Consider the following 57671-nt stretch of genomic DNA (forward strand, 5'->3'; position numbering starts at 1 on the left):
CAAATAGCATAAAGAAATATATAGGGCAGGGACTGCCCAAATTAACGCCTGTGGAGATAGTAGGTTACGAGGTCGATGAAGCAGGAAGCCCATTGGCTTAAAACAATGGGTAGTTCACAAAGAACTGCTTGCAACAGTATAGTTGGTTAAAGGCAGATGTTTTACACAACTGATATAGATTCAGTTTATTTTGCTTGACGTTGCAAATTATCTGATTTATAATTTTGGTAAAAAGTAACTTGTGAGTTACTAACTCACGAGTATAATTGTTGGAGGTGAGAGGATGAGTCAATTCTATTGTCGTGAGGATGAGCTTCGGAAGCTGAACAAGCGATATGCGGATGATAAGTTTGAGTGCATTGTTATCTACGGCAGACGACGTGTTGGAAAAACAGCTTTGATCAATGAGTTCTGTAAAGATAAACCTACCATTTTCTTCTCTGCTTTGAATACGACAGGAAAGGAAAATCTGGAGGCTCTCTCGAAGTCGATTATGAGCTTTGAGCGGCCGGATATGGAGTCTGCACCGGAGTTCAGATCCTATGATGCAGCTTTGGATGAATTGACAGCACTTTCAAAGGAAAAACGGCTCATCTTTGTTATTGATGAGTATCCGTATCTTGCGAAAGCAAAGCCGGCTATTTCTGCGATGCTGCAGCATATCATCGACCACAAATGGACAGAGTCCAAGATGTACCTGATTCTTTGTGGTTCGTCTATGAGCTTTATGGAAAGTCAGGTGCTTGGTAAAGAAAGTCCGCTGTATGGCAGACGAACCGGTCAGTTTAAGATTGAGCCGTTGGACTATAAGGAAACAGCTGTGTTCCATCCGAATCTATCTGCAGAGGACAACTCTCTGATTTATGGAATTACAGGAGGTGTTCCTCACTATATCAACAAGTTGGATGTGAGGGATAGTGTGAATGAAGCTCTGTTGGACAATTTCTTTGACCGTTCCAGCTATCTGTATGAGGAACCGGGAAATTTGCTGAAACAGGAGCTTCGAGAGCCAGCCATTTATAATGCAATTATCAAAGCGATTGCAGAAGGTGCTTCCCGAATGAACGATATCAAGATGAAAGTCGGCGAGGAGAACTCAGTCGTATCGAAATATCTAAAAACGCTGATTGACCTTGGCATTGCTAAGAAAGAAATACCGATTACAGAAAAACCGGGCAAGAAAACTATCTATCTGCTGGCTGATAACTTCTTTCGATTTTGGTATCGGTTTGTTCCGGTCAATATGAGTGCCATTGATTCTGGTAGAATTGCAAAGACCTACCCACATGCGGTAAAACAGTATCTTACGGATTACATGGGTCTGATTTTTGAGAAGATGTGTAAGGATTATCTGCTCTATTATTCGGATAGTATTCCTATTGAGCTGAGTGAAATCGGCCAGTGGTGGGGGACAGACCCGAAGAAGAGAAAGCAGATACAGATTGATATCGTCGGAACACCTGTTGCGGGTAGTGACTATATCATCGGTTCGTGCAAGTACAGAAATGAGAAAATTGGCGTAGATGAACTGGATTTGATTCGAGATTACGCATCTGTTTTCGGAAAAGGCAATAACTATCATTACTATATCTTCTCAAAAGGCGGATTTACAGATGGACTTTTTCAGGCACAAGAGCGCAGTGAGGTTCAGCTGATAACGCTGGAAGACCTTTACAAGTAAAAATTAAATATTTCAGCCGGTAAAAAGGCATAAACCTATTACGTTTGGGATAATGAAATAGGTTTATGCCATGTCAAGTATATCACAAAAATACTTCTTTTTCTTTAAAATAACTATAGTCAGTGTTAATATATTTGTAATTATAGCTTAAAATCGATGTTTGGAGGGGTGTGTATGGCGAAAGTAGTGGGGATTGGAAAACAAAGATTTGACAAAATAGTTGAAAATAATTGTTTTTATATAGATAAAACTATGTTTATAAAAGAGTGGTGGGAAAATCAGGATGATGTAACTCTTATAACAAGACCAAGACGTTTTGGAAAAACATTAAATATGGATATGGTCAAATGTTTTTTTTCAATTGATTATAAAAATAGAGGGGACTTGTTTGAAAAGTTTGATATATGGAAAGAAGAAAAATACCGTGAATTGCAGGGAACATATCCGGTGATATTTTTGAGTTTTGCAGATATAAAACAGAACAATTATAATGATGCTGTTGAAAAAATGAAAAGAATAATATGCGATATATGCCAGCAATTTGAATTTTTAAAAGATTGGGACGGGTTAACAGAAAATGAAAGAGAAAATATAAGAAATATAAGTTATGATATGAGTGATGTTATGGCACAGGATTTATTGAAAAATATGTCTAACTATCTTAGTCGTTATTATAAAAAAAATGTGATAATTCTTTTGGATGAATATGATACACCGATGCAGGAAGCGTATATAAACGGATATTGGGAAAAAATAGTAACATTTACCAGAGGTTTTTTTAATTCTACTTTTAAGACAAATCCATATCTTGAAAGAGCCATAATGACTGGTATAACTAGGGTCTCAAAAGAGAGTATATTTTCTGATTTAAATAATCTTGACATAGTTACTACGATGTCGCAAAAGTATGAGACAAGTTTTGGATTTACGGAAAAAGAGGTTTTTTCAGTACTTGATGAGTATGGCTTATCTGATAGAAAAACCGAAGTGAAAGAATGGTATGATGGCTTTACATTTGGAAATAAACCAGACATTTATAATCCTTGGTCGATAGTAAGTTATTTGGATAAGAGAGAAATTGGTTCATATTGGGTTGACTCAAGTTCAAATGGACTTATAAGTAAGTTAATAAAAACAGGCTCGGCAGGAATCAAAAAAACAATGGAGATACTCCTTGAAGGTGGCGTGATAGAGAAGAGAATAGATGAGCAGATTGTTTATAACCAGCTTGATAAGAAAGAAAATGCAATATGGAGTTTATTGCTTGCAAGTGGATATTTGTGTGTAGTAATGCTTAGATTTGAGGGAGAACTTAGAAAAAAAATTTATACATTAAAAATTACTAACAAAGAAGTTCAAATGATGTTCGAATCAATGATTGAAGAATGGTTTGACAATGGGAACGATTCCAATGAAAATTTCATAGAGGCAATGCTTGCAGGAGATTTGTATGCAATGAACAGCTATATGAATGATATTGCACTTGATACATTCAGCAGTTTTGATGTTGCTGGACGAGAAGAGTCAAGAATACGACCGGAAAATTTTTACCATGGTTTTGTACTTGGACTTATGGTAGATAAAAGAGATGATTATATAATTAAGTCAAATAAGGAAAGTGGTTTTGGAAGATATGATGTAATGATGGTACCCAAAAATATTGAAAATAGTAAGTTGCCTGCTTTGATACTTGAATTTAAGGTTATAAATTCTTCAATTGAAAAATCTTTAGAAGAGACAGTGCAGGCTGCACTGAAACAAATAAAAGAAAAGAAATATGATACGGAACTGTTAAAGGCAGGGGTGAAAAAGGAACGTATCAGACATTATGGATTTGCTTTTGAGGGAAAAAGAGTTTTGATTGGGGGAGAATGATAAAAGTATTTAATATTGATATTACAAGGGAGATGCGTGTATGTCAAAAGTAATAAGCATAGGTAATCAGAGTTTTGAATCAATTCGTACAGAGGATCGTTTTTATATAGATAAAACATTATTTATAAAAGAATGGTGGGAGATGGCTGACAGTGTGACACTTATTACGCGTCCGCGCCGTTTTGGAAAAACATTGAATATGGATATGATTCGGTGTTTTTTTTCTAATGAATATAGGAACAGAGGAAGTTTATTTGAAGGTCTTGATATTTGGAAAGAAGAGAAATATCGTAAATTGCAGGGGACATATCCAGTGATTTTTCTGAGTTTTGCCGAGATAAAACAAAACAATTATAATGATGCTGTAGAAAAAATCAAAAGAATAATATGTGATACATGTCAGCAATTTGATTTTTTAAAGGAGTGGGATGGCTTAACAGAAATTGAAAAGAAAAATATAAATAATATCAGTTACGATATGAGTGATGTTATGACACAGGATTTATTGAAAAATATGTCTAACTATCTTAGCCGTTATTACAAAAAAAATGTGATAATTCTTTTGGATGAATATGATACACCGATGCAGGAGGCGTATATAAACGGCTACTGGGAAGAACTTGCAAATTTTACAAGGAGCCTTTTTAATGCGACATTTAAAACGAATCCATATCTTGAAAGAGCAATTATGACAGGTATAACCAGGGTTTCAAAGGAGAGTATATTTTCTGATTTAAATAATCTTGTTGTAGTTACAACAACGTCAAATAGATATGAAACGTCATTTGGATTCAAAGAGGAAGAGGTATTTACAGCACTTGATGAGCATGGATTTTCTGATAAAAAAGAAGAAGTTAAGAGATGGTATGATGGTTTTTCATTTGGAAATAAAAAAGATATTTATAATCCATGGTCGATAATTAATTTCTTAAAAACGGGAGAGTTCGCCACTTATTGGGCAGATTCAAGTTCAAATGGACTTATAAACAGTCTTGTACAAAAAGGGAGTTCATATATAAAGATTATGATGGAAACTCTTTTGCAGGGTGGGAAAATAGAAACAACGATAGATGAACAGGTAGCTTTTTCAGAACTTGATTATTCGGAAGATGCTGTATGGAGTCTTATGCTTGCTAGTGGTTATCTTAAAGTTATATCAGCCGAACCGCTTTTGGGAAATAGAAGGAAAGCACGCCGGTATAACCTTGCACTTACAAATCTTGAAATACAATTTATGTTTGAAAATATGATACTCAGGTGGTTTAGTCCTGCAAAGATGGAAACAAATGAGTTTGTAAAAGCACTTATAAATGGTGACGTAGAAGCAATGAATAATTATATTAATGATGTGGCATTAAAAACATTTAGTTCGTTTGATACAGGAAAGCATATGTCAGAGAAAAAAGCACCAGAAAATTTTTTCCATGGTTTTGTATTAGGGCTTATGGTAGATCAGACAGAACATTATATTATTAATTCAAACCGAGAGAGTGGTTATGGGAGATATGATATAATGCTTGAACCTGTGGACAAAAATAATGTAGAATATCCTGCGATTATAATTGAATTTAAGGTAATAAATAAACATAAGGAAGATTCACTTGAGGAGACAGTGCAGGCTGCACTAAAACAGATTGAAGAAAAAAAATATGATATTGAACTTATTAAAAGAGGTGTAAAAAAGGAAAATATCAGACACTATGGATTTGCCTTTAGAGGCAGGGAAGTTTTGATTGGTTAATGATTTTAGCGTATAAGTTAAAATGTATAGTATATTTTAAAAGCATCAGTCTAAGATGATTGGTGCTTTTTGTCCGAAAGGCGATATATTTAAAGAAAAATTTGATGGGAGGAAAGGTAAGTTGCTATATGATTCGTTATACAATTATATTTTAAATGATATACATGATGTATTGATTTATTTAAATAATGGAATTAAAGCGGGGGTTGTTTATGCAATTTTATTTGGTATTATAAGTTGTTTTATATATCATAAACAGGTGACGAAAAAACAATCTGAGACTTTTTGGTCAAAGTATATATTCACATGGCGTTTTGTTGGAAGTACATTGTTTATCATTTATTTTTTTGTGTTATGTAATATAGTTTATTTTTCGAGAGAACCAGGTTCAAGAATTGGCGTGGATATGCGGCTTTTTTCTACGTGGGGAACAACGAATCAGGAACATGCGTATGTTATAGAGAATGTGATTTTATTTATTCCGTTTGGAATTTTATTTCCGTCATGTCTGCCTAAAAAAGTATCGGCATTGACAATATTTGCAGGTGCGATATGCAGTGTATGTATTGAATGTATACAGTATAGGACGGGATGCGGGTATTGTCAGCTTGACGATGTAGTAACAAATATATTGGGAACTGTAATCGGATATATTGTTTTTATGGTTTGTCATCGCAGATTATATAAAAACGAGAATTTTATATGAATAAGATATTGATAACTAATTGAAGTTAGCATATACTAAGAATATGAGTTAGTATGTGCTAACTTTTTTGCTGTTTTGTATTGACTTTTTTGGGGAAATGTGATACATATATTCATATGAACAAGTATTCACATGAGATAAAAAGAAAAAATGATTTAAGATGTAAAAACATCGGGAGGAGTGACGCTATGTTTCTTGAAATTAAAGATATTAGAAAACATTACGGAGAGGGAGAAAGCAGAGTTGAGGTTTTAAAGGGAATTAACATTGAAATTGAAAAGGGGGAGATATGTGTTTTACTTGGGCCTTCGGGTTCCGGCAAATCTACGCTTCTTAATATTATTGGCGGTATAGACGAGGCAGATGCCGGGTACATAGCCATAAATGGTGACAAAATTGAGGATATGAATGAAAAGCAGCTTACAAGCTACAGAAGAAAGCATCTTGGTTATGTTTTTCAGATGTATAATCTTATACCAAATCTCAATATAAAGGAGAATGTTGAAACGGGTGCGTATCTGAGTGACAATCCGATGGATACAGACGAAATACTTAAAGGTCTTGGACTTTATGAGCACAGACATAAGCTTCCGAATCAGCTTTCCGGAGGACAGCAGCAGAGAACTTCGATAGGAAGAGCGATTATAAAAAATCCTGACCTTCTTTTGTGCGATGAGCCGACAGGTGCGCTTGATTATAATACTTCAAAGGAAATTCTTAAATTGATAGAAAGTATCAATGAAAAATACGGAAATACAATAATTATTGTTACTCACAATGATGCTATAAAAAATATGGCTGACAGAGTTATTACGCTGAGAGATGGAGAGATAAGAAAAAATTATAAAAATGAAAATAAAATTTCAGCGAAAGAACTTGAATGGTAGGAGGTGAGAAAATGAAAAATCCACTTACAAAAAGACTTCCTAGAGAATTAAAGGGAGATATTGGGAAGTATATTGTTATCTTTTTATTTATGACTATGCTTATAAGTCTTGTATCAGGATTTCTTGTAGCCGATAACAGTGTATATGACGCGTATAAAAAGGGATTTGACAAGTATAATGTGGAATATATAAATTTTGTTACGGCTGACAAGTTGTCTGATGAAACGATAGATAAACTTGAAAAAGAAAATAAGGTTAAGATATATGACCAGAGATATTACGAATTAAATGAATCAAAAAAGAATGCGACTATAAGAATATATGGTGAAAGAAAAAATGTAAATAAGTTATGTGTAATGTCAGGAAAGCTTGCAAAACAGGATGATGAGATTGCGATTGACAGAGTATTTGCAAAAAATAACAACTATAAAGTTGGAGACAATATAACAATTGATAAAAAAATATATAAAATAACAGGTTTCATTGCAATGCCTGATTACAGCTGTGTGTTTGAAGATAATGCCGATATGATGTTTGACTCGGTGAATTTTGGTGTTGCTTCAATGACTGACAGCGGTCTTAGCAAACTTAAAAAGAGTAAATTAAGTTATTGTTATGCAGTGAAGTATGATAAAGAGCCTGAAAGTGACAAAAAGCAAAAGGATATGTCAGATGATTTTCTTGAAAATCTGAGCAAGCAGGCTGTTGTTACATCTTATTTACCACGTTATTCCAATAAAGCGATTAACTTTACCGGTGATGATATGGGTGGCGATAAAGCAATGTTTATCTTGTTTGATTATATTGTTATAGCGATACTTGCATTTGTTTTTGCAATAACAACGTCCAATACAATAGTCAAAGAAGCGGGAGTGATAGGTACTTTAAGAGCATCGGGATACACAAGGGGCGAGATAGTAAGACATTATATGATAAATCCGATACTCGTGACATTTATATCGGCTGTTATCGGAAATATTATCGGGTATACGGTTATGGTGAAATTTATGGCGTCAATGTATTATAACAGTTACAGTCTGCCGACTTACAATACATTATGGAATGCAGAAGCATTTGTGGATACGACGGTTATTCCGATTATACTTATGTTTATCATAAATTATGCGGTTTTGTCATCTAAATTAAAGATTTCACCGCTCCAGTTTTTGCGCAGGGAACTTTCAAAGAAAACAAGAAAGAAAGCTATAAGGTTAAATACAAAAATACCGTTTATGCACAGATTCAGATTGAGAGTGGTATTTCAAAATGTTTCAAATTATATAACATTATTTGTTGGCATACTGTTTGCCGCAATGATTGTTATATTCAGTCTTATGTTTGGACCGCTTATTGATGATTATTCAGAACTGGTGGGAAAGAGTACGATAGCAGATTACCAGTATATTTTGAAAGCACCGGTTGAAACAAAAGAATCCGGAGCTGAAAAATATTGTGTGGAGAGTCTTAAAACTCTTCCGGGAAAATATATGGAAGATGAGATAACAATATATGGAATATCAGATGACAGTACATATATTGATGCTAATATCCCTGATGGCAAAGTTTATGTATCAAATGGATATATGGACAAATTTGGAGTAAAGAACGGTGATAAAATCGAATTAAAAGACCCGTACAGCAACAAAACATATAAATTTGAAGTTGCAGGTTCATATACATATGATGCGGTAATATCAGTATTTATGAACAGGGATATGTTTATTAAGACTTTTGACAAGGATGATGATTATTACAGCGGATATTTCAGCAATAAAAAATTAACAGATATAGATGACGATTATATAGCGAGTATTATAACGGTAAAAGATTTGAGAAAAGTATCAACACAGATGAAAGTGTCAATGGGCAGTTTCATGGATATGGTTAAATATTTCGGAGTTATAATGTTTATTCTTCTGATGTACCTTTTGTCAAAGCAGATTATCGAAAAAAACAGCAATTCGATAGCGCTTACGAAAATTCTCGGATATTCGGATATGGAGATAGGTGGACTTTATATTATAACTACATTTGTGGTTGTAGTTATCTCGCTTCTCTTAGCAATCCCAATAGTAAACATTTTCCTGCATGAAATGTTTACATCGTATCTGTATACTCAGATGACGGGATATGTTCCGTATATCATATCAAACAGTTGTTATGTGAAGATGTTTATTATGGGAGTGCTCAGTTATCTTGTGGTTTGCGTTATTCAAATGGCAAAAATAAGGAAAATACCAAAGAGCGATGCACTTAAAAATGTGGAGTAAATTTTAAACATACAGCGTTAAAAATATTTATAATGAATCAATTGTTCCAGTGCATATAGAGACATATTGTGAAGTTTCTTGTTTTAAATTTCATTTGTATATTACCTCTGAAAAAATATGTTTTAAGTACACTTTAATAGTCTGTCATTTAGGAAATATTTGTAAATAGTAAGTATGTAATTTACTTTGGGAAAATTACGTGAAAAAACAGATATTTGTTACTTTCAAAATTAGATTTACTAAATGAGATGAGTAATGTATAATACATTAGGATAATAATATGTAAGAAAATTTAGAAGGGAACAGATAATATTATGAGAAAAAAAGTTTTAGTTGCACAGTCAGGTGGACCTACGGTTGCTATAAATGCTTCTCTTGCCGGAGTTATTGCCGGAGTTGCACAATCAGGAGATTATGAAGTTTTTGGGGCGGCAAACGGCATTAAGGGTGTATTGGATGAGAACTTTATTAATCTTTCAGAGTTTCGGGAAGATGTAAAAAACGGAAAAGAAAGTGTTTCAGAAATCAAAATTTCGCAGCCGGATGGGACTTTTGATACATGGAGTCCGAAATCAATGATTGACAGACTTGCCATTACTCCGTCAATGTATTTGGGCTCATGCCGTTATAAGCTTCCGTCTGTTGAAGAGGGGGCAGAAGTCTACGAAAAGATTTTTTCTATACTGGATAAAAATGACATTGGTATGTTTTTCTATATTGGAGGAAATGATTCAATGGATACTGTCAACAAGCTGTCAACGTATGGAAGGAGTATAGATTCGGATATACGGTTTGCAGGTGTTCCAAAGTCTATTGACAATGACCTTCCTGTTACGGATCATACTCCGGGATACGGCTCAGCGGCTAAATATATTGCTGCGTCTATGGCAGAAATGGCACATGATGTAAAAATTTATGATATACCGTGTGTGACGATTGTTGAACTTATGGGAAGAAATGCGGGCTGGCTTACGGCGGCAGCAGCTCTTGCAAGAAATGAATTTAATGAAATGCCACAGCTTGTATATCTTCCTGAGGTTGATTTTGACAAAGAAAGATTTATGGAAGATGTGAAAAAGGAACTCAAAAAATCTAATTGTGTGATGGTTGCTGTTTCAGAGGGAATACATGACAGAGAAGGAAATTATATAAGTGCGGGAACATCAGATGTGTTTGGACACAATCAATTGGGAGGAGCAGCAAAAGCACTTGAAATTCTGGTGAAAGACAAAATTGGTATTAAATGCAGGAGCGTTGAAATAAATATTATGCAGCGTTGTGCAGCACATGTGGCATCGGCTACAGACATCAGGGAAGCTTTTGAACTTGGTGTTTCAGCGGTAAAGTATGCGGTTGCAGGCAATTCAGGCTTTATTCCTGTTTTAAAGAGGGTATCAGAGAAGCCATATAGATATGATATAGAATATATAGAGCTTGGATGTATCGCAAATATAGAAAAGAAAGTGCCGGTTGAGTGGATAAATAAAGAACAAAATGATGTTACAAAAGAAATCACAGATTATATAAAACCACTTATAAGAGGTGAGATAGAAGTTTCTTATAAAGACGGTATCCCCGATTATTTGTGGCAGCCAGGCAAAATGTCATAAAAGTGCTGATGTATGATAAGCCACAGTTTGACGATACCGTATATGTTTGATACACTTGAGATATGATGAAAAGCAGATGGCAATGAAGCGTTGATTAGAGGGAGTGTGATTTATATGAGGAAAGGTTCTTTTGGTCAATACTTGGTAGTATTCCTTGTGATGATAGGAATTCTTTATGTTATTGGAACGCTAAGTGAAGCAAGTGAACCTAAATGTATCAAGTCAGGCTGTGATAACAAGCAGGCTGCAGGTAGCAGTTATTGTTATCTACATAAGCCCTATACAGGAAGTTCTTCGTATAAGAGTTCTTCAAAGAGTTCCAGCAGTTCCTATTCATCTGGCAAGAGTTCATCAAGCTCTTATAGTGGAACTTCAAGCAATAAAAAAAGCGGAACAACAGGAAGTTCTTCTTCAAGTTACTCATCTGGTAGTTCGACCTATAAGAGTAATTCGTCAGGTAAAAAGAGTAGTTCATATCACTCTTATGATGATGGATATGATTCAATTTACGATGATGGCGATTATGATTATGACAGATACAACAGTGATTCAGATTATGCGGATGGCGTAGATGATGCCATGGACGAACTTGGAGATGACTGGTAGGTATTTTGGAGCTTGGTTGTTGTGGTTTATCGCATGATCGCTGATTATGTTTTGATTAGAAAATTGAGAGGCTGACCGATGACGGTTGGCTTCTTGTTTTAAGTAACAAAATCGAATTATATAGATATTGTTTCGCAAGAAGTTGTGAGACTGTCTTGAATATATATATTGCTTATGCTACACTAGGATAGTAATAATGTGTTATAAATTGACACATGGGACGAAATAATTGACTAGCAGAACAGAGGTGGAGCATGAGAGTAAGCTATAAAAAATTATGGAAATTGCTGATAGACAAAGATATGAGCAAAGCTGATTTGCGAAAAGCTGTAGAGATGTCTCCGAATACGATGACGAAAATGCGTAAAAATGAGGAAGTTGCTATGAGCGTATTGCTAAAGATTGCTACATATCTTGACTGTGACATTAGTGATATGTGTGAATTTGTAAAGGATGATGACAATAACGAGTAAGCAGTTACAGAGACCAGGGAGATGAGTTGTGATGGAAGTAAAAGTTTTCGATAATGTGACGGAGATTGTCAGAGATGATATGGCATCTACGATTACAAAGGGCAGTAAACTATCGGTAGCGGCTGCTTGTTTTTCTATGTATGCCTACAAAGAATTAAAGAAACAATTTGAATCAGTCGAAGAATGTCGTTTTATATTCACATCACCAACATTTGTAAAAGAGAAGGCTGAAAAGCAGAAAAGAGAATTTTATATTCCAAGACTGAGCAGAGAAAATAGCTTATATGGAACAGAATTTGAAATCAAGCTGCGAAATGAAATGACACAGAAGGCTATTGCGAAGGAGTGTGCCGACTGGATCAGAAGAAAAGTGCAGTTTAAATCGAACACAACCGGGGAGAATATGGGTGGATTTGTAACTGTATCCGGTAAAGAGGAACGTGTGGCATATATGCCTATCAATGGTTTTACAACAGTAGATATTGGCTGTGAGAGAGGTAATAACAGCTACAATATGGTAAATCGTTTTGATGCACCTTTTTCAGAATCCTATATCCAACTCTTTGAAACACTTTGGAATGACAAAGATAAATTACAGGATGTAACAGATGTAGTGATAGAGAATATCACAACAGCATATAACGAGAACTCACCGGAGTTTATATATTTTATGACACTGTATCATGTATTCAGCGAATTTCTGGATGATATATCAGAAGATGAGCTGCCCAATGAAGCCACAGGCTTCAAACAGAGCAAAATCTGGAATATGTTATATGATTTTCAAAAAGATGCTGTACTTGCAATTATCAATAAGCTGGAGCGTTATAATGGCTGTATTTTAGCGGACAGTGTTGGACTAGGTAAGACTTTCACAGCGCTTGCTGTTGTAAAATATTATGAAAATAGAAACAAAAGTGTTCTCGTTTTATGTCCAAAGAAGCTGGCTGAGAACTGGAATACTTATAAGGACAACTATGTAAACAACCCGATTGCAGCGGACAGATTAAATTACGATGTATTATTCCATACAGATCTTTCAAGAGCACATGGATTTTCTAATGGACTTGATTTGGACAGGCTGAATTGGGGAAATTATGATTTAGTGGTAATTGATGAATCCCACAATTTTCGCAATGGTGCCGGAACCCACGCAAACACACAGGAAAACCGTTATGTGAAATTGATGGATAAAATAATCCGTGCAGGTGTAAAAACGAAGGTGTTAATGTTATCCGCAACACCTGTTAATAACAGATTTGTTGATTTGAAAAATCAGCTTGCGATAGCTTATGAAGGAGATTCGGAGAAAATCAACAAGAAACTTGACACCAACAAAACGATTGATGAAATATTTAAGCAGGCACAGAAAGCATTTAATGCGTGGAGCAAGTTAGAACCGGAAGACAGAACTACAGATGCACTTCTTCGTACCTTGGATTTTGATTTTTTCGAGCTCCTTGACAGCGTGACGATTGCCAGATCAAGAAAGCATATCGAGAAATATTATAATACTGCTGAAATAGGTAAATTTCCTGAGAGAAATAAACCTATTTCTTTGCGACCAAAGCTCACTGATCTTGATAGTGCAATCAATTATAATCAGATATATGAGCAGTTGATGTTATTGTCTTTGTGCATATATACGCCATCAAACTATATATTCCCTAGTAAGATGCAGAAATATCTTGATCTTACGCATAACAAAGGAGAAAATCTGACACAGACCGGACGTGAGCAAGGTATTAAGCGACTGATGAGCATTAACCTTTTGAAGCGATTAGAGAGTTCTGTCAATTCATTCCAGCTTACTTTGCAGAGAATAAAGAAGCTGATAGAGAATACATTGACTTCCATTGACCGTTTTGAACAGTATGGAAGCTCGGATATAGATATGTATGAAGCATCTGATTCTGAATGGGATATGGATGATACGAATACGGATTATTTTACTGTTGGTAAAAAGGTAAAAATAGACCTTGCGGATATGGACTATAAAACATGGCGTGGTGAATTGCAGAAAGACGCAGAGACTTTAGAATTGCTTACGCTTATGGTAGCAGATATTACACCGGAGCATGATTACAAGCTGCAGGAATTATTAAAACTAATTTCTGCTAAGATCGAAAATCCTATCAATCCGGGAAATAAAAAGGTTTTGATATTTTCTGCATTTTCTGATACAGCAGAATATTTATATGAACATGTCAGCACCTATATAAAGCAAAAATATGGTCTGGAGACAGCAGTTATTACAGGTACGATTGATGGAAAGACTACTATAAAAGGGTTTCACGCAACCTTAAATAATGTACTGACCTGCTTTTCTCCAATATCCAAAGGCAGAGATGTTCTTATGCCGGGAAAAACGACAGAGATAGATATATTGATTGCAACGGATTGTATTTCGGAAGGTCAGAACCTACAGGATTGTGATTATCTTGTCAATTATGATATACATTGGAATCCTGTTCGTATCATTCAGAGATTTGGTCGAGTAGATCGTATTGGCAGCAAGAATGAGAGCATACAGCTCGTGAATTTCTGGCCTGACATGGATCTCGACGAATACATCAATCTTAAAGGGCGTGTAGAGACTAGAATGAAAATCTCCGTAATGACATCCACAGGAGACGATGATCTTATCAATCCGGAAGAAAAAGGAGATTTGGAATATCGAAAACAGCAACTCAAACGCTTGCAGGAAGAAGTTGTTGATATAGAGGATATGTCGTCTGGCATTTCAATTATGGATTTGGGGCTGAATGAATTTCGGCTTGACTTATTGGAATATGTGAAAACGCATGGGGACATGGACACGAAACCAAAAGGATTACATGCGGTGGTACCTGCAACAGAGGAACTTCCGGAGGGGGTTATTTTTGTATTAAAGAATATCAACAATAGTGTGAATATTGACAACCAGAACCGGATACATCCGTTTTACATGGTGTACATAGGGATAGATGGAGAGATTATCTGTGATTATCTAAATCCTAAGAATATGCTTGATGATATTCGGCTGCTATGCAGAGGTAAAGATGCACCGATAAAGGATTTATGCAGGCAATTTAACGAGGAGACTGATGATGGACGTAATATGAGTGAGATGTCCGAGCTTTTGAGTGAAGCAATCAATTCTATTATTGATTGTAAGGAAGAAAGTGATATAGACAGTCTGTTTTCGGCAGGTGGAACATCTGCCCTTATGTCAGAAATATCAGGACTTAATGATTTTGAACTGATTTGTTTCCTTGTCGTGAAGTAGGAAAGAAGGTGTAATATGCTTGGGTTACCTAAGACAACGGAATTTAATAAAAGGATTCCGAAACAGAAATTCTACGAAAATATGGATATATCACCGGCACTGAAAAAAGTTTTTGTTGAGCAAGTGAAGATTATTTATTGGAAAAATAAAATCGCTGCATCAACAACAAACCTTGCCGCAGGAAGTGAAGTAACAGAGCTGGAGGTGTTTGAAATCCGGCTGAACAGTCCTGTACTTGACGATGGACTGCTTAGGCAGATTGACAGAGAAATTCCATACCATATCCTGTTTTTATTGGAATACGAAGGTAAATATCAGGCACGGATAGGATACAAGGAAGCAGCCGCATCCGGTAGTAAAGCATTCAAGGTAAATGGATATTATTATACGGAGTGGTTCGTTGAGGATGAACTGCCGCTAAAAATGGAAGGCTTAAACATAGATGTTGTATATGAGAATTTTGTAAGGCAGATTGCAGGAGACAAGCTCAGTACCGAAAAAACTGGAGAAAGCCTGAAAGAGTCTGTTGAGAGAGAGGAACAAAGACAGACAGTGCAAAAACAGATAGAAGCATTAAAGGCAAAGATAAAGAAGGAAAAACAGCTTAACAAGCAGATGGAGATGAATAATGAGCTGAAAAAGCTCAAGAGAGAATTGGAGGAAATTTAGTGGAAGGATATAAAAAAGTTGATATAAGTGAAGGAATTAAAAATATGATGCAGAATTTTACTAAATACGATATATCGCCAACAATGATGTCTAATATTGATTTATATAAGGATATTAAAACACCTGATTTGCCAGATATTGAACCTATTCCATTAGCTGATCATATCGAAAGAACACAAAAGTACCAAGAGAAAAGTTTAGAAATGCTTCAATCAATAAATGAGAATACAGCAAACTTATCAATGCTTGTTGAGTTGATTAACCAATCTAACGATAAGCAGGATGAATTGATAGAAATTATGGCAGAAATACTTGCTATTGCAAAAGCAAAGAATGGAGAAGAAGCTGAATCAAAATTGAAGAAAGTAATGAAAAAAATAACCGATACAGCAGATACGGCGGATGCAATGATTAAACTTACAAATTGGGCAATGATAGCTTATAACGCTATTCTTCCGATTATACAGAAATAGGAGAAAATAAATATGGACAAGATGAAAATGGAATCTGTAAATATGACAGAACAAAATATTGAGAGAATAGGGGAATTATTTCCTAATTGCATAACTGAAATGCTGGATGAAGAAAAAAGTACGCCTGACAATAAAGTTTATAAAAAAGCAGTAAATTTTGAAATGTTAAAACAGATGCTCTCGGATGAAGTGATTGATGGCGATGAAGCATATGAGTTTACATGGGTTGGCAAAAAAGCAGCGATTGTGGAAGCCAATAAACCAATTCGTAAAACATTGCGTCCATGCCCAGAAGAAAGTGTAAATTGGGATAAAACGGAGAACCTATACATTGAAGGGGATAATATCGATGTACTAAAACTATTACAAGAGAGTTATTTGGGGGCAGTCAAGTTAATATATATAGATCCTCCTTATAATACGGGGTCTGATAATTTTGTGTACCCAGATGATTATACTATGAACGAAGAGGAGTACGAAAATGGAATAGGTTTGTTTAATGTAGATGGAAATAAATTATTTAAGGAGAACAATAATGGAAATTCAAGATTTCATTCAGATTGGTGTTCAATGATTTATTCACGTTTATTGTTAGCAAAAAACTTATTGACATTCAATGGAGTTATATGTATTCAGATAGATGATAATGAATACGATAATTTAAAAAAAATATGTGACGAAGTATTTGGTGCATCAAACTTTATGACAACTATTGTTGTCAAAATGTCCGAACCGACAGGAATGAAAATGGCACATGCGGATTTGCGAATCCCAAAACTTAAGGAATATATTTTAGTATATACCAATGGGGAAAGAAGTCAGTTGGGAAATATAAATATTCCGAAAGAAAAATGGGATAATGAATATAAAACATTGCTAGAGAACATATCTCGTGATGAGGTTGAAATCATAAAGAAAATTAGAGAAAATGAAGATAGAACATTAGAAGATATAAAAATATGCGATAAAATTCTTTCAAAAGTTGAGTACATTTCTTTGGGAACAGCATATAAGAAATATGAAATTCCTGATAACGAATATGAAAATTTTAACTTTCAAAATGCATGGAGAATAATACAAACGGTATCTATGACAGGTGGTGCAAAACAGTTAGCGGATGAAAAGAGGAAAAAAGTATCAAGTACTTTTTATTCTATTGTTACACCTCAAAAGAAAATGTATTTTATCAAAGGTGATTATTCTTATGAGATTGCAAAACCGCGTATTAAAATACTGTTTGCAGATGATTATCTTACAGTTAATCCTTGCGATTTTTGGCAGGATATTAAAACAACAGGATTAGACAATGAAGGATTTGTCAATTTTAGAAATGGTAAGAAACCTTTAAGATTACTCGAAAGAATTATAACACTGTTTACAGATAAAAATGATATAGTATTAGACTTTTTTGGTGGCTCTGGAACAACGGGGCAAGCAGTTATGAATTATAGTAAAAAAAGTGGAATCAATAGAAAATTTATCCTTGTTCAGTTGCAGGAAAATTTAGATGAGGAAGTATTAAAACAGAGCGGTACAAGTAAAAAAGATACACAGGAATTAATTGATTATTTGGACAGTATTAATAGACCTCATTTTTTAAGTGAAATAGGTAAAGAGAGGTTAATACAATCTGGAAAGTCTATAAATGACAGTAATGTTGATACTGGATTCAGAGTTTTAAAGGTTGATGATTCCAACATGAATGACGTATATTTCAGTCCGGCAGACTATTCACAGGGATTTTTATCTCAGTTAGAATCAAACATAAAATCAGACCGCACAGACCTTGATTTACTATTTGGATGCTTACTTGAATGGGGACTGCCATTATCATTACCATATAGCTCAGAACAAATAGAGGGATGCACAGTTCATAATTACAATGATGGAGATTTGATTGCTTGCTTTGATGAGAATATCCCGGATAGTGTAATCAAAGAGATCGCAAGGAAGCAGCCGCTCCGAGCAGTATTCCGTGATAGCAGCTTTGCAAATAGTCCGTCAAAAATAAATGTTGGAGAAATCTTTAAGCTGGTCGCTCCTGACACAAGTATCAAAGTGATTTAGGAGGTGTGATGATGGAAAAGGATAACGATGTAATTACCATAGACAAGAGTTTTTTTGAAAATGTATCGAATGTTCTTGATAAGGCGAGAAAAAATGCCAAAACTGCGGTTAATCTTTCTATGGTATATGCTTACTATGAAATTGGAAAAATCATTGTAGAGGAAGAACAAAAGGGAAAACAACGGGCTGCGTATGGAACGCAGCTTGTAAATGAATTATCAGTATATTTAACAAAAATGTATGGGAAAGGTTTTTCGGTTGGAAACTTAAAAAATATTCGTCAATTCTATAGGGTTTATTCTACTGATCAGATTGGCGAAACAGTGTTTAGCCAATTTGAAAATCTTCCGATGATTGATACCGGAAGAAGGTTTTTCCTGAGTTGGTCACATTATTTAAAGCTTATGCGAATTACCAATATAGATGAGCGTCATTTTTATGAAATTGAATCTGTAAAAAATGACTGGAGTTTATCAGAATTAAAACGTCAATACGATAGTTCGTTATATGAACGAATCGCACTTAGCACAGATAAAGACAAGGTTTATCGTTTGGCACTGGAAGGGCAGAGTTTTGAGAAACCGCAGAATGTAATCAAAGATCCGTATGTATTGGAATTTCTTGGTCTGAAAGAATTGCCGGAATATTCCGAAAGTGAGCTGGAAAGTCGTATTATAGATAACTTACAGCAATTTTTACTGGAGCTTGGCAGAGGGTTCGCTTTTATTGGCAGACAGGTACGATTTACATTTGATGAAGAACATTTTATGGTGGATTTGGTATTTTATAATCGGCTGTTGCGTTGTTTCGTCCTGTTTGACCTTAAAATTGGCGAATTAAAGCATCAGGATATAGGTCAGATGCAAATGTATGTAAATTATTATGACAGAAAAGTGAAATTGCCGGATGAAAATCCGACGATTGGCATTGTGCTTTGCAAGGATAAGAATAATGCTGTGGTAGAAATGACATTGCCAGAGGATAATTCACAGATTTTTGCAAGTAAGTATGAAACTGTATTGCCGAGTAAAGAAGCGTTGCAAAAATTATTGGAAGAACAAATGTCAGAGGAAAAGGAGGCTTGGGACGAATGAAATTACAATTCAGACATCAAAAGTTTCAGGCAGATGCTGCGAAAGCAGTAGTAGATGTGTTTGCAGGTCAGCCATATCTGACACCTTCTTATATGATGGATAAGGGATATGAAGGAAAAACAATGTCGGGTGATTCCTTTTCACAGTCATCTATGACAGATGAGCAGGATTTCACAGGTTGGAGTAATCAGAAAATTGTTCCGGAATTGAGTGACGGGGTTATCTTAGAGCATATCAATAAAATACAGAGAAATAATCAGATTCAGCCATCCAATCATCTAGAAGGTCGTTATAATCTGACAATCGAGATGGAAACAGGTGTCGGCAAGACCTATACCTATATTAAGACTATGTATGAACTCAATAGGCATTATGGCTGGAGTAAGTTTATTATTGTTGTGCCTAGTATTGCAATACGTGAGGGAGTTTATAAGTCATTTCAGGTAACACAGGAGCATTTCGCAGAGGAGTATGGAAAGAAAATCAGATTTTTTATCTATAATTCCGCACAGTTGACAGAGATCGATCGTTTTGCTTCAGATAATTCAATCAATGTTATGATTATCAATTCACAGGCGTTTAATGCAAAAGGAAAAGATGCCAGACGTATTTATATGAAACTGGACGAGTTCAGAAGCCGCAGACCGATTGATATTATCGCAAAGACCAATCCGATTGTGATTATTGATGAACCGCAGTCAGTAGAAGGCAAGCAGACCAAGGAAAATCTGAAACAGTTCAATCCTTTGATGACATTGAGATATTCTGCAACACATAAGAGTGACAGCATTTATAATATGATTTACCGTCTGGATGCAATGGAAGCATACAATAAAAAACTGGTAAAGAAGATTGCTGTCAAGGGCATCACAGAATCAGGAAGCACAGCTACAGAAAGCTATGTCTATCTGGAAAGCATCAATTTGTCGAAAGCAGCTCCGACTGCGACAATCCAGTTTGACTGCAAAGGTGCTAGTGGTATCCGTAAAATAACACGTACAGTATCCGAACGCTATAATCTTTATGACAATTCCGGTAAAATGGAAGAATACAAGCAGGGATTTGTTATATCAAGGATTGACGGACGAGATGATTCGGTCGAATTTATCAATGGCATAAAGCTCTATGCCGGAGATGTGATTGGTAAGGTGAGCGAGGAACAGATCAGACGTATCCAGATTAGAGAGACGATTTTATCACATATCCAGAGAGAAAGAGAGCTTTTCCATAAGGGAATCAAGGTGCTGTCTTTATTCTTCATTGATGAAGTTGCCAAATACAAACAATATGATGAAGCCGGAGCAGCTATGAATGGTACTTATGCAGATATGTTTGAAGAAGAATATAAGGATATTATAAGCAATCTGCAGATTGGCATAGGTGATGATGATTACATAAAATATCTGAATGAGATTCCGGCAGAGAAAACACATGCTGGTTATTTTTCTATTGATAAAAAAGGAAAAATGATTGATTCCAAGGTTGGACGTAAGGAAACGACTACAGATGATGTGGATGCTTATGATCTTATTATGAAAAACAAAGAGCTGCTGTTAGACCGAAATCCCAAGAAATCGCCGGTGCGTTTTATATTTTCACATTCTGCATTGCGGGAAGGATGGGATAATCCGAATGTATTTCAGATATGTACCTTGAAACAGAGCAGCAGCGATGTCAGAAAGCGTCAGGAAGTAGGACGAGGTTTAAGACTGTGCGTTAATCAGGACGGTGAGCGTATGGATGTGAATGTACTCGGAAATGATGTACAGAATGTGAATGTGCTTACAGTGATTGCCAGTGAGAGCTATGACAGTTTTGCAAAGGGATTACAAAGTGAGATGGCAGAAGCAGTTGCAGACAGACCTCGTGCGGTAACGCCGGAGCTGTTTATTGGAAAAGTAATTAAGGACGAACATGGAAATGAACAGGTAGTAGATTCGGATACAGCACATGCTATTCATTACGATATGATAGTAAATGGATACATAGATAAAAAAGGTGTACTCACAGATAAGTACTATGCAGATAAAGCAAATGGAGAGATTAAAGTCGCAGAAGAAGTGGCTGACTCTGCAGGTTCGGTAATTGAAATTATTGATTCAATTTATGACAGCCGTGCAATGCAGCCTGAAAATGCCAGGAGTAATAATGTGGAGCTACAAGTAGATGAAGACAAACTAGCAATGCCGGAATTTAAGGCATTGTGGGGAAAGATTAACTCAAAATCTGTATACGTGGTTGATTTTGATACAGATGAACTTGTAAGAAAAGCAATCGCTTCGCTGGATATAAAATTGCGAGTATCTAAGATATATGTCAATGTGAAGCTTGGTGAACTAGACAGAATCGACTCAAAAGAAGCATTAAACGATGGTTCTGCATTTGTCTTAAAAGAAACAAGCAGTTATGGAAACACAATTACTGCAAATTCCAATGTAAAATATGACTTGATAGGAAAATTGGTGGATGAGACAGGACTTACAAGAAAGGCAGTTATCCAGATACTTCAAGGAATACAGAAACCGGTATTTGAGCAGTTCAAAGATAATCCGGAGGAATTTATCATTAAAGCAGCGTCACTTATCAATGATGAAAAAGCTACTGCAATTATTCAGCATATTACGTATGATGTGATGGATGAAAAATATGGTACGGATATATTCACGGAGCCGACAATAAAGGGACGTCTGGGTGTTAATGCCATGAAAGCAAATAAACATCTGTATGACCATATTGTATATGATTCCACAAATGAACAGGCTTTTGCAACAGAACTGGATACAAACAGAGATGTTGCAGTATATGTGAAATTGCCGGATGGATTTTATATATCAACGCCTGTCGGACATTATAATCCGGACTGGGCAATCGCATTTTATGAAGGAACGGTAAAGCATATCTATTTTGTGGCTGAAACGAAAGGCTCAATGAGTTCAATGCAGTTAAGAGATATTGAAAAAGCAAAGATACATTGCGCAAGGGAGCATTTTAAGGCAATCAGCAATGGAACTGTGAAATATGATGTAGTGGATGGATATAAGGCACTGTTAGATATTGTTACAAAATAATTTCTGATTTAGCCGGGAGGTTACGATACCAAAAGTACAATGTAGAGTTTGATAAGCAAAGAGAAAAGATTGAAGAACTTCAAAGATGCTTAGCAAAAATAGGGCTGTTTTCGTTCTCGAAAAAAAGGAAAATAAAGGAAAAAATTGCAATGGAACAAGCAAAATTAAACGGAATAGCAGAGCCGATAGAACAGAAAAATGCATATTACAATATGTATAAGTAGGAAGGATTTGATAATATGGCAGAATTCAAATATGAAATAGTAGAGGAAATTGGTGTGATTTCAGAAAACGCAAAGGGATGGAGAAAAGAACTGAATCGCATTTCATGGAATGGAGCTGCACCAAAATATGATATTCGTGATTGGGCACCGGAACATGAAAAAATGGGTAAAGGAGTTACCTTGTCGGATGAGGAAGTAGTGAGTCTAAAAGAGATACTTTCTAAACTATAGTATAACTAAGAACATGAAAAGAGGTGGATATGCTGAAATGGATACAAATAGGCTTATTGGTATGAGAGTGATGAATACGAACACGCATGCAATCGGTGTAATAATGTATGTAAAGGACAATATTATTGCAGTAGATTATCATGGACAAGTATCAAAGTATGCATATCCTTCAGCATTTGCAAGTCATCTGGAGTTGGAAGATGAAAAATTACAGGAAGATATTCGAGGGGAGAGTGTAGAATCCTCTTTTGATAGGTTTCGTACAGATTATAAGATTTCATTGAATCGGGAAATAAATTATTTACGAGTGACTGGGGGAAAGAAACAAAAAATAGTTGATGGAGAAAGATTGCCATCTAAAAATGGAGAGTATCTATATGCTTTTGATACGGATACGGACTTACATTATCCGGATGGAACAGCTATCAAGTTATGGTTTCCCGAAGATATTGTAACTGCATATATAGTCTCATGCGAGGATTTTACGATAATTATTCGCACAATGGAATACATAGGTGAAAATGTAGAGAGTGTCGATTTCACATCTGAACAGTGGCAGCTTTTAGAATCATTAGGCGATAGACTGGATGAAATGTCTTTACAAAAGGATTCTATTGCATATGAGATTGTATGTAACGGGAAAAAACAAATAAGTCCGTGGAAAGGGATTATACGAGGACAGAATGCTGCATTGAATAGAGCTGCATCAGAGAAGATTACATTTATCTGGGGACCGCCGGGAACAGGAAAAACTGAAACATTAGCAAATATAGCACTTGAGCACATAAATCAGGGAAGAAGAGTGCTAATGTTGTCTTATAGTAATGTTTCAGTAGATGGTGCATTGTTAAGAGTGGCAAATAAAGCGGATTTTCCCGATGGAAAGGTAATTAGATATGGGTATCCCCGTACTAAAGAATTGATTGATAGCGAAACTCTTACATCATATCAATATGTACTACATAAAAATCCTCAAATGGCACAGGAATATAAGGAACTGCTAGAAAAAAAGAAAAAAATGAAGAAAAGGTCTTCAGAACGTTTGGAGATAAATAAACGCTTAAATAGAATTAGAGAAAATTTGTTAGAACAAGAAAAAGCAATTATTCATTCGGCGGTATTTATTGCAACAACAGTCTCTAAGGCAACCGTTGACAAAGCATTATATATGCAAAGATTTGATGTTGTAATTTTTGATGAGGCAAGTATGGCGTATGTTCCGCAAATTGTGTTTTCTGCTGGACTTGCCAAATCTTTTTTTATATGTATGGGGGATTTTTGTCAGCTTCCGGCAATTGTCCAGTGTAAAGAAGAACAGAGATTAGCAGGAGATATTTTTGAGTATACAGGAATAACATCAGCAGTAGAGAATGATCAGTGTCATGGATGGCTGGTCATGTTGGATACTCAATACAGGATGCATCCGGATATTGCTTATTTTGTAAGCAAATATATGTACGGAGACAGACTGAAAACTTATGAAAAAATTATAGAGAGTAGGAACGAAATAGCAAGCTGTAAACCATGCCCAGATTCTGCAATGGCACTGATAGATTTAAGCGGAATGTACTCTGTGTGTACTAAAACAAAGGATGGCTCAAGAGTTAATATTTTATCTGCGTTATTAAGTTTAAGAATGGCGGAAAAAGGGTTAACTCAGTTCGAGGTTGGAATCATAACACCATATAGTGCGCAGTCTAGGCTGATTTTATCAATGGTAAGAGACATTCAAGAGTATGATAATCGCTGGAAAAAGGTTGCCTGTGCTACAGTGCATCAGTTTCAGGGGTCAGAAAAACCAGTCATAATTTATGACGCTGTGGATTGTTATAGAATGTCATATCCGGGGACCTTGCTTACATCATTACATAATGATAACGCTAATAGACTGTTCAATGTTGCATTTACCAGAGCAAAGGGAAAGTTTATACTGATTGCCAACAAAGAATATTTAAAAATAAAGCATATATCAAAGAAACTAATTTTCACTAAAGCAATCGAAAAACTTTCCAGAGAAAAGCATATAATCGAAGGGGGAGCAGTTCTAGATGAATTTATGCCAAGCAATAATGAACAACCTATCGTATATGTGGAGGATAGAGAGACGAGCTGGCAAATATATATTGAAGATTTACAATTAGCTCGAAATAGTATCTATATTGATATACCGGATGTTATAGATGATAATGATGAAGCAATAAAAGAATTGTCTCATGTATTATTTGAAAAAAAGGAGCAAGGTGTAGACGTACGAATTAGGTTATCAGAAGATATAGATTTACCCAATGAATTGATAAAATATCGGAAAAATTATGAATATGTCACGAATCCTATAACTATTATTGACAAGAAAATGATTTGGTTCGGACAACCGTTATATGCGGCAGATTTTATATCAGAGGGTGATATTATGGATACAGAATATTTTCCATGTGTTAGATTTGTTGGAAAATATACAGCAAGATCAATCCAAGCTTTTTTGGAAATGTAAGGGGAGGAGAAGTGATTTAATTGAATATAAATAGTGAACCAGACAGATTAAAGGAAGAAGAACAGTCGATTCTAAATGAGCTGATTGCTGAAATGGACAAGGTGATCAACTCATTAGATAAAAAAATGCAGACATATGTAGATGAAGCTAAGAATATTGATATTGCACTAAATCCAGATTCATATTTGTCTAGAATACTAAATGTTAATGGACTTAAAGATACGGAAGAAAATCGAAAAAAAATATTACAGGCAAGGGATGAATTGTATCATACAAGACTTTTATTAGAATGCAGTGATGATAAGGGGACTGATGTGGATGAAATAAAGGTGGGACTCCATTCTTGTCAGCACATGGCACAAACCTTTGTTACATCATGGAAAATGCCAATATGCCGCCACTATTTGTTAGACAATTCGTCAACTGAGTTTGAAAGCATAGTTACAAATAAACATGGAGAAAAATTTCATGCACATTATAGATTGCTGGTAAAAAACCAAGTTACATTGCGGTTCACACGAGTAGTTAAGGCTTTAAATTTGTATCCGGGAATGCTTGATGAAGAATTATTAAAAATATGTAAGGATAGTAAGTTCTTTGATAGCAAATATATTGATGAGTTGATAGCAGAGTTCAATCCGGATGAATATGATCCAGACAGTGCGGCTCAGATTATAGCAGATGAATTTTTACAAGAATTATTAGAGAGAAGATCATCACCGGAATTTAAGAATATAGTTTTCTCAATACAAAAAAAACAGGGAGAAATTATTCAGGCACCCTATAATAAAAATATGATAGTTCAAGGATGTGCAGGCTCTGGTAAGTCGATGATTATGTTACATAGACTTCCTATTATTTTATATGATAATCCTAATAGCTTAAATAGGACTAATCTATATATTATTACTCCTTCTCAGATGTACATTCAGTTAGCAGAAAATATGAGACATCAGTTAGAAATCTCGGATGTAAATATGGGAACTATTGAACAATATTATGATTATTGTATTGGTAAATATAATGGTCATACTGCTGGAGAATATGGAAAAGTAAGACATGTAGCTAAAATAGATGCAGATACTGAAAAGTATATTTATTCGGTCGAGTGTGTTGCTGATATAAATAGATATTTCGAGAAGCTAAGTGATATTAACAATAGTGCGTTCGAGAAAGCAGTAAATATATTTTCTATAGAGCAGGATAGTTATCAAAGAAGTGATAGTTATGCTCAGAAAATAACATCTAAATTACTGCTTACACAAAGAATAATCAATGAGAATGATAAAGTCTTATCATTATACTTTAACAGAATTAAAGCGGTACAAACTTCTTTACAGAAAATTGCTGTAATAGCAAAATATCGTAGGCAAAATGTGATACGAGAAATAACAAAGTTGATTACGCAAAATGAAGAAAAAATTCTGAAAGCAGAGAAGGAATTAAAAAAATTAAATGTAGATGTTAATGAAAAAGCTATCGAAAACAGGCAAACGATAATAAGTGATGCACAAAGCAATACTCAACAGCTTAAAGAGGAAATATTACAGATAAATATTGATGATGAATACTTTGACTTGATGAAAAAATGTGGTAAAAAAATTGAAACGGTTCTTTTACCGTTTTCGGAACTGAAGCCAGAATTTAGTCAGAATGATACGGATGTTGTTTATGCTGCTATTGATAAAATTGGTCAGTTAATAGGGTCGTTTTTTATGTTTTCATGGGAACTCGGTAAAATAGATGACAAATATGCAGAGTATCTAGGAAAAATAAAAAAAGAAATAGATAATGTTCAAGCACTGGTCGAAGAATTGCAAAATACAGATGAAAAATATTTGCATATATCGGATTATAATGAAGTTCTGAATTTGTCTGATGAACTAAGAAAAATTAGTAGTAATGCTGCAAAAAACGCTTATATAATGATTATGAAAAAAATAGGGATAAAAGAGAATAGTGATGGTAAAATGCCGGCACAAAATTATTCGCCTTATTTGTATTTGCAAGCTTTGTACCATTTTCAGGGTTCGCCTAACAGTACCAAAGAAGCACTTTTATCCATTGATGAGGCACAGGGAATAGCACCAGAAGAACTGAGGTTATTGCAAAATATCAATGGAGGAAAAGTTGTTTTTAATATGTTTGGAGATGTATATCAGCATATTGAAAATACAAAAGGAATAGATAGTTGGAATGAATTTTCAGATATTGTAGATTATGATCTTTATGAGATGAAGGAGAATTATAGAAATTCATCTCAAGTTACGGAATATTGTAATAAAGTGTTTACTATGGACATGATTGCAATAAATACTCCGGGAAAAGGAGTGCACGAAATAAAGGATGAGAAATCATTTAAGGATATATTGATTGCTCAACTTTTGGACACAGGGAGAGCGGGAATTGCAGCTATTTTGGTTGGAGATGATAAAGAGGCAAAATACTTATTGGATGCTTTTGCAGAATATAATCAGAAGTTTCATGATATGACAGGTGAGGAATTTAGTATACACAGAACAAGATGGAATATTATGAATATTGATGATGCGAAAGGTTTGGAATTTAGCTCGATCATTGTGTTATCGGGTAGAATGTCAAAAAATGAAAAATATATCGCTTATACGAGAGCACTTGATGAACTGTTTGTATATCCTATAGTAATTGATATAGATGATTATAGGGGAAAGAATAAGAGAAATACAGATGTATCTGAAAAAAATAATGAAGCAGAAATAAAAAATGATGAAAACAATAATGAAGAAAAAGCTGTGCATACAAAACATCAGAGGATAGTCACTTCATTGAACAGTGCTGTAAAAGACTTCTTTGAAGAAAATGGACTTGAGGTTAAAGACATGCGTAATGAAGGAGGTAGGCTCTGGGTAATAGGAGAAAAAGTAGTCATTAGGGATACTGTTAATGCTGCAATTGCCAAGTTTGGCATTTCAGGTAAATATGCTTCTGGAAAAGAAATAAATAATCGTAATGGCTGGTTTACAAAAACAAATAAATAAGAGCAAAATGAATCATATTATAAAGCTAAAATGTTAACTTCTGGTCACAGCGTCCAGAAGATAAAGGGAAGATATATGAAATTAGAAGGGTATTATTCGTCCGGAGAGTTTGCAAAGAAAGCTCATGTGACTAAAAAGACAATAAGATATTACGATGAACATAATATATTAAAACCATCTTTTGTCAGTGACAGCGGTGCAAGGTTTTATTCGGATGAGGATTTTGCAAGGCTGCAGCAGATTTTGTTTTTAAAATATCTCGGTTTTTCACTTGCAGACATAAAGGAAATGACAGTGAGGAATTCTGATAAACATTTTTTCTCTGAATCACTTCATATGCAGCTTGGGCTTATTGAAGAAAAAATTGAACAGATGGAGCTTATAAAAACAGCACTTTTAGATGCCGCAAAAGCTGTAGATGAGGAAAAAAATGTTGACTGGAGTAAGATGATGCAGCTTGTCAATGTCAATGAGATGGAGCACAAGCTTAAAGTACAATATCAAAACTCATCGAATATTTCTGCGAGAATAAATCTCCACGAAGAATTTTCAAAAAATAAACAGGGATGGTTTCCGTGGCTTTTTGAACAGTGCGATATTAAAGCAGGGGAGAGCATACTTGAGCTTGGATGTGGAGATGCCTCGCTGTGGAGCATGAACAGGCACAGGATTATTAATGATATAAATGTTATATTATCGGACATTTCGGATGGAATGATAAGAGATGTAAGGCGTTCAATGAAAGATGCAGGAAACAGTTTTTCGTTTGAAGTTATGGATGCACATCACATAAATGCGCCGGATGAAAGCTTTAATCTTGTTATTGCAAATCACGTATTATTTTATTGTGAAGATCTTAAAAAAGTCTTTGAGGAGATAAAGCGTGTTTTAAAACCGGGCGGGAGGATTATATGCAGCACATATGGCAGTGGGCATATGAAAGAGATTAGTATGCTTGTAAAGGATTTTGATAGCAGAATTGTTTTGTCGGCAGACAGACTGTATGAAAAATTTGGAAAACAAAACGGAGGCATTCTGCTCTGTGAATATTTTGATGACGTTTTATGGTCTGAATACGAGGACAGCCTTGAGGTGACAAAACCGGAGGCACTTATATCGTATGTTCTTTCGTGCCACGGAAACCAGAATCGTTTTATAGTTGACAGATACAGTGATTTTGTTGCATTTGTTAAGAAAAAGACAAAGGATGGCTTTACGGTGACAAAAGAAGCAGGTGTTTTTAAGGCGGTTAAGAGAAATAAAATATAAAAAATAAAAAAAGTGCTTGCAGGTGCCCTTAGGGCACCTTTTATAATGTAATTACAGTAGAAAGATATGGAATATTATTACGAATGGAGGATTAGTAATATGAAAGGTATTATTTTAGCGGGCGGTTCGGGAACACGTCTTTATCCGCTTACAAGAGTAACAAGTAAACAGCTTTTGCCGATATATGACAAGCCTATGATATATTATCCTATGTCAGTGCTTATGAATGCGGGTATAAGAGATATACTTATTATCTCGACACCTCAGGATACACCTAGATTTAAGGAACTTTTGGGAGATGGCCATCAGTTTGGCGTAAATCTTTCCTATGAGGTGCAGCCAAGTCCTGACGGACTTGCACAGGCATTTATAATCGGAGCGGAGTTTATCGGTGATGACAATGTTGCCATGGTGCTTGGAGACAATATTTTTGCAGGACACGGATTAAAGAAACGTCTCAATGAAGCTGTTAAAAATGCAGAGAACGGAAAAGGTGCAACAGTTTTCGGATATTATGTCGATGACCCGGAAAGATTTGGTATTGTAGAATTTGACAAGAGCGGAAAGGCTGTTTCTATTGAGGAAAAGCCGGAGAAGCCTAAGAGCAATTATTGCGTTACGGGTCTTTATTTCTATGACAATAAAGTTGTGGAGTATGCTAAGAATCTCAAACCGTCAGCAAGAGGGGAACTTGAGATTACCGACCTTAACCGTATTTATCTCGAAAAGGGAAATTTAAATGTTGAACTTTTGGGACAAGGATTTACATGGCTTGATACAGGTACACATGAAAGCCTTGTAGAAGCGACAAATTTCGTTAAAACAGTTGAACAGCATCAGCACAGAAAGATAGCGTGCCTGGAAGAAATAGCGTATCTAAACGGATGGATTTCTAAAGAGGACGTTTTGGAAGTATACGAAATAATGAAGAAAAACCAGTACGGCCAGTATCTCAAAGATGTGCTCGATGGAAAATATCAGGAGAATTTGTACTAGAGTGACCGAGCAGAAGCGAGGGAGCAATGCTTTTTGACTTTCGGTCAAGAAGAGACAATTTTAGAAATAGTTTATGGAGGAACAAAATAAAATGAATATTATAGTTACAGGTGGAGCAGGATTTATAGGAAGCAACTTTGTTTTTCATATGTTAAATAAATATCCGGATTACCGTATAATCTGTCTTGATTGTCTGACTTATGCAGGAAATCTTTCAACACTTGCACCGGTTATGGATAATCCAAATTTCAGATTTGTAAAAGAGGATATTACAAATCGTGAGGCTGTTTATAAATTATTTGAGGAAGAAAAGCCTGACATAGTAGTAAATTTTGCAGCAGAGAGCCATGTTGACCGTTCTATCGAAGACCCTGAGGTTTTCCTTCGCACAAATATTATGGGAACTGCAGTGCTTATGGATGCATGCCGCAAATATGGAATTAAGAGATACCATCAGGTATCGACAGATGAAGTTTACGGAGACCTTCCGTTAGACAGACCTGACCTTTTCTTTACAGAGGAAACACCTATTCACACAAGCAGCCCATACAGTTCATCTAAGGCTTCGGCAGACCTTTTGGTACTTGCTTACCATAGAACATACGGACTTCCGGTGACAATAAGCCGCTGCTCAAACAACTATGGTCCATATCATTTTCCTGAGAAGCTTATACCGCTTATGATTGCAAATGCGCTTAATGATAAGCCGCTTCCTGTATATGGAACAGGTGAGAATGTGCGTGACTGGCTTTATGTTGAGGATCATTGCCGTGCTATCGACCTTATCATCCACAACGGAAGAGTTGGTGAGGTTTATAATGTCGGCGGACACAATGAGATGACAAATATTGACATAGTTAAGATTATCTGTAAGGAGCTTGGAAAGCCTGAGAGTCTTATCACATATGTTGCAGATCGTAAGGGACATGATATGCGTTATGCAATTGACCCTACAAAAATTCACAACGAACTTGGATGGCTTCCTGAGACAAAGTTTGCAGATGGTATAAAGAAAACAATAAAGTGGTATCTTGACAATAAGGAATGGTGGGAGACTATCATTTCAGGAGAGTATCAGAACTATTATGAAAAAATGTATGGAAACAGAAAGTAGTGTTCTGTGATATTGAAATTATAAAATTTGATATATGCGCAGCAGACAGTGCGGGAATGGAGTGTAAACATGAAAGTTTTGGTTACGGGAGTTGGCGGCCAGCTTGGTTTTGATGTTATGAACGAGCTTGCAAAGCGTGGTTATGAAGGAGTCGGAAGTGATATTTTGAAAGAGGCTGCATCTATTGATGCACCGTATGTTCAGATGGATATAACAGATGGAGAGGCTGTTCTTAAAAACATCAAAGAAATTAAACCTGATGCAGTAATTCACTGTGCAGCTTGGACGGCTGTTGATGCTGCGGAAGATGAAGATAAGCAGGACAAAGTGTATAAGATAAATTCAGAGGGAACAGAAAATATAGCGAAAGCATGCAAAGAGATAGATGTTCCTATGATGTATACAAGTACTGATTATGTGTTTGACGGTCAGGGAGAGAAGCCGTGGGAGCCTGATTGTAAAGATTATAAGCCTTTAAACGTTTACGGAGATTCAAAACTTAAAGGGGAACTTGCCGTATCAGGCATTTTAGATAAATATTTTATAGTAAGAATTGCCTGGGTATTTGGAAAGAACGGTTCAAACTTTATAAAGACTATGCTTAATGTTGCAAAGACTCACGATAAACTTACTGTTGTAAATGACCAGATAGGAACTCCGACATACACATTTGATCTTGCAAGACTTCTTGTCGATATGATAGAAACTGACAGGTATGGATATTATCATGCAACAAATGAGGGCGGTTATATAAGCTGGTATGATTTTGCTAAAGAGATATTCAGACAGGCTGTAGAACTTGGAAGAGATGAATACAGTGAACAAAATGTTCAGGTTAGTCCTGTTACAACGAAAGAGTATGGCGTTTCAAAAGCGGCGAGACCGTTTAACAGCAGACTCGACAAGAAAAAACTTATCGACAATGGGTTTAAGCCACTACCTTCATGGCAGGATGCAGTTGGACGTTATCTTAAAGATATTGAGTTTTAAAGCGAAAGGAGAATACGATGCCGGTATTTGATTTTAACAGTGTACCCGATGAAGAAAAGAAAAATGCGGTGTGCACATATGGGACATTTATGTCGAATGAGGAAAGTGCCACACCGGAAAAACCGATATTGGTTATTGACAACAAAAATAAACAGTGGAGTCATCATTCATATGGAATGTTTACAAACCCGATAAAACGTACAACATTTGAATTTAATGAGGATGATGGAGTTGAAGTTTCAGATATTTTAAAGGTTGATGCGAGATTCGTAAGTCTGCTTAAATGGCTTGGAGAGAGCCATATAAATGTGAGACTTTCAGGTGAAAATACCGATGCCGGATATGCGGTTTATAAGATTAGCGAAGTTGCACACGGCAACACTTCAAAATTGTCCGCGGAGGATGGTTTCCTTCAATATATGATAGAGAGACTTTTTGCGAGTGACGCACCTACGAAGATTTCGGATGATGAAGAAGATGATGAGAGTGGAGATGGAATGAAGCTCACAAGTCTTCAGAGTATTACTGACTTTATAAACTGTGCTGGTGCAACACTTCCTGATAACATCAGGCTTTGGGCAAGAAGAAATCTTGCGGTAGCAAAGTCACATGAAGTGTCTCCGGAAGAAAGACGCCATGCACAGAGAGCATTGTCTATTATGATGAACATAAAATGGAAGAGCAATTATTTTGAGACGATAGATATTGTTGAGGCAAGAAAGATACTTGATGAAGAACTCTATGGAATGGAGAGAGTAAAACAGCGCATTATAGAGACTATAGTACAGATAAATCGTACTCATACACTTCCAGCGTATGGAATATTGCTTGTAGGGCCTGCAGGAACAGGTAAATCACAGATTGCATATGCCGTTGCAAGAATACTTAAACTTCCATGGACAACACTTGACATGAGTTCAATAAGTGACCCTGAGCAGCTTACGGGAAGTTCAAGAATATATTCAAATGCAAAATCCGGCATTATTATAGATGCATTTGAAATGGCAGGAGAGTCAAATCTTGTATTTATAATAAATGAGCTTGACAAAGCTACGTCAAATAAGGGACATGGAAATCCGGCGGATGTACTTCTTACACTTCTTGACAATATAGGATTTACTGACAATTACATAGAGTGTATGGTTCCGACAGTAGGTGTTTATCCTATAGCAACAGCAAATGACAAGTCAAAGATAAGCGCACCGCTTATGTCGAGATTTGCGGTTATAGATATACCTGATTACACGAAAGAAGAAAAACAGGTTATCTTCAAGAACTTCTGTATGCCTAAAGTTCTTAAGAGAATGGGTATGAGAAATGAGGAATGTATCGTCACTCCTGAGGCAGTTGCAGCAGTAGTTGATAAATTCTCAAATACAACAGGAATACGTGACCTTGAACAGGCAGCAGAACATATTGCGGCAAACACGCTTTACCAGATTGAGGTGGACAAGGTTGAGAGCGTTACTGTTACAAAAGAGATGGTTGACGGACTGTTTTAGGTTGTTTTAATATAAGACTGTGCAGAAATATAGAATTTGGATTTAGAGTTGTTATGTTTCTGTGTGGTCTTATTTTTGTTGGAAAAAGTTTTATTGACGAGAATTAAATTTATTATATATGGAAGGAATGTTATTAGATTGAAAAGCAGAAATATATTGATAGCAGAGGATGATGTAAATATAAACAATCTGCTCAAAGAGGCTCTTGAGCGTGAGGGGTATGTGTGCAGACAGGCATTTTCGGGAACAGAAGCCGTACTGCTTCTTGAGAGGGATGATGTATCGCTTATATTGCTTGACCTTATGCTTCCGGGGATGACGGGAGAAGAGGTGCTGGCGAAAATAAGAGAAAACAGTGATATGCCTGTTATTGTGCTTACGGCGAAAGATGGGATGGATGAAAAGCTTGAACTTTTGCGAAACGGTGCTGATGATTATATCACAAAACCTTTTAATATAGATGAGGTGGCAGCAAGGGTAAAGATACAGCTTAGGCATGCGGGACATGAAAAAGAGGATGAAAAGATAAAACTTGACGGATTTGAACTGGATATAAAAACATACCAGATATGGATAGAAGGAGAGGAACTTAAAAAGCTTACAAGGCAGGAATTTGAGATTTTAAGACTGCTTGCACAAAATCCCAAAAGAGTATTTAGCAAAGAAGCAATTTTTACATATGCATGGCAGGAAGAATATATGGGAGAGACAAAAACACTCGACGTACATATAAGCAATATACGCAAAAAAATTAAAAATATAACAGACAAAGAGTATATTCAAACGGTTTGGGGGATTGGCTACCGATTTGCGGACGGAAAATAAACATCTTTACTAAATCTTTACTTTTTCTTAGCGTTTTATTATGAAATGATATTTAAAATAAGTTTTGTAAGATAAAAACGGGTCCTGATGAAGAAGTTATCCAAGGACTATGTGACAGGCTGTCAGAAAAGGGAGTTTGCAGCCGGAAAGGATTATTATGAGTGAGATTTTGTTAGAAACCCATGCATTGACGAAACAGTTTCGCAGGCACAAAGCTGTTTCAGAAATAGATATGCATATAAAGAGGGGAGCAGTTTATGGCTTTATCGGAAGAAACGGTGCAGGAAAGACAACTTTTTTGAAAATGATAAGCGGTCTTACAGCTCCGTCATCCGGAGATTATTCGTTGTTTGGGTATTCGGGAAAGGATTTATCGAAGGTAAGGTCAAGAGTCGGATGTCTTATTGAGGAACCGGGACTTTACAAGAATATGTCGGCATTTGACAATATGATGATAAAGGCAAAGATGTTTGGCATAAATGACAAAAAATACGTTTTGGGACTGCTTGATGAGGTGGGACTTTCAGATGTCGGGAGGAAAAAGACAAAGAATTTTTCTCTCGGTATGAAACAGAGACTTGGCATAGCACTTGCGATGGTTGGAAATCCTGATTTTCTTGTGCTTGATGAGCCGATAAACGGACTTGACCCGCAGGGAATAGTGGAAGTGAGGGATATGCTTGCCGGTCTTGCCAAAGAAAGAAATATTACAATACTTATATCAAGTCATATTTTAGAGGAACTTTCAAAGGTCTGCACAGATTTTGGGATAATACACAAGGGAAAACTTTTACAGGAGCTTTCGCAGGAACAGTTAATGCAGCAGTGCAGTAAGAGAATCGAGATAGTGCTTGAAGAGCCTAAAAGAGCACTTGTCACACTTGATGAAATAGGAGTTCACAATTATGAGGTGGTTGACAAGTCGCATATTTATATTTATGAAAGGTTTGAGGAAAGTGCTTATATAAATGAAAGGCTTGTAAACTCGGGAGTATGCCCGAGAGAGATTAAGGTAAATCAGGAAGAACTTGAAAGTTATTTTTTGAATATGACAGCAGATTAAATCAGACATATGTTTATGAGTGCGTATAAAAGGAGAATAAAGTTTATGTTGAATGTTATAAAGATGGATTTGTATAAAATGTTTAAAATGAAATCATTTTATGTGGTAACTATAATTGCAATGGCGTTTGGTATTATTATGGCAATGAATCTGATGCCTGAAACATCAGATACAAATACAAGCAGTAATAAGACGGTGGTAGAAAGCACAGATAAGAACAGTGCTTCAGATTCGGAAGATAATTCAGAAGTAAAAATAGGAGTTCAGATTGACACTACCGGTATAAAAAATACTACGCCGAATGCAGTATATGTATACGGAAAATTATTGTCATCAGGAATTTATCTGCTTTTTAGTGTAATATTTGTGATGATATTTGTATCAAGCGAAAACAAAAACGGATATATTAAAAACATAGGTGGTCAGGTAAGACACCGCAGGCAGCTATTTATTTCAAAAATGGCGGTTATAGGGATTTATACGGTTTTATTTGATTTGATTATGTTTTTGGTTGAGGCGGTTGTGTGGATGATATGCACGAAAAAAATAAGTCTGGGAGCGGGAAGTTTTGATGGATATATAAGTTTTATTGTTTTTCAGGTGTTACTTCAATATGCATTTTTGATGGTATGTGCTACAATTGAGGCTGTGATAAAAAACAGGGTTTTTGGCATGACGGCAGCAGTGTGCCTGTCAATTGGAGTGGGACCGTTTATCTGCATGGCAATTGATGTCGGAGTGCATAAACTTACAGGGTTCACTGTTGAGATTGAAAAATATCTTATTACTACAAAAATAAACAGTCTTGTTCCGAGTGAAAGCATGTCGCAGCTGTTAAATCTTACTATGTTTGTGATTGTTTATCTTGTCATTGCGGCAGCAGCCGGTATAATCAGTACGGAAAAGAGAGATATGGTGTGATGAAGGAGTTTTTGCTTTAAGATTTCAGGAATGAAAGCTGATTGATTAAAATAAAGTCACATATGGAATATGATATAGTATTATGCAAGGGTCAAAATACCTTTTGACCCCAACATCATGGCAGATGACTATAGTTATATTTCGTGTGTGGCTTTATGGCGTTGTCGGGAAGGAGATGATTTTTGGGTGAAAGAGTGTATCATTGCATTTTTTGCAATAATGTTTGTTATAGTTACATATCTTTATGTTAAGTTGAGAAGCCAGATAAAAGACATTACAGAGCAAATAGAGTTTATTGAAAAAAATCAAAGCAATGCGCTGGTGACGTCACAGATAGAGATTGGAGGGCTGAAAGGCCTTAAAGATGTCCTAAATAAATTATTTGAGAAACATAGGGCAGAGAGGATTGTATGGAAGAAGAGAGAAAATGAGATTGCGGATATTTATACAAATTTATCACATGATATAAGAACACCGCTTACATCACTTGACGGATATTTCCAATTATTGTCGGAGTCTGATGACAAGGAGAAGAATAAACGGTATATTGCGATAATTCAAGAGAGAATTAAAGCACTCAGGGACATGCTGGAGGAATTATTTACATTTACAAAATTGGAAAATAAGACTTATAATATTAAATTGTATAAATGTGATTTGAATGAGATTGTCAGGGAAACACTATTTTCATATTATGAAGAGTGGGAAATGAAAAAGATTGTTCCAACTTTGAAATTGACAGATGAATCACTTTATTTTTATGGAAACGAGCAGGTTATGCACCGTATTTTACAGAATGTTATAAAAAATGTATTGGAACACGGAGAGAAAAAAGTTGAAATCAGTTTATATGCTTCTCCGGATAAAATATCTCTCACAATACAAAACGAGGTACTAAATCCTGATGAGATTGACATAAACCGTATTTTTGAGAAGTTTTATAAAGCTGATGCAGCAAGGAGTAAAACTTCTACCGGACTTGGAATGGCTATCGCAAAAGAGATGACAGAGTGCATGGGAGGAAAAATTTCTGCATCACTTCATGATACTATTTTTATAGTCAATATTGAATTTAAAAAGGCTTAAGGGGGATTTTACAGTGGGTTTTAAAAGTTCGGACAAATATAAACAAAATGATACCGGACATATTTATATAGCAATAGATTTAAAATCGTTTTATGCATCGGTTGAATGTGTGGAGAGAGGACTTGACCCGCTCACGACAAATCTTGTGGTTGCGGATGAGTCGAGGACTGAAAAAACGATATGTCTTGCTGTGTCACCTTCATTGAAAGCGTATGGCATTTCGGGAAGAGCGAGACTTTTTGAGGTGGTGCAGAAAGCAAATGAAATAAAAGCTGCTACCGGCAAAAAAATAGACTATATTGTAGCAAAGCCAAGAATGGCTTATTATATGGAGTACAGCACAAAAATTTATAATATATATCTTAGATATATAGCTCCCGAAGACATACATGTGTATTCTGTGGATGAGGTATTTATAGATGTGACATCTTATATTAAAACATATGAGAAAACGCCAAGAGAACTTGCAATGATGCTTATAATGGATGTTTTAAAGGAAACCGGTATTACTGCAACGGCAGGAATCGGGACAAACCTTTACCTTTGCAAAGTTGCAATGGATATTGTTGCAAAGCATATAAAACCTGATAAGGACGGAGTGAGAATTGCGGAGCTCAATGAGATAAGCTACAGAAGAATATTGTGGGGACATAAACCGATTACTGACTTCTGGAGAGTCGGCAGGGGATATGCGAAAAGACTTGCCGGGTGCGGTATTTATACAATGGGTGATGTTGCAAGGTGTTCAATCGGAAAAGCAGGGGATTTTTATAATGAAGAGCTGCTTTATAAATTGTTTGGGATAAACGCAGAGCTTCTTATCGACCATGCATGGGGATATGAGCCGTGTACCATTGCCGACATAAAGGCATATAAACCGGAAAACAACAGCATAAGTTCGGGACAGGTGCTCACATGCCCGTATGATGCAAAAAAGGCAAAACTTGTGGTTATGGAAATGACGGATATGCTTGTATTGGACCTTGTGGAAAAGGGACTTGTGACCGACCAGATGGTTCTTACGGTGGGTTACGATATAGAAAATCTTAAAAATTCCGAGATAAGAAAAAAATATAAAGGAGAATATACTTTTGACAGATACGGACGGAAGATTCCAAAACATGCACATGGAACAATAAATCTTAAAAAAATGACTTCATCTACAAAAATAATAATGGAAAATGTCGCAAAACTCTATGATGAGATTATAAACAGTGAACTTCTTGTGAGAAGAATGAATGTAGTTGCAAATCATGTTACAAGGCAGGAAGATGTGGTCGAAAAGAAAGAATTTGAACAGCTTGACCTTTTTACGGATTATGGCGAGCTTGAAAAGCAGAAGCAGAAAGAAAAAGATATGCTTGCTAAAGAGAAAAGGCTGCAGAAAGCTATGATAGATGTGAAGAAAAAGTATGGAAAAAATGCTATATTAAAAGGCATGAACCTCGAAGAAGGTGCAACAGCAATGGAGAGAAACAGACAGATTGGAGGGCACAGGGCATAATGCTTGAAAATGATGACTGGAAAAAGTATCAGGATATAATAGATATGGAGAGACCTGTATCGAAAAAACATAAGCCTATGAGTCTGCATGACAGAGCGGCACAGTTCGCATCTTTTGCGGCACTTAAAGGTTATGATGAGGCGGTGAGAAAGAAGGCATTAGAGGTCGAAGAAAATTATAATTCTGAGATATAGAAAACAAGAATTAAATGCAGGGGGACAAGATAAAGGATGAAGAAATCTTATTTTAGATTAAGCGGAGTGCTGTTATTTTTATTATGTATTGCCATGCTTACAGCTTGTCAAAACAGCGATGAAAACAAGAAAGTATCTAAAGATATATTTGCGATGGATACATATATGACGGTGACGGCGTATGGTAAAAATGCTGAAAATGGCGTAAATAAAGCGGTGGATGAGATAAACAGGCTTGAGACGGTGCTTAGTGCCGAAAAACAAGAAAGTGATATATATAAACTTAATGAAACAGGGAGCGGTACACTCTCTACAGACACAAAAAACATTGTTTCTAAGGCACTTGAGATAAATAAAACGACAAATGGAGCATTTGATATAAGTATATATCCTCTTATGGTAAAGTGGGGTTTTACAACACAGAAATATAATGTGCCGTCAAAAAATGAGATTTCTAAACTGCTCAAAGATGTAGACTCATCTAAAATAATATTTGATGAAAAAAGCGGCAATATAAAACTTAAAGAGAATATGAAAATAGATCTTGGCGGTATAGCAAAGGGATATACTTCAAACCGTGTTATGCAGATTTTTAAGGAGTGCGGTGTGAAATCAGGCCTTGTGTCACTTGGCGGAAATGTCCAGGCACTTGGTACAAAAACTGACGGAACAGCCTGGCAGATAGCAATTGAAAATCCTGACAAATCATCGGATTATATAGGTGTTGTGTCGGTAAAAGACAAAGCGGTCATAACGTCAGGAGGGTACGAAAGATATTTTGAAAAGAACGGAAAAACATATCATCATATATTAGACCCTGAAACCGGGTATCCGGCAGAATCAGGGGTTAAAAGCGTGACGATAGTAAGTGATGACGGAACGCTTGCAGATGCATTGTCAACGTCTTTATTCGTGATGGGAAAAGAAAAAGCACTTGATTACTGGCGTGAACATAAAAATGAATTTGACACTGTACTTGTGGAGGATAATGGTGACATTACAATTACAGGTGGTCTAGAGAAAATATTTAAATCAAATTTTAAATTTGACACTGTAAAATGAAAGAGCAAATAAAAATAAGGAATAACATATAAAAAAGAAAGTGAGATAAAAATGGCAGCAGCAACGGAAGGAACATTCTGGGATAAAAGATACGGAAGAAATTTTTTAAAGATAACAGCTTTACTTACAATGCTTATCGACCATATAGGCTGTGTATTTCTGATGGATAGGGGCGATGTAATATATAAAGCGTTCAGGGCGGTGGGAAGAATATCGTTTCCAATAATCTGTTTTATGTTGGTGGAGGGATTTATACATACACACAGCAGAAAGAAGTATATGATTAATCTTTTGATATTTTCAATAATATCAGAGATACCATATGATTTGGCATTTGGACATAAACTGATAGATGTAAGTGAGCAGAATGTAATGTGGACATTATTGCTTGGTGTGATAATGATGTGTTTTATAGAAAAGTTTGAGTATAGTTTTACGGCAAAAATGACAGTTGTTCTGATTGCAGGATTTGTCGCGGTCTTATTGAAAACAGACTATAGTATATGGGGCATATTATCCATAGCGATATTTTATATGCAGAGATATGACAGAAAAAATGCATTGCTTTTAACATGCTTTTTAATGTTTGCACAGGGGAAAATGCAGTCTTTTGGAGTTCTGGCAATACCGTTTATAATGGCGTATGACGGAACAAAAAATGATGTAAAGATGCCTAAGTATTTCTTTTATGCATTTTATCCGGTACATATACTTGCGCTGTGGGGAATATCGTTGTTAGCATGATGAAATGGAGCAGGTTTGGTGTTATCGGTCATATATTTTTGCAATGAAACTCAAAAAAACACTTGACAAGCATGAAAAACACATGTATGATAAATGAGATGCCGCTTAACGAGGCTCCTTGAAGATGACTTTAGTCACGCCAAAGTTAGCGAGTAATGATAAATAGGAGGTGCGATTATGTACGCAATTATTGCAACAGGTGGAAAGCAGTACAAAGTATCCGAAGGTGATATCATTAACGTAGAAAAACTTGCTGTTTCCGCAGGAGAGACAGTTACTTTTGATCAGGTTGTTGCTGTAAATGATGGAACTATGAAGGCTGGAGACGATGTAGCAAACGCAACAGTTACAGCTTCTGTAGTTAAGGAAGGCCGCGCAAAGAAGGTTATCGTTTACAGATATAAGAGAAAATCTGGATATCATAAGAAAAACGGTCACAGACAGTCTTTCACACAGGTAAAGATTGAGAAAATCAACGCTTAGTTGATGAAAAGGTGACAGTATATGATAGATGTGACATTATTTCAGAATGATAGTGGAGACTATATCGGTTTTCGTATGACCGGACATGCTGAGTATGCTGAGTATGGCAGTGATATAGTGTGTGCGGCAGTTTCCGTACTCGTTATAAATGCCATGAACAGTGTCGAAAAATTCACGGATGATGAGTTTGAAGGTGCGGTTCATGAAGAAAAAGATGTGGTTTCATTTGATATAAAATCTGAAAAGGTTAGCGAATCTGCTAAACTGTTACTTGATTCGCTTGTACTTGGTCTTGAAGGCATACAGGCGGAATACGGAAAAAAGTATATTAAGATTAGAAAAAAGAGAAAGCAGGAGGTGTAAGGCTATGTTAAACATGAACCTTCAGTTATTTGCTCATAAAAAGGGAATGGGTTCTACAAAGAACGGTAGAGACTCAGAGTCAAAGAGACTTGGAGCAAAGAGAGCAGACGGTCAGTTTGTACTTGCAGGTAACATTATCTACAGACAGCGTGGAACAAAGATTCTTCCAGGTGTAAATGTAGGTCGTGGTGGCGATGATACATTGTTTGCATTGGTTGACGGTGTTGTTCGTTTTGAGAGAAAAGGTAGAGACAAGAAGCAGGCTTCAGTATATCCTGTAGAAGCTAAATAGTCTATAATCGGTCTATACCGGTTTTACCGGAAACTGATAAACCTATACAAAAAGAGGCTGTCTATGACAGTCTCTTTTTGTATAGAATTGCAATTGTTTATAAATTATCTGATTTAGAAAGAAGGTGGAATGATGTTTGCTGATAGCGCCAAAATATATATTCGTTCCGGAAAAGGTGGGGACGGACATGTGAGTTTCAGACGAGAACTTTATGTTGCGGCAGGAGGACCTGACGGAGGTGACGGCGGCCGCGGCGGCGATGTTATTTTTCAGGTGGATAAAGGGATAAATACTTTAAATGATTTCAGACACCGCAGAAAGTTCTGTGCCGGAGACGGTGAGCAGGGCGGAAGAAGAAGATGCCACGGTGCTGACGGAGAAGATATTATTCTTAAAGTACCTGAGGGAACTGTTATAAAAGAGGCAAGTACGGGAAAAGTTATCGTTGATATGTCTTTTGGATGCGAACGTGAGGTTGTGTTAAAGGGCGGTCGTGGCGGAAAAGGTAATATGAACTATGCTACCCCGACAATGCAGGTGCCAAAATATGCCCAGCCTGGAAAACCAGCGAGAGAGCTTGAGGTTATACTTGAACTTAAAACTATTGCAGATGTTGGACTTGTGGGATTTCCAAATGTAGGAAAATCAACATTTCTCTCAAGAGTAAGCAATGCAAAGCCAAAAATCGCAAATTATCATTTCACTACATTACAGCCTATTTTGGGTGTTGTAGACCTTGAGGGTGCAGATGGATTTGTTATTGCAGATATACCGGGACTTATTGAGGGTGCAGCAGACGGTATCGGTCTTGGCGATGAATTCTTAAAACACATCGAGAGAACAAAGGTGTTCATCCATATGGTAGATGCGGCTTCAACTGAGGGAAGAGATCCTCTCAATGATATAAATGTAATAAATAATGAGCTTGCGAGGTACAATGATGACCTTATAAAAAGACCGCAGGTTATAGCTGCAAATAAATGTGATGTGTTTTACGGAACAGAGGAAGATACAGTAATTTCTCTTTTGAAAGAAGAGTTTGAGCCAAAGGGAATAAAAGTATTTCCTATTTCCGCAGTAAGCGGTAAAGGGGTAAAGGAACTTCTCTATTATGTGAAATCGCTTCTTGATGAGATGCCTGATGAACCGACAGTATTTGAAAAAGAATTTTCATTTGATGAGATGGAATTTGAGGATGAGCCATATACAGTAACTTATGATGAAAAAAATAAGGTTTACAATGTTGAGGGTCCTCGTATAGAAAAAATGCTTGGGTATACGAATCTTGACTCGGAAAAAGGTTTTCAGTTCTTCCAGAAATTCCTTAAGACAAGCGGAATACTTGAGGATCTTGAAGCTATGGGCATTGAAGAGGGAGATACAGTTGCAATGTATGACCTTCAGTTTGATTATTACAAATAATCAGGAAAAAAGGTGTGAGACATACTGAGGTGGCATGTGAAAGAGTGGTTATTAGAAGTTGTTGTTTGTCTTATTGCTGCGGTCCTGCTTATGATAATTCATGAGCTGTTTAAGGCCATTGTCTATATGATTGTCAGAGGACATAAGCAGGGTGGCAATATAGATAAAAAGGGCATTTGGAAAATATTCAGATATATTGACCCATTGGGGCTTATTTTAGCCGTAACCTGTTATGTACCGGTTTCAAAGCCATATATGTTTCGTATAAGGGACAGAAAAACAAATATTATTATCGGACTCAGTGGTTTTTTCGTACTCATAATAATATTTTTTTCTTCAATTTTTATGATGCATTATATGTATGGAGCCTCGGACAGTATTGTTGATATAATTAACCTTAAATACGGCTGGTTTCAAAAAGCCAAGATATTGTTTTTGCAATATATACAAATGCTGTGTTTTGATTATTTTGTTGTGAATCTGTTTCCGGTATCGACATTTGATATGGGGCTTGTGGTTGCGGGAGCATCACCGCAGAATTATCTCGGGATAATAAAAGCGGACAGTTCCATAAAGCTTATATTGATGCTTGTATTTATTCTTAATTTGATAAATATGGTTTATCTAAGGCTTGTAACATATTTGCCGTTTTAATCGGAAACAGGTGGAAAGGTTGGAGAATGAGCAGTATATCCGTGAAATTAGAGGCGTTCGACGGACCACTTGATCTGTTGCTGCACCTGATAGAGAAAAACAAGATAGATATTTTTGATATACCTATCGCAGAAATCACAAGACAGTATATGGAAATTATTTCAAAAACCGAAACAACGGATATGGATGTAATGAGTGATTTTCTTGTTATGGCGGCAACGCTGTTGAAAATCAAATCAAAAATGCTTCTTCCGGTACAGGTTGATGAGGCGGGCGAAGAGGTGGACCCAAGGGCTGAGCTTGTTGAGAGACTTCTTGAATATAAGACATTTAAATATGCATCGTATGAACTTAAAGACCTTCAGATAGATGCGGAAAAGATGATGTATAAAAAGCCGACTGTTCCAAAAGATATTGCTGATTATAAGGAGACGATAGATGTATCGGAATTACTTGGTGATATTACATTGTCAAAACTTCAGAGCATTTTTAACAGTGTTATGAAAAAGCAGATTGATAAGATAGATCCTATAAGAAGCAGATTTGGACAGATAAAGAAAGAGACTGTCAGTTTGCAGGACAGAATGATTTATATTGAGGAATATGCGATGCGTCACGGACATTTCAGCTTTAGAAGCATGCTTGAATCTAAACCAGGAAAAACTATGGTGATAGTGACATTCCTCGGGATTCTTGAACTTATGAAAGTAGGAAAAATTCTTATTGTTCAGGAAAATATATTTGATGATATTTTGATTACATATAATAAGCTGGCACCTGATATGGAATATGAACCGTCAAGTGCTGACTGACAAATCTATGGGAGGCTTGCGAATGGGTACGGATATGACTCTGCCGGAATTAGAGGCGAATATCGAAGCAATATTGTTTGTTATGGGCGAGGCGGTTGACCTTGAAAGAATCGCCATAGCAACGCAGCAGGATGAGGAAACATGCAGGAAAGTTATACATAATATGATGGATAATTATGCTGATGATAACAGGGGAATACAGATTATTGAGCTTGACGGTGCATTTCAGATGTGCTCAAAGGCATCTGCCTATGACACGCTTGTAAGAATTGCACATGTTCCTAAAAAGCATGTACTTACTGATGTACTGCTGGAAACTTTATCAATAATTGCATATAAACAGCCGGTTACAAAGATGGAGATAGAACATATCCGAGGTGTGAAAAGTGACCATGCGGTAAATAAACTTGTGGAGTATAACCTTGTCTGTGAAGCGGGAAGGCTGGATGCTCCGGGTAAACCTATCCAGTTTGCAACAACTGAGGAATTTTTGAGGAATTTTGGAATAGACTCACTTGAAAATCTGCCGGTTGTAAAGTCTGAAAAGATTGAAGATTTCAAGATAGAAGCAGAGGATGAGGTTCAGTTAAGGCTTGATCTTGAGCAGTGATAAATAAAAAAATTAAGGAGATATAAACTGTCTCCTTAATTTTTTTTGATTGAAGAATTATTTTTCTTTTGACCAAGTGTGTCATCTACAATATTCTCGATTATTGTTTTTTTGACCCATACATCAAAACTTAACATACAGATAAATGCAAAGTTTGATAAAACCTTTTTCTCGTCCGCATCACTTACCTCAGAGTACATTTCGTTTGATTTTTTGAGTTTCCTTATTATGTCTTTTAGCTGGGAATCTATATTGCCTAATTCAAGATTAACAATCTCGGAATATATTTCTTCCATATCCTTTGAACCATTACCCTCAAAAAATAAATTGCTGATGGGTTCGAGGATATCTTTTATATCACTTATCGCCAGAAAATTCTTAAAATAGTATATATATATAAGTAAACACATATGCTCTTTAGAATATTTCTTTTTTTGTGGTGGTGGGATAAGCTTGTTTTTTGTATAGTTGTTTATCATGGTCTTTGTGAGAATTTTATCGTCATCAAATCTTTTTGATGACGCCAGATGTTCGTCCATAAAGGTAGTAACCTGATCCATGTAAAGGTCTATGTTTGGAATATCATCAGGTTTTATAAAGTCTATATTTTGTATACTGCGTATAAGATCCAGTATCTCACGGTTATATTTTTCACGCATTGTAATCCTCGTTTCTAAGCTTACTGCTTTGATTGTGATTATAGTTAATTATATAGTATTTAATGCTTTACCGCAAGTAACAAAAACGGCAGACGGGCATACATATATAATAATGTTGTTATCAGTGTGACATTATTGATATATCGGAGGTGTCCGTACTATGAAAAAATATAGGCATGTCAAAAAGACTTCGACAAAGCCAGAGGTAAGAGAGCCGATAATATCAAGAAGATTATCGGATAAATTTGACATCCCGGAGGATATTATAGCAAAAGCACCTGTTATTTTAGGTTATGGAAATCACAGATTATGTATAGAAAATTACAGAAGTATCATAGAATATACGGAGGAACTTATCAAGGTGCAGACAAAACAGCAGAAAATATACATAAGAGGGAATAAACTTGTGATAGCATATTTCAGGGAAGATGAAATGTGCGTACTTGGTAACATAGATTCGATAGAATATCATAGATAGAGGACTTGTGATGCATGGAAAAAAGCGCAGGAATGGAGAATGGAATGGTACATAAAATAACTGGCTGGATATTTGGATATCTGATGGTTTATCTGGAGCATGAAGGAGCCGGCAGATTTATAAACCTATGTAGAAACAACGGTATAGAAATATGGAATATAAGGGCAGATGAAGAAAAGAAAATATTATGGTTTAACATAGGCTTTCGCAATTTTTGGAGAATACATCACATTGCTGTAAAATGTCATGTTTTTCCGAGGGTTTACAAAAGATACGGTCTGCCTTTTTTGATTGAGAGAAGCAAAAAAAACTTAAATTTCGTGCTGGGTGTGATTTCTTTTTTTACAATGCTTTTTTTTCTTTCGAGCAGAATTTGGGGAATAGAGGTTGCCGGACAGAACTATTACACAAAAGAAAATATTATTTCATATCTGGATACGGAAAATATTTATGGAGGAATGTGCAGCGGCAGGGCAGATTGTAAAAAAATTGAGAAAAACATACGAAAAAAATATGATAAAATAGGCTGGGTTTCAGTTAATAGGAGTGGCAGCAGGCTTGTTGTAAATGTGCGTGAGATGTCAAAAGACGATATAGAAAAAAGAGGAAAACCGGCAAATCTTGTAGCATCTGATGACGGAAAGGTGGTGTCCATTGTTACAAGTGCAGGGGTTGCAAAAGTAAAGACGGGGAAGAAAGTAAAGGCGGGCAGGGTCTTAATATCGGGGGTTGTTCCGATAGTCGGAGACAATGATGAGATAATAAGAAAGTCGAGAGTGAAAGCGGAGGGAATTGTAGTTTTAGAGAGTCGTGAAATGTTTTACGGCATGCAGAAGAAAAGACAGAAAAGGAAAGTATATACAGGACGAACAAAGGAAATTTATAAAATTTCAGCATTTGGAAAAGAGTTTTTTATACATAATCCTTTAAATGATTTGGAAACTTCAAAAAAATGTGCTATACTCTATGAAGGTGGGTGCGTATGCCCATTTTTGTCAAAAAGATTTCCGATATCAGTATGGAAAATAACGTATAAAAAGTACGAGTATGTTTATGTAAATTGCAGCTTAGACGAAGCAAGACAGTGTATGAAAGATGAGTATACTGACTATATTAGAAAAAAAGAGAAAAAAGGTTACAAACTTGTCAAAACCGATTTTTCTGTTTCAGAACAGGGAGATTGTTACAAAGCATCAGGTAATATAACATGGCAGAAAAAACAGACGCATTATGAGAAAATAAAGAAAGTAAAACAAAAAAGGAATAATAAATATGGCAATAATGGAAACAGTTCTGGAAATACCGGCTGAACATGAGAGAAATATATTCGGAAGTTTTGATGCGAATATCAAAAAAATAGAGAGAAGTCTTAATGTTACGATGGTTGCGAGAGACGGGAATATTAAACTTGTCGGAGATGCGTCAGGTGTCAAACAGGCGGAAAGCATTCTCACGGAGTTACTTGAACTGTCAAAAAGAGGAAATACAATAACAGAGCAAAATGTGAATTATATTTTGTCTCTGGCAGTTGAACACAGAGAAGGGGAAGTAGTTGAACTTGATTCTGATATAGTTTGCAGGACAATTCAGGGTAAACCAATTAAACCAAAGACTTCAGGACAGAAAAATTATATTGATTTAATCCGCAAAAAAATGATAGTTTTCGGAATAGGGCCTGCGGGAACAGGAAAAACATATCTTGCAATGGCGATGGCTATTGAAGCTTTTAAAAGAGATGAAGTCAATAAAATAATTCTTACAAGACCTGCGATAGAAGCAGGAGAAAAACTGGGATTTTTACCGGGAGACCTTCAAAGTAAGGTAGACCCTTATTTGAGGCCTCTTTATGATGCACTGTATCAGATAATGGGGGCAGAGAGTTACCTTAGAAATGTCGAGAAAGGGCTTATTGAAGTTGCACCGTTAGCGTATATGAGAGGAAGAACGCTTGACAATTCTTTCATAATACTTGATGAGGCACAGAATACAACACCGGCACAGATGAAAATGTTTTTGACAAGAATCGGATTTGGTTCAAAAGTTATAGTGACGGGTGACCTGACACAGAAAGATTTGCCGGGAACGACCAAATCAGGACTTGAACAGGCTCTTGAAGTGCTTGGAAAGGTTGAGGACATTGGCTTTGCATATCTTACAAATAAAGATGTGGTAAGACATCCTTTAGTTCAAAAAATTGTTACGGCATATGATGATTATGAGAAAAAAATTGAAAGAAGAAAAAGGGTAAATGAATCAAAAGAAAATGAAAAGAGAAAAAAATGAAATAAATAGAGCCAGAAATTTTTCGATTGTTATTTATATCATTTTAATTTTAGGTGCTGTTGCTATCGGCTTTGTTAGAGACTACAGCATTGTGAAAAATATGGTGAATATTGTGACAGCAGTGGTGTGCGGTATTCTTGTACAATGTTTTTACACTCACAGCGGAGGAAAATATATCAGGGAACTTCATTCTGAAATTTTATGTTTATTCTGTTTAGCAATAACAATTGTTTTGATTTTTTTGTACGGCTATGAATTTGTAGGAGGTTTATGGCTTATATCCGTTGCTGTTATTTCTGTTATCGACGGCATGAAACACGGAATGATATTTTATTTTCTGAGTATGGTTCAGTACGTGTTATATGCAACAGATTATATTCAAAGCAGCAAAAAAATATTGTACTATCTGGTTTTGGGAGCAGTTGTTGTTTTGATTTTTGCGGAGAACAGCATTAAAGAACTTTTATATTCAACTATTGCAATGATTGCTCTCTCAGCAGTGCTTCTTATAATACAGTTCGGTTTTGATGTTACACTGCTTAAAGAAAACAAAACATATTTGATAATACAGATTATGTCCTCATTCGTTATAGCGTTTACGGCATTTATTGTGAGATATATCTTTGAACAGTTTGGAAAAATCAAATGCCTTTGTGTTGAAGATACTGAAAAAATGAGTAATCTTTTAGAGTCAGATTATGAGCTTATAAGAAGATTACAGGCATTTTCGGCGAATTTATTTATTCATTCTATGAGAGTCAGCGTGATGTCGATGAGAGTTTCACAGAAGATGGGATATAATAGTCTGCTTGCCAAGGCAGGCGGAATGTATCATGAAATCGGAAGAATAAAGAAAGAAGAAAATTATGTTGAAGCGACAAATGATATAGCATATGCGTATGATTTTCCAAAATGTCTTACCGATCTTATACTGCAGGTCTGTGATAAGGATGAAAAGCCTGAGAGCAGGGAGGCAATGGTGGTTATGCTTTCTGACAGCATAGTATCTATGATAGAATATTTTGAAAAAAATACAGATAAAAGCAGACCGTCAAAAGAAAAGCTTATTGAAAGTGTTTTTGCAAACAGGCAGAAAAAAGGGAATTTTGACAATTGTGATATAAGCGAAAAAGAAATTGAAGGCATAAAAGAGACATATAAAAACATAAATATGGATTTTTAACGGATAATTTTAATATAGGAGGATGTAATGACTATACTGATGGAAAATGAGCAGGAGCTTGATTTGGGATTTGATTATGAGAAAGTGTTAAAACTCGTCATAGAGAAAGCTCTTGAACAGGAAAAATGTCCTTATGAATGTGAGGTTAATCTGACATTTACGGACAATGAAGGTATCAGAAATATAAACAGGGAATTCAGGGAACTGGATGTTCCGACAGATGTACTTTCGTTTCCGATGGTTGATTATGATTCACCGGCAGATTATGACATTCTTGAGAGTGACGATGCACTTGCGATGTACTTTAATCCTGAAAGTGGTGAACTTCTGCTTGGCGATATAGTTATATCCGTTGAGAGGGCTATGGAACAGGCAGAGACATACGGTCACACGCTCAAAAGAGAGATTTGTTTTCTTACGGCTCACAGTATGCTTCATCTTCTTGGATATGACCACATGGAGGATGAAGAAAGAATTATTATGGAGAAAAAACAGGAAGAAATACTTGATGCACTTGGGATAAAAAGAGACTAATAAAGGGGATAAAAGCGACTATGGAAACTAGTAAACAAAATAAGGCCGCCAGTGGTTTTTTAAAACAGGGAAGTATTCTTGCTGCAGCGTCAATACTTGTAAGAATCATAGGAATGATATATCGTATTCCGATGGCGAATATTATCGGAGATGAGGGAAACGGTGTCTATTCGGCTGCATTTGAAATTTATAATATTCTTCTGATAATTTCATCATACGGAATGCCAATGGCTGTTTCAAAGATGGTTTCGGCAAAGATATCTCAAAAACGATATAAAAGTGCATATAAGATATTTAAATGCTCAATGCTTTTGTCTGTGTTCACAGGTGGAATAGCAGCATTGTTTGTATATTTTGGTGCGGACTGGCTTGAAGCAAAGTTCTTTGCAAAATACAGTGGAATTGCTATTCCATTGAGAGTTTTGGCACCAACAATATTTATTGTTGCAGTTATGGGTGTTTTCAGGGGACTTTTTCAGGGACACCGTACCATGCTTCCGACAGCAATATCCCAGATATTTGAACAGATAGTAAATGCATTTGTCAGTGTTGGAGCAGCATATTTCTTTATGCGTGCCCACAGTGCTTCACCTGAACTTTCGGCGTGGGGGGCCGCAGGAGGAACTCTTGGTACATGTTTTGGTGCAGTGACTGCATTGCTCATACTTATGATAATATATACGGTTTACCGTCCAGTGATAAAGAAACAGGCACGCAGAGACAAATTATCGGCAAAAGAATCTTTAGGATATACTTATAAGCTTATTATAATGACTGTTCTGCCTATTATATTGAGCCAGACCGTATATCAGCTAAGCGGTATAATAGATGTAACTTTATTTAACAATGTAATGGGAGCTATTGGTAAGACAGATAAAGAAGTAAAAACACTTCAGGGAATATACAGCACAAAGTACAGACTTTTAGTGAGTGTTCCTATAGCTGTTTCGACGGCGATAGCATCTTCTATGATTCCAAATCTTGTTACATCTGTTGCGGCGGGTGATATGCGTGACGCTAAAAAGAAAGTTGACATGGCAGTTAAATTTAATATGATAATTGCTTTTCCATCATCAATGGGACTTGCAGTGCTTGCAGAGCCTATAATAAGACTTTTATTCCCAGCGTCAGATTATAAAACGGGCGGTGCGATGCTTATGATTGGTTCGTCCTGCGTAATATTTTATGCGTTGTCAACTGTTACAAGCGGAGTTCTGCAAAGTATCGACAAGATGGCATTGCCTGTAATACATTCACTCGTGTCACTTATTGTGCATATTGTTTTTGTTTTCGTGCTTTTAAAATGGACAAATCTTGGTGTATATGCACTTGTACTCGGAAATGTCACATATCCGCTTCTTGTATGTTTTATGAATGGCAGGTCGGTTTCAAAACATATGAAGTACAAGCAGGAGTACACCAAAACTTTTTGTGTGCCTTTACTGGCATCATTTATAATGGGGATCGTAACGTTTATAGTGTATAAATTGTTTTTCGTGCTTACAAGCAGGATATATGTTGCAATATGCCCAGCGGTTATAGCAGCGGTGGCAGTATACTTTGCACTTGTACTCAAACTGCACGGGTTAAGCAGAAAAGAATTATATGAGTTTCCTATGGGAAGAAGAATGGCAAGGATTGCTGATAAGTTTCATTTGTTAAGATAGATTGAGTGAAAGGCGGGTGGCGTGTTATGAGAAAAATAACAAGAGAGGCGATAAAACAATATGCGTCTTCTGTTAAAGTTTACTATAGAGGAATGCGTTACTATGCTGCTCATGCCGTTTCTAACGTTACATGGAATGACAGTATAAAGCAGTATAAAGGGATTGTAAAAGGAAGCAATCAGTATATAGTTACTGTTCAGGTTGAAGAAGATGGAAATATGATATATTCATGTAACTGTCCTTCGCATGTTAAATTATCGGGAGCATGTAAACATGTTATTGCAATGATGCTTTTTATCGCAGACTATCAGCAGAGGGAAGATGCGAAAGTTAATTTAAAAGGAGAAGACAGAGTTGCGTACAATGTTGTAGAGTATTTTAGAAAAAGAGAATACAACCATTTGACTCCAAATTATTTTCGACTGAAATTAAATATATCAATTCCGGAATTTTTGAAAAGTAAAAATTCGAGGGCTTATGTTAGTTTTGAAGCCGGTGAACATAAAATGTATAAGGTTTCAAATACAAAAAAATTTATAAATGACTATTATAATGAAGAGACAATAGAACTTGGCAAAGAGTTTCATTTTGTTCCGGGAGAGAGTGCATTTGAGGAAAATTCTGCCAGAATTCTTGACTATATCATGGATATATATGAAATTCAGGAGACACTCGGAAAATCATATTATTCAAATTTGTTTAAAAGACAGGAACTTGTGCTGTCAAAAAAAATGCTGCAAAAACTGCTTGATTTATCAGAAAATATTGAGTGCGACATAAATATATACGGAAAAGAATTTAAGGACATAAGAATAGAAAAGGGAAATCCTGACCTTTCGATAGAAATGATTTTGAAAGATAATGCACTGTCATTAAAAAAGATAGGCGAAAATAAACTTATCTCACTTTGTGAGGATGGAAGCATTCTTTTTTACAACAATACATTATATATGCCGCAAAAGGATTTCATAAGCTGTCTTTTGCCGTTTTATTTGCCACTTTTTATGCAGAATGGTAATGAGATTGAGTTTAGAAATGAAAATAAGAACAGTTTTGTGGAAAAAGTACTTCCTATATTAAAGAAGCAGATGGATGTACATGTTCCTGATGAAATTAAAAATATGTATATAGTTGAGCCACTTGTGCCTAAACTTTATCTTGACATATACCAGAGCAGGAAAAAAATATCCATAACTGCGATTATAAAATTTCAATATGGTGATTGTACCATAAATCCGCTGAAAAATGATTATTCGGGAAAATATATACTTGTCCGTGATAAAGAGGAGGAGGAACGCCTTACAAGGGTGTTGTATGATCTGAATTTTAAGATAAGTGACAATGCCTTTCTTCTGAAAAATGAGGATGACATTTTTAATATGATGACCGGCAAAAGACATGTTCTCACAGATAACTTTGAAGTATTTTACTCTAAAGAATATAAAAATATAAATGTCAAAAAGATTGGGCATATGTCAGCGAATATAAGGCTTAATACGGATATAAATCTTCTTGAGATGGATATGGACTATGCACAGATACCGAAAGACGAGCTGGAAGACTTTTTTAGAGCAATACATTTAAAAAAGAAATATTACAGACTTAAGAGCGGTGCATTTATAAGTCTTGAAGATGAAAAGCAGAAAAAAACGCTTGAATGGCTTATTGAGAACAGTGTACAAAATGATTCGGGAGTGCTGAAATTTGAGGAAAATGCAGCAATTTATATCGATGAGATAATGCCGGGCGGAAGTTTTGTTACAAGGGATGAGGGATTTGACAGATTACTTGATGATATAAAGAAACCGGAGATAAGTGAGTACCCTGTTCCTGAAAATATTAAAGCAAAGATGAGAAAATATCAGGTGGTCGGATACAGATGGCTTAAAAATCTTGCAAGATACAGCATGGGTGGAATTCTGGCTGATGATATGGGGCTTGGAAAGACTTTGCAGACTATCGTATATATATGTTCGCAGCCTGAAAGCAAGTCGCTTATAGTCTGCCCAACCTCACTGACATACAACTGGCAGGAAGAATTTGAAAAATTTGCACCTCATATAAGAACAAGAATTATATCAGGTGACCCAGATGAAAGAAAAAGACTTATATGTGAAGACAGACAGGATTACGATGTGTGGATTACAACATACCCTCTAATAAGAAAGGATATGGAATTTTTTAAAGAGATAAAATATGACAATATGTTTATTGACGAGGCACAGTTTATAAAAAATCCTGCGTCTCTCGGTGCAAAAGCGGTTAAGTCTGTTGTGGCGGCGCACAGATTTGCACTTACGGGAACTCCTATAGAAAATACTTTATCTGAATTGTGGTCTATTTTTGATTTTATAATGCCTGGATTTCTTATGAAGTATTCAAAGTTTTCAGATTATTATGAAAAGCCGATACTTAAAGAAAAAAATGAGACTAAGATGGAAGAACTCAAAAAGAGAATCCAGCCGTTTATACTTAGAAGAATGAAAAAGGATGTATTGAAAGATCTGCCTGATAAGATAGAGACAAAGAGAATATCAGAAATGACGGCAAAACAGAAAAAGATATATCTCTCATATCTTTCAAGGATACAAAGTGAAATACGCGATAACAGCGAGATACAAAGCGGAAAGGAAAGAATACAGGTCCTTGCCGCACTTACAAGACTGCGTCAGATATGCTGTCATCCGGGAACTTTTATTGAAAATTATCATGGTGGCAGCGGAAAACTGGAGCTTCTTATGGAGCAGCTTCCGGACATATTGGATGGAGGCCACAGCGTTATTGTATTTTCGCAATTTACGTCAATGCTTTCGATAATTGCGGATGAATTAAGAAAAAATGATATACCGTATTTCTATCTTGTCGGAGCTACAAAGCCGGAGGAGAGAAAAAGGTACGTTAAGGAATTTAATCAGGGAGAAGTGAAAGTATTCCTGATTTCACTTAAAGCCGGCGGAACAGGACTTAACCTGACAGGAGCAGACACCGTTATACATTTTGACCCTTGGTGGAATCCGGCGGTAGAGGAACAGGCTACTGACAGGGCATACCGCATAGGACAGAAGCGCAAGGTACAGGTTATAAAGTATGTAATGAAAGATTCGATTGAAGAAAAAATCTATGAATTGCAAAAACGAAAAAAAATGTTGTCCGACTCAGTCATTGAAGCGGATGAATTATTTGTAAACAATTTGACTAAAGATGAAATACTGGAGTTGTTCAAATAAGAAAAAAAACTATTGCAATGTAAGAAATGTTGTGATATTATATTGACTGTTGTTTGTGAGTAGAGATATTCCTCTGTTACGGTTGTAGGATTACACATAAGTATTAAGAATGTCAAAATAATTAAGGAGGTCACAAAATGAACGATATTATTAAAGCAATTGAAGATGCACAGTTAAAAGCAGAAGTAGCAGACTTTAGAGTAGGTGATACTGTTAAAGTTTATGCTAAGGTTATTGAAGGCTCAAGAGAGCGTATCCAGGTATTCGAGGGTACAGTACTTAAAAGACAGAACGGTGGAGCAAGAGAGACATTTACAGTTAGAAAGTTCTCTAACGGTGTAGGTGTAGAGAAGACTTGGCCTGTTCACTCACCAATCATTGATAAGATTGAGATAGTTCGCAGAGGTAAGGCAAGACGTGCTAAGTTATTCTATCTCCGTGACAGAGTTGGTAAGGCTGCTAAGGTTAAAGAAATCGTTAAATAATTTTTGCGTAAGCATCTTATTAAGATTAAGGACTTATTCCGTATTTGTGGAATAAGTCCTTTTCACTTTTTGATTAAAATTCTTTTGCTTAAAAAAACAAAAAAGACAACTCAAAAGAAAGAGAAGTCTTTTGAGTTGTCTTTTATTATTCCGAATGCGGAAAATGGGACTTGAACCCACACGTCGTTGCCGACACATGAACCTGAATCATGCCTGTCTGCCAATTCCAGCACTTCCGCATATGTTAATAAAACACTAGACAATAATACCAGCTAATGCAGTGAATGTCAATTAAAAAATAAAAAATATATTGAAAAAGTAAAAAAAAGCAAAATTCAAAGACTTATCACATTTGCAGTCTTGACTTATATTTTTTTTTCGATAGAATAGAAGATAGCGTTTTATCACATATATTAGTGATTTGTGCGTATAGAATACATTTGGAGGAGCAACAATGAATTCAGCAAAGAAAATAATGAATCAGCAGAATAGTGACAGTGAAAAAAAATCAAATACTGTAGCTAAGGCTGCGACAAGCAAAACAAGATTAGGAAAAAGTTCTGGCAGAAATGTCAAGGCAATTGTATGGAGTGCCATCTGTATAGTTTTAGTACTTGTACTTTGTATTGGTGTTGGCATACAGCAGTTCAAGCCACAGGTGGCTTTTTCAGTTAACGGAACCAAGATAACAATGGATGATATGATGTATCCGATTTATGTCAAAGAGTCAACTTATCTTCCATATGATGAGATGTATCAGGCATATATGGGGACTTCTGTGTGGGAGTCAACTTATCA

General features: G+C 35.9%; 48 protein-coding genes and 1 tRNA gene (1 of these 49 running past the window's edge). 47 read left to right on the forward strand and 2 right to left on the reverse strand.

What is annotated here, in order from left to right:
- The first annotated feature begins 283 nt into the window (after positions 1 to 283).
- The 38 genes from ACZLXV_RS03265 (at position 284) to scpB (ending at position 46357) form a co-directional block, all read left to right on the forward strand.
- The gene (locus ACZLXV_RS03265) at positions 284 to 1681 is read left to right on the forward strand and encodes an ATP-binding protein (protein ID WP_482382469.1); all 1398 of its coding nucleotides are present in this window, start codon (positions 284 to 286) and stop codon (positions 1679 to 1681) included.
- A 174-nt stretch (positions 1682 to 1855) separates the two neighbouring features.
- Positions 1856 to 3556, forward strand: coding sequence for an AAA family ATPase (locus ACZLXV_RS03270; RefSeq protein WP_482382470.1), 1701 nt, complete (start codon positions 1856 to 1858; stop codon positions 3554 to 3556).
- Positions 3557 to 3596: 40 nt separating this feature from the next.
- Entirely contained in the window at positions 3597 to 5297 is a 1701-nt protein-coding gene (locus ACZLXV_RS03275; RefSeq protein ID WP_482382471.1) for an AAA family ATPase, read from the forward strand.
- A gap of 121 nt (positions 5298 to 5418) precedes the next feature.
- A complete protein-coding gene (locus ACZLXV_RS03280; protein ID WP_482382472.1) occupies positions 5419 to 6003 on the forward strand; it encodes a VanZ family protein in 585 nt (194 codons plus the stop codon).
- Positions 6004 to 6191: 188 nt separating this feature from the next.
- The gene (locus ACZLXV_RS03285; protein WP_482382473.1) at positions 6192 to 6890 is read left to right on the forward strand and encodes an ABC transporter ATP-binding protein; all 699 of its coding nucleotides are present in this window, start codon (positions 6192 to 6194) and stop codon (positions 6888 to 6890) included.
- An 11-nt stretch (positions 6891 to 6901) separates the two neighbouring features.
- On the forward strand, positions 6902 to 9160 hold the full coding sequence (locus ACZLXV_RS03290) for an ABC transporter permease (RefSeq protein WP_482382474.1): 2259 nt from the start codon (positions 6902 to 6904) through the stop codon (positions 9158 to 9160).
- A 311-nt stretch (positions 9161 to 9471) separates the two neighbouring features.
- Entirely contained in the window at positions 9472 to 10770 is a 1299-nt protein-coding gene (locus ACZLXV_RS03295) for a 6-phosphofructokinase (protein WP_482382534.1), read from the forward strand.
- Positions 10771 to 10884: 114 nt separating this feature from the next.
- Positions 10885 to 11376, forward strand: coding sequence for a hypothetical protein (locus ACZLXV_RS03300; RefSeq protein WP_482382475.1), 492 nt, complete (start codon positions 10885 to 10887; stop codon positions 11374 to 11376).
- A gap of 254 nt (positions 11377 to 11630) precedes the next feature.
- Entirely contained in the window at positions 11631 to 11849 is a 219-nt protein-coding gene (locus tag ACZLXV_RS03305; protein WP_482382476.1) for a helix-turn-helix domain-containing protein, read from the forward strand.
- Between the two features lie 31 nt (positions 11850 to 11880).
- Entirely contained in the window at positions 11881 to 15117 is a 3237-nt protein-coding gene (locus tag ACZLXV_RS03310) for a helicase-related protein (protein ID WP_482382477.1), read from the forward strand.
- A 15-nt stretch (positions 15118 to 15132) separates the two neighbouring features.
- Positions 15133 to 15786 (forward strand): DUF4391 domain-containing protein, encoded by a 654-nt coding sequence (locus ACZLXV_RS03315; RefSeq protein ID WP_482382478.1) that lies wholly within the window; start codon positions 15133 to 15135, stop codon positions 15784 to 15786.
- Positions 15786 to 16259, forward strand: coding sequence for a hypothetical protein (locus ACZLXV_RS03320; RefSeq protein WP_482382479.1), 474 nt, complete (start codon positions 15786 to 15788; stop codon positions 16257 to 16259). The genes ACZLXV_RS03315 and ACZLXV_RS03320 overlap by 1 nt, the downstream gene beginning before the upstream one ends.
- 12 nt (positions 16260 to 16271) lie before the next feature.
- Entirely contained in the window at positions 16272 to 18326 is a 2055-nt protein-coding gene (locus ACZLXV_RS03325; protein ID WP_482382480.1) for a site-specific DNA-methyltransferase, read from the forward strand.
- A gap of 11 nt (positions 18327 to 18337) precedes the next feature.
- On the forward strand, positions 18338 to 19420 hold the full coding sequence (locus tag ACZLXV_RS03330; protein ID WP_482382481.1) for a PDDEXK nuclease domain-containing protein: 1083 nt from the start codon (positions 18338 to 18340) through the stop codon (positions 19418 to 19420).
- The gene (locus tag ACZLXV_RS03335; protein WP_482382482.1) at positions 19417 to 22488 is read left to right on the forward strand and encodes a type III restriction-modification system endonuclease; all 3072 of its coding nucleotides are present in this window, start codon (positions 19417 to 19419) and stop codon (positions 22486 to 22488) included. The genes ACZLXV_RS03330 and ACZLXV_RS03335 overlap by 4 nt, the downstream gene beginning before the upstream one ends.
- A gap of 239 nt (positions 22489 to 22727) precedes the next feature.
- A complete protein-coding gene (locus ACZLXV_RS03340; RefSeq protein WP_215716306.1) occupies positions 22728 to 22943 on the forward strand; it encodes a YdbC family protein in 216 nt (71 codons plus the stop codon).
- A gap of 37 nt (positions 22944 to 22980) precedes the next feature.
- Complete coding sequence (locus ACZLXV_RS03345; protein WP_482382483.1) at positions 22981 to 25434, forward strand: AAA domain-containing protein; 2454 nt, start codon at positions 22981 to 22983, stop codon at positions 25432 to 25434.
- A 20-nt stretch (positions 25435 to 25454) separates the two neighbouring features.
- Positions 25455 to 28451, forward strand: a complete 2997-nt coding sequence (locus tag ACZLXV_RS03350; RefSeq protein ID WP_482382484.1) for a helicase domain-containing protein — start codon at positions 25455 to 25457, stop codon at positions 28449 to 28451.
- A gap of 75 nt (positions 28452 to 28526) precedes the next feature.
- Positions 28527 to 29720, forward strand: coding sequence for a MerR family transcriptional regulator (locus ACZLXV_RS03355; RefSeq protein ID WP_367335369.1), 1194 nt, complete (start codon positions 28527 to 28529; stop codon positions 29718 to 29720).
- 99 nt (positions 29721 to 29819) lie between these two features.
- Positions 29820 to 30716 (forward strand): glucose-1-phosphate thymidylyltransferase RfbA, encoded by an 897-nt coding sequence (rfbA, locus tag ACZLXV_RS03360; RefSeq protein WP_022225773.1) that lies wholly within the window; start codon positions 29820 to 29822, stop codon positions 30714 to 30716.
- A gap of 91 nt (positions 30717 to 30807) precedes the next feature.
- Positions 30808 to 31830 (forward strand): dTDP-glucose 4,6-dehydratase, encoded by a 1023-nt coding sequence (gene rfbB / locus ACZLXV_RS03365; RefSeq protein ID WP_022225774.1) that lies wholly within the window; start codon positions 30808 to 30810, stop codon positions 31828 to 31830.
- A gap of 69 nt (positions 31831 to 31899) precedes the next feature.
- On the forward strand, positions 31900 to 32820 hold the full coding sequence (gene rfbD, locus ACZLXV_RS03370; RefSeq protein WP_367335884.1) for a dTDP-4-dehydrorhamnose reductase: 921 nt from the start codon (positions 31900 to 31902) through the stop codon (positions 32818 to 32820).
- A gap of 17 nt (positions 32821 to 32837) precedes the next feature.
- Complete coding sequence (locus ACZLXV_RS03375) at positions 32838 to 34322, forward strand: AAA family ATPase (protein WP_482382485.1); 1485 nt, start codon at positions 32838 to 32840, stop codon at positions 34320 to 34322.
- Between the two features lie 138 nt (positions 34323 to 34460).
- On the forward strand, positions 34461 to 35147 hold the full coding sequence (locus tag ACZLXV_RS03380; protein ID WP_022225777.1) for a response regulator transcription factor: 687 nt from the start codon (positions 34461 to 34463) through the stop codon (positions 35145 to 35147).
- A gap of 157 nt (positions 35148 to 35304) precedes the next feature.
- Entirely contained in the window at positions 35305 to 36210 is a 906-nt protein-coding gene (locus ACZLXV_RS03385) for an ABC transporter ATP-binding protein (RefSeq protein WP_482382486.1), read from the forward strand.
- Between the two features lie 45 nt (positions 36211 to 36255).
- Positions 36256 to 37131, forward strand: coding sequence for an ABC transporter permease (locus tag ACZLXV_RS03390; RefSeq protein WP_482382487.1), 876 nt, complete (start codon positions 36256 to 36258; stop codon positions 37129 to 37131).
- A gap of 186 nt (positions 37132 to 37317) precedes the next feature.
- The gene (locus tag ACZLXV_RS03395; RefSeq protein ID WP_482382488.1) at positions 37318 to 38217 is read left to right on the forward strand and encodes a sensor histidine kinase; all 900 of its coding nucleotides are present in this window, start codon (positions 37318 to 37320) and stop codon (positions 38215 to 38217) included.
- A gap of 13 nt (positions 38218 to 38230) precedes the next feature.
- Positions 38231 to 39721 (forward strand): Y-family DNA polymerase, encoded by a 1491-nt coding sequence (locus tag ACZLXV_RS03400; RefSeq protein WP_482382489.1) that lies wholly within the window; start codon positions 38231 to 38233, stop codon positions 39719 to 39721.
- On the forward strand, positions 39721 to 39915 hold the full coding sequence (locus ACZLXV_RS03405) for a hypothetical protein (protein ID WP_022225782.1): 195 nt from the start codon (positions 39721 to 39723) through the stop codon (positions 39913 to 39915). Before ACZLXV_RS03400 ends, ACZLXV_RS03405 begins: the two co-directional genes overlap by 1 nt.
- Before the next feature lie 36 nt (positions 39916 to 39951).
- Positions 39952 to 40977: an FAD:protein FMN transferase gene (locus tag ACZLXV_RS03410; protein WP_482382490.1), complete on the forward strand. Its 1026-nt coding sequence runs from the start codon at positions 39952 to 39954 to the stop codon at positions 40975 to 40977.
- Between the two features lie 51 nt (positions 40978 to 41028).
- On the forward strand, positions 41029 to 41721 hold the full coding sequence (locus ACZLXV_RS03415) for a TraX family protein (RefSeq protein WP_482382491.1): 693 nt from the start codon (positions 41029 to 41031) through the stop codon (positions 41719 to 41721).
- A gap of 177 nt (positions 41722 to 41898) precedes the next feature.
- Positions 41899 to 42204, forward strand: a complete 306-nt coding sequence (gene rplU, locus ACZLXV_RS03420; protein WP_022015281.1) for a 50S ribosomal protein L21 — start codon at positions 41899 to 41901, stop codon at positions 42202 to 42204.
- Positions 42205 to 42225: 21 nt separating this feature from the next.
- Positions 42226 to 42567 carry a ribosomal-processing cysteine protease Prp gene (locus tag ACZLXV_RS03425; RefSeq protein WP_022225785.1) on the forward strand — a complete coding sequence of 114 codons (342 nt, stop codon included), beginning with the start codon at positions 42226 to 42228 and terminating at the stop codon, positions 42565 to 42567.
- Positions 42568 to 42571: 4 nt separating this feature from the next.
- On the forward strand, positions 42572 to 42859 hold the full coding sequence (rpmA, locus tag ACZLXV_RS03430; protein ID WP_022015279.1) for a 50S ribosomal protein L27: 288 nt from the start codon (positions 42572 to 42574) through the stop codon (positions 42857 to 42859).
- Between the two features lie 132 nt (positions 42860 to 42991).
- Positions 42992 to 44281, forward strand: coding sequence for a GTPase ObgE (gene obgE / locus ACZLXV_RS03435; RefSeq protein ID WP_022225786.1), 1290 nt, complete (start codon positions 42992 to 42994; stop codon positions 44279 to 44281).
- 36 nt (positions 44282 to 44317) lie between these two features.
- Positions 44318 to 44935, forward strand: a complete 618-nt coding sequence (locus ACZLXV_RS03440) for a hypothetical protein (protein ID WP_482382492.1) — start codon at positions 44318 to 44320, stop codon at positions 44933 to 44935.
- Positions 44936 to 44961: 26 nt separating this feature from the next.
- Positions 44962 to 45747, forward strand: a complete 786-nt coding sequence (locus ACZLXV_RS03445) for a segregation and condensation protein A (protein ID WP_482382493.1) — start codon at positions 44962 to 44964, stop codon at positions 45745 to 45747.
- 34 nt (positions 45748 to 45781) lie between these two features.
- Positions 45782 to 46357 (forward strand): SMC-Scp complex subunit ScpB, encoded by a 576-nt coding sequence (gene scpB, locus ACZLXV_RS03450; RefSeq protein ID WP_367335621.1) that lies wholly within the window; start codon positions 45782 to 45784, stop codon positions 46355 to 46357.
- Between the two features lie 35 nt (positions 46358 to 46392).
- Here the strand turns inward: scpB and ACZLXV_RS03455 are convergent, their stop codons facing one another.
- Positions 46393 to 47016, reverse strand: a complete 624-nt coding sequence (locus ACZLXV_RS03455; RefSeq protein WP_367335618.1) for a DUF1836 domain-containing protein — start codon at positions 47014 to 47016, stop codon at positions 46393 to 46395.
- Positions 47017 to 47176: 160 nt separating this feature from the next.
- Between ACZLXV_RS03455 and ACZLXV_RS03460 the strand changes: the two genes are divergently transcribed.
- The 8 genes from ACZLXV_RS03460 to rplS all read left to right on the forward strand — a co-directional run bounded on the left by ACZLXV_RS03460 (position 47177) and on the right by rplS (position 56873).
- Positions 47177 to 47494, forward strand: a complete 318-nt coding sequence (locus ACZLXV_RS03460) for a YabP/YqfC family sporulation protein (RefSeq protein ID WP_022225791.1) — start codon at positions 47177 to 47179, stop codon at positions 47492 to 47494.
- A gap of 14 nt (positions 47495 to 47508) precedes the next feature.
- Positions 47509 to 48804 carry a sporulation protein YqfD gene (locus ACZLXV_RS03465; RefSeq protein ID WP_482382494.1) on the forward strand — a complete coding sequence of 432 codons (1296 nt, stop codon included), beginning with the start codon at positions 47509 to 47511 and terminating at the stop codon, positions 48802 to 48804.
- On the forward strand, positions 48767 to 49777 hold the full coding sequence (locus ACZLXV_RS03470) for a PhoH family protein (protein WP_482382495.1): 1011 nt from the start codon (positions 48767 to 48769) through the stop codon (positions 49775 to 49777). Before ACZLXV_RS03465 ends, ACZLXV_RS03470 begins: the two co-directional genes overlap by 38 nt.
- Entirely contained in the window at positions 49743 to 50960 is a 1218-nt protein-coding gene (locus tag ACZLXV_RS03475; protein WP_482382496.1) for an HDIG domain-containing metalloprotein, read from the forward strand. The genes ACZLXV_RS03470 and ACZLXV_RS03475 overlap by 35 nt, the downstream gene beginning before the upstream one ends.
- A 27-nt stretch (positions 50961 to 50987) precedes the next feature.
- On the forward strand, positions 50988 to 51494 hold the full coding sequence (gene ybeY, locus ACZLXV_RS03480) for an rRNA maturation RNase YbeY (protein ID WP_482382497.1): 507 nt from the start codon (positions 50988 to 50990) through the stop codon (positions 51492 to 51494).
- Between the two features lie 20 nt (positions 51495 to 51514).
- Entirely contained in the window at positions 51515 to 53161 is a 1647-nt protein-coding gene (locus ACZLXV_RS03485; RefSeq protein ID WP_482382498.1) for a putative polysaccharide biosynthesis protein, read from the forward strand.
- A 26-nt stretch (positions 53162 to 53187) separates the two neighbouring features.
- The gene (locus ACZLXV_RS03490; protein WP_482382499.1) at positions 53188 to 56388 is read left to right on the forward strand and encodes an SNF2 helicase associated domain-containing protein; all 3201 of its coding nucleotides are present in this window, start codon (positions 53188 to 53190) and stop codon (positions 56386 to 56388) included.
- 137 nt (positions 56389 to 56525) lie between these two features.
- Complete coding sequence (rplS, locus tag ACZLXV_RS03495; RefSeq protein WP_367335711.1) at positions 56526 to 56873, forward strand: 50S ribosomal protein L19; 348 nt, start codon at positions 56526 to 56528, stop codon at positions 56871 to 56873.
- A 155-nt stretch (positions 56874 to 57028) separates the two neighbouring features.
- Here the strand turns inward: rplS and ACZLXV_RS03500 are convergent.
- Positions 57029 to 57112 (reverse strand) — tRNA-Leu (locus ACZLXV_RS03500).
- 215 nt (positions 57113 to 57327) lie between these two features.
- On the opposite strand from ACZLXV_RS03500, the gene ACZLXV_RS03505 reads away from it, so the two are divergent.
- On the forward strand, positions 57328 to 57671 hold the start of the coding sequence (locus ACZLXV_RS03505) for a hypothetical protein (protein ID WP_482382500.1). The gene runs 1003 nt beyond the window's last position; the window shows 344 of its 1347 coding nt (coding positions 1-344); the start codon lies at positions 57328 to 57330; its stop codon lies beyond the right edge, outside the window.

The organism is Butyribacter sp., from assembly GCF_056818865.1.

What these genes read in the sequence shown, in the direction of transcription:
- ACZLXV_RS03265 (WP_482382469.1), top strand. Translation starts at nt 284, where the DNA reads ATGAGTCAATTCTATTGTCGTGAGGATGAGCTTCGGAAGCTGAACAAG.
- ACZLXV_RS03270 (WP_482382470.1), top strand. Translation starts at nt 1,856, where the DNA reads ATGGCGAAAGTAGTGGGGATTGGAAAACAAAGATTTGACAAAATAGTT.
- ACZLXV_RS03275 (WP_482382471.1), top strand. Translation starts at nt 3,597, where the DNA reads ATGTCAAAAGTAATAAGCATAGGTAATCAGAGTTTTGAATCAATTCGT.
- ACZLXV_RS03285 (WP_482382473.1), top strand. Translation starts at nt 6,192, where the DNA reads ATGTTTCTTGAAATTAAAGATATTAGAAAACATTACGGAGAGGGAGAA.
- ACZLXV_RS03290 (WP_482382474.1), top strand. Translation starts at nt 6,902, where the DNA reads ATGAAAAATCCACTTACAAAAAGACTTCCTAGAGAATTAAAGGGAGAT.
- ACZLXV_RS03300 (WP_482382475.1), top strand. Translation starts at nt 10,885, where the DNA reads ATGAGGAAAGGTTCTTTTGGTCAATACTTGGTAGTATTCCTTGTGATG.
- ACZLXV_RS03305 (WP_482382476.1), top strand. Translation starts at nt 11,631, where the DNA reads ATGAGAGTAAGCTATAAAAAATTATGGAAATTGCTGATAGACAAAGAT.
- ACZLXV_RS03310 (WP_482382477.1), top strand. Translation starts at nt 11,881, where the DNA reads ATGGAAGTAAAAGTTTTCGATAATGTGACGGAGATTGTCAGAGATGAT.
- ACZLXV_RS03315 (WP_482382478.1), top strand. Translation starts at nt 15,133, where the DNA reads ATGCTTGGGTTACCTAAGACAACGGAATTTAATAAAAGGATTCCGAAA.
- ACZLXV_RS03325 (WP_482382480.1), top strand. Translation starts at nt 16,272, where the DNA reads ATGGACAAGATGAAAATGGAATCTGTAAATATGACAGAACAAAATATT.
- ACZLXV_RS03330 (WP_482382481.1), top strand. Translation starts at nt 18,338, where the DNA reads ATGGAAAAGGATAACGATGTAATTACCATAGACAAGAGTTTTTTTGAA.
- ACZLXV_RS03335 (WP_482382482.1), top strand. Translation starts at nt 19,417, where the DNA reads ATGAAATTACAATTCAGACATCAAAAGTTTCAGGCAGATGCTGCGAAA.
- ACZLXV_RS03340 (WP_215716306.1), top strand. Translation starts at nt 22,728, where the DNA reads ATGGCAGAATTCAAATATGAAATAGTAGAGGAAATTGGTGTGATTTCA.
- ACZLXV_RS03345 (WP_482382483.1), top strand. Translation starts at nt 22,981, where the DNA reads ATGGATACAAATAGGCTTATTGGTATGAGAGTGATGAATACGAACACG.
- ACZLXV_RS03355 (WP_367335369.1), top strand. Translation starts at nt 28,527, where the DNA reads ATGAAATTAGAAGGGTATTATTCGTCCGGAGAGTTTGCAAAGAAAGCT.
- rfbA (WP_022225773.1), top strand. Translation starts at nt 29,820, where the DNA reads ATGAAAGGTATTATTTTAGCGGGCGGTTCGGGAACACGTCTTTATCCG.
- rfbB (WP_022225774.1), top strand. Translation starts at nt 30,808, where the DNA reads ATGAATATTATAGTTACAGGTGGAGCAGGATTTATAGGAAGCAACTTT.
- rfbD (WP_367335884.1), top strand. Translation starts at nt 31,900, where the DNA reads ATGAAAGTTTTGGTTACGGGAGTTGGCGGCCAGCTTGGTTTTGATGTT.
- ACZLXV_RS03375 (WP_482382485.1), top strand. Translation starts at nt 32,838, where the DNA reads ATGCCGGTATTTGATTTTAACAGTGTACCCGATGAAGAAAAGAAAAAT.
- ACZLXV_RS03385 (WP_482382486.1), top strand. Translation starts at nt 35,305, where the DNA reads ATGAGTGAGATTTTGTTAGAAACCCATGCATTGACGAAACAGTTTCGC.
- ACZLXV_RS03390 (WP_482382487.1), top strand. Translation starts at nt 36,256, where the DNA reads ATGTTGAATGTTATAAAGATGGATTTGTATAAAATGTTTAAAATGAAA.
- ACZLXV_RS03405 (WP_022225782.1), top strand. Translation starts at nt 39,721, where the DNA reads ATGCTTGAAAATGATGACTGGAAAAAGTATCAGGATATAATAGATATG.
- ACZLXV_RS03410 (WP_482382490.1), top strand. Translation starts at nt 39,952, where the DNA reads ATGAAGAAATCTTATTTTAGATTAAGCGGAGTGCTGTTATTTTTATTA.
- ACZLXV_RS03415 (WP_482382491.1), top strand. Translation starts at nt 41,029, where the DNA reads ATGGCAGCAGCAACGGAAGGAACATTCTGGGATAAAAGATACGGAAGA.
- rplU (WP_022015281.1), top strand. Translation starts at nt 41,899, where the DNA reads ATGTACGCAATTATTGCAACAGGTGGAAAGCAGTACAAAGTATCCGAA.
- ACZLXV_RS03425 (WP_022225785.1), top strand. Translation starts at nt 42,226, where the DNA reads ATGATAGATGTGACATTATTTCAGAATGATAGTGGAGACTATATCGGT.
- rpmA (WP_022015279.1), top strand. Translation starts at nt 42,572, where the DNA reads ATGTTAAACATGAACCTTCAGTTATTTGCTCATAAAAAGGGAATGGGT.
- obgE (WP_022225786.1), top strand. Translation starts at nt 42,992, where the DNA reads ATGTTTGCTGATAGCGCCAAAATATATATTCGTTCCGGAAAAGGTGGG.
- ACZLXV_RS03445 (WP_482382493.1), top strand. Translation starts at nt 44,962, where the DNA reads ATGAGCAGTATATCCGTGAAATTAGAGGCGTTCGACGGACCACTTGAT.
- scpB (WP_367335621.1), top strand. Translation starts at nt 45,782, where the DNA reads ATGACTCTGCCGGAATTAGAGGCGAATATCGAAGCAATATTGTTTGTT.
- ACZLXV_RS03455 (WP_367335618.1), bottom strand. Translation starts at nt 47,016, where the DNA reads ATGCGTGAAAAATATAACCGTGAGATACTGGATCTTATACGCAGTATA.
- ACZLXV_RS03460 (WP_022225791.1), top strand. Translation starts at nt 47,177, where the DNA reads ATGAAAAAATATAGGCATGTCAAAAAGACTTCGACAAAGCCAGAGGTA.
- ACZLXV_RS03465 (WP_482382494.1), top strand. Translation starts at nt 47,509, where the DNA reads ATGGAAAAAAGCGCAGGAATGGAGAATGGAATGGTACATAAAATAACT.
- ACZLXV_RS03470 (WP_482382495.1), top strand. Translation starts at nt 48,767, where the DNA reads ATGGCAATAATGGAAACAGTTCTGGAAATACCGGCTGAACATGAGAGA.
- ACZLXV_RS03475 (WP_482382496.1), top strand. Translation starts at nt 49,743, where the DNA reads ATGAATCAAAAGAAAATGAAAAGAGAAAAAAATGAAATAAATAGAGCC.
- ybeY (WP_482382497.1), top strand. Translation starts at nt 50,988, where the DNA reads ATGACTATACTGATGGAAAATGAGCAGGAGCTTGATTTGGGATTTGAT.
- ACZLXV_RS03485 (WP_482382498.1), top strand. Translation starts at nt 51,515, where the DNA reads ATGGAAACTAGTAAACAAAATAAGGCCGCCAGTGGTTTTTTAAAACAG.
- ACZLXV_RS03490 (WP_482382499.1), top strand. Translation starts at nt 53,188, where the DNA reads ATGAGAAAAATAACAAGAGAGGCGATAAAACAATATGCGTCTTCTGTT.
- rplS (WP_367335711.1), top strand. Translation starts at nt 56,526, where the DNA reads ATGAACGATATTATTAAAGCAATTGAAGATGCACAGTTAAAAGCAGAA.